The sequence below is a fragment of the Cupriavidus ulmosensis genome, from assembly GCF_977008105.1.
Genome location: NZ_CDRMWP010000001.1, coordinates 842,071 through 897,569, shown reverse-complemented (window position 1 = coordinate 897,569; position 55,499 = coordinate 842,071). Strand labels below are relative to the sequence as shown.

At 70.2% G+C, this 55,499-nt stretch carries 50 protein-coding genes and 1 pseudogene (2 of these 51 only partly in view); 29 read left to right on the top strand and 22 right to left on the bottom strand.

The window, feature by feature from the left end; genetic code table 11:
• Both ACWTPI_RS04070 and ACWTPI_RS04065 read left to right on the top strand, forming a co-directional pair.
• Positions 1-598: the 3' portion of an IclR family transcriptional regulator gene (locus ACWTPI_RS04070; RefSeq protein WP_454731000.1), read on the top strand. 188 nt of this gene lie to the left of the window's left edge; only the last 598 of its 786 coding nucleotides appear in the window; the start codon falls outside the window, past its left edge; its stop codon occupies positions 596-598.
• Between the two features lie 78 nt (positions 599-676).
• The gene (locus ACWTPI_RS04065; RefSeq protein ID WP_454730999.1) at positions 677-1,207 is read left to right on the top strand and encodes an isochorismatase family protein; all 531 of its coding nucleotides are present in this window, start codon (positions 677-679) and stop codon (positions 1,205-1,207) included.
• A 63-nt stretch (positions 1,208-1,270) separates the two neighbouring features.
• On the opposite strand, the gene ACWTPI_RS04060 is transcribed toward ACWTPI_RS04065, so the two are convergent.
• Together ACWTPI_RS04060 and ACWTPI_RS04055 are read right to left on the bottom strand one after the other, a co-directional pair.
• On the bottom strand, positions 1,271-1,927 hold the full coding sequence (locus tag ACWTPI_RS04060; RefSeq protein WP_454730998.1) for a hypothetical protein: 657 nt from the start codon (positions 1,925-1,927) through the stop codon (positions 1,271-1,273).
• A gap of 14 nt (positions 1,928-1,941) precedes the next feature.
• A pseudogene (locus tag ACWTPI_RS04055) lies at positions 1,942-3,545 on the bottom strand (sigma-54 interaction domain-containing protein).
• A gap of 298 nt (positions 3,546-3,843) precedes the next feature.
• On the opposite strand from ACWTPI_RS04055, the gene ACWTPI_RS04050 reads away from it, so the two are divergent.
• The gene (locus ACWTPI_RS04050; RefSeq protein ID WP_029043404.1) at positions 3,844-5,235 is read left to right on the top strand and encodes a GntP family permease; all 1,392 of its coding nucleotides are present in this window, start codon (positions 3,844-3,846) and stop codon (positions 5,233-5,235) included.
• Positions 5,236-5,304: 69 nt separating this feature from the next.
• Positions 5,305-6,081, top strand: a complete 777-nt coding sequence (locus ACWTPI_RS04045; RefSeq protein WP_454730997.1) for a 3-hydroxybutyrate dehydrogenase — start codon at positions 5,305-5,307, stop codon at positions 6,079-6,081.
• A 189-nt stretch (positions 6,082-6,270) separates the two neighbouring features.
• Here ACWTPI_RS04045 and sodB read toward each other — a convergent pair whose 3' ends face one another.
• Together sodB and xseA are read right to left on the bottom strand one after the other, a co-directional pair.
• Positions 6,271-6,852 (bottom strand): superoxide dismutase [Fe], encoded by a 582-nt coding sequence (gene sodB / locus ACWTPI_RS04040; protein WP_020202131.1) that lies wholly within the window; start codon positions 6,850-6,852, stop codon positions 6,271-6,273.
• Positions 6,853-7,020: 168 nt separating this feature from the next.
• Positions 7,021-8,406, bottom strand: a complete 1,386-nt coding sequence (gene xseA, locus ACWTPI_RS04035; protein WP_454730996.1) for an exodeoxyribonuclease VII large subunit — start codon at positions 8,404-8,406, stop codon at positions 7,021-7,023.
• A 1,034-nt stretch (positions 8,407-9,440) separates the two neighbouring features.
• On the opposite strand from xseA, the gene ACWTPI_RS04030 reads away from it, so the two are divergent.
• From ACWTPI_RS04030 to ACWTPI_RS04000, 7 genes are all read left to right on the top strand, one after another.
• Complete coding sequence (locus tag ACWTPI_RS04030) at positions 9,441-10,061, top strand: MotA/TolQ/ExbB proton channel family protein (RefSeq protein WP_020202133.1); 621 nt, start codon at positions 9,441-9,443, stop codon at positions 10,059-10,061.
• 8 nt (positions 10,062-10,069) lie between these two features.
• Positions 10,070-10,498, top strand: coding sequence for an ExbD/TolR family protein (locus tag ACWTPI_RS04025; RefSeq protein WP_020202134.1), 429 nt, complete (start codon positions 10,070-10,072; stop codon positions 10,496-10,498).
• A 246-nt stretch (positions 10,499-10,744) separates the two neighbouring features.
• Positions 10,745-11,854 carry a tetraacyldisaccharide 4'-kinase gene (gene lpxK, locus ACWTPI_RS04020; RefSeq protein WP_454730995.1) on the top strand — a complete coding sequence of 370 codons (1,110 nt, stop codon included), beginning with the start codon at positions 10,745-10,747 and terminating at the stop codon, positions 11,852-11,854.
• Positions 11,835-12,023 (top strand): Trm112 family protein, encoded by a 189-nt coding sequence (locus ACWTPI_RS04015; protein ID WP_020202136.1) that lies wholly within the window; start codon positions 11,835-11,837, stop codon positions 12,021-12,023. The genes lpxK and ACWTPI_RS04015 overlap by 20 nt, the downstream gene beginning before the upstream one ends.
• A gap of 23 nt (positions 12,024-12,046) precedes the next feature.
• The gene (gene kdsB / locus ACWTPI_RS04010) at positions 12,047-12,856 is read left to right on the top strand and encodes a 3-deoxy-manno-octulosonate cytidylyltransferase (RefSeq protein WP_454730994.1); all 810 of its coding nucleotides are present in this window, start codon (positions 12,047-12,049) and stop codon (positions 12,854-12,856) included.
• 359 nt (positions 12,857-13,215) lie between these two features.
• On the top strand, positions 13,216-13,881 hold the full coding sequence (gene adk / locus ACWTPI_RS04005) for an adenylate kinase (RefSeq protein ID WP_454730993.1): 666 nt from the start codon (positions 13,216-13,218) through the stop codon (positions 13,879-13,881).
• Positions 13,882-14,124: 243 nt separating this feature from the next.
• On the top strand, positions 14,125-14,883 hold the full coding sequence (locus ACWTPI_RS04000) for a 3-hydroxyacyl-CoA dehydrogenase (RefSeq protein WP_454730992.1): 759 nt from the start codon (positions 14,125-14,127) through the stop codon (positions 14,881-14,883).
• 2 nt (positions 14,884-14,885) lie between these two features.
• On the opposite strand, the gene ACWTPI_RS03995 is transcribed toward ACWTPI_RS04000, so the two are convergent.
• A complete protein-coding gene (locus tag ACWTPI_RS03995) occupies positions 14,886-15,731 on the bottom strand; it encodes an MmyB family transcriptional regulator (protein ID WP_231586363.1) in 846 nt (281 codons plus the stop codon).
• A 193-nt stretch (positions 15,732-15,924) separates the two neighbouring features.
• On the opposite strand from ACWTPI_RS03995, the gene ACWTPI_RS03990 reads away from it, so the two are divergent.
• A complete protein-coding gene (locus tag ACWTPI_RS03990; protein ID WP_454730991.1) occupies positions 15,925-16,683 on the top strand; it encodes a class I SAM-dependent methyltransferase in 759 nt (252 codons plus the stop codon).
• A gap of 13 nt (positions 16,684-16,696) precedes the next feature.
• On the opposite strand, the gene ACWTPI_RS03985 is transcribed toward ACWTPI_RS03990, so the two are convergent.
• Entirely contained in the window at positions 16,697-17,602 is a 906-nt protein-coding gene (locus ACWTPI_RS03985) for a LysR family transcriptional regulator (RefSeq protein WP_020423721.1), read from the bottom strand.
• Between the two features lie 94 nt (positions 17,603-17,696).
• Between ACWTPI_RS03985 and ACWTPI_RS03980 the strand changes: the two genes are divergently transcribed.
• Positions 17,697-18,719, top strand: coding sequence for a bile acid:sodium symporter family protein (locus ACWTPI_RS03980; protein ID WP_059410632.1), 1,023 nt, complete (start codon positions 17,697-17,699; stop codon positions 18,717-18,719).
• A gap of 65 nt (positions 18,720-18,784) precedes the next feature.
• Here the strand turns inward: ACWTPI_RS03980 and ACWTPI_RS03975 are convergent, their stop codons facing one another.
• Positions 18,785-20,302 (bottom strand): N-acetylmuramoyl-L-alanine amidase, encoded by a 1,518-nt coding sequence (locus tag ACWTPI_RS03975; protein WP_020202152.1) that lies wholly within the window; start codon positions 20,300-20,302, stop codon positions 18,785-18,787.
• The gene (tsaE, locus tag ACWTPI_RS03970) at positions 20,296-20,808 is read right to left on the bottom strand and encodes a tRNA (adenosine(37)-N6)-threonylcarbamoyltransferase complex ATPase subunit type 1 TsaE (protein ID WP_454730990.1); all 513 of its coding nucleotides are present in this window, start codon (positions 20,806-20,808) and stop codon (positions 20,296-20,298) included. The genes ACWTPI_RS03975 and tsaE overlap by 7 nt, the downstream gene beginning before the upstream one ends.
• A 16-nt stretch (positions 20,809-20,824) precedes the next feature.
• Here tsaE and queG point away from each other — a divergent pair, with 16 nt between their 5' ends.
• Positions 20,825-22,000: a tRNA epoxyqueuosine(34) reductase QueG gene (queG, locus tag ACWTPI_RS03965; RefSeq protein WP_454730989.1), complete on the top strand. Its 1,176-nt coding sequence runs from the start codon at positions 20,825-20,827 to the stop codon at positions 21,998-22,000.
• Between the two features lie 76 nt (positions 22,001-22,076).
• Here queG and ACWTPI_RS03960 read toward each other — a convergent pair whose 3' ends face one another.
• A complete protein-coding gene (locus ACWTPI_RS03960; RefSeq protein WP_454730988.1) occupies positions 22,077-22,970 on the bottom strand; it encodes an AEC family transporter in 894 nt (297 codons plus the stop codon).
• Between the two features lie 172 nt (positions 22,971-23,142).
• Between ACWTPI_RS03960 and ACWTPI_RS03955 the strand changes: the two genes are divergently transcribed.
• The 6 genes from ACWTPI_RS03955 (at position 23,143) to plsY (ending at position 27,833) form a co-directional block, all read left to right on the top strand.
• Complete coding sequence (locus tag ACWTPI_RS03955; protein WP_081651364.1) at positions 23,143-23,769, top strand: chalcone isomerase family protein; 627 nt, start codon at positions 23,143-23,145, stop codon at positions 23,767-23,769.
• Between the two features lie 146 nt (positions 23,770-23,915).
• On the top strand, positions 23,916-24,884 hold the full coding sequence (locus tag ACWTPI_RS03950; RefSeq protein WP_020202157.1) for a tripartite tricarboxylate transporter substrate binding protein BugE: 969 nt from the start codon (positions 23,916-23,918) through the stop codon (positions 24,882-24,884).
• Positions 24,885-25,117: 233 nt separating this feature from the next.
• On the top strand, positions 25,118-25,597 hold the full coding sequence (locus ACWTPI_RS03945; RefSeq protein ID WP_454730987.1) for a methylated-DNA--[protein]-cysteine S-methyltransferase: 480 nt from the start codon (positions 25,118-25,120) through the stop codon (positions 25,595-25,597).
• Positions 25,594-26,553, top strand: coding sequence for a site-specific tyrosine recombinase XerD (gene xerD, locus ACWTPI_RS03940; protein WP_059410621.1), 960 nt, complete (start codon positions 25,594-25,596; stop codon positions 26,551-26,553). Before ACWTPI_RS03945 ends, xerD begins: the two co-directional genes overlap by 4 nt.
• Positions 26,554-26,591: 38 nt before the next feature.
• Complete coding sequence (ybaK, locus tag ACWTPI_RS03935; protein WP_020202160.1) at positions 26,592-27,083, top strand: Cys-tRNA(Pro) deacylase; 492 nt, start codon at positions 26,592-26,594, stop codon at positions 27,081-27,083.
• Between the two features lie 138 nt (positions 27,084-27,221).
• Positions 27,222-27,833 carry a glycerol-3-phosphate 1-O-acyltransferase PlsY gene (gene plsY / locus ACWTPI_RS03930; RefSeq protein ID WP_020202161.1) on the top strand — a complete coding sequence of 204 codons (612 nt, stop codon included), beginning with the start codon at positions 27,222-27,224 and terminating at the stop codon, positions 27,831-27,833.
• 38 nt (positions 27,834-27,871) lie between these two features.
• On the opposite strand, the gene ACWTPI_RS03925 is transcribed toward plsY, so the two are convergent.
• Positions 27,872-28,552, bottom strand: a complete 681-nt coding sequence (locus tag ACWTPI_RS03925) for a GntR family transcriptional regulator (protein ID WP_020202162.1) — start codon at positions 28,550-28,552, stop codon at positions 27,872-27,874.
• A 364-nt stretch (positions 28,553-28,916) separates the two neighbouring features.
• Between ACWTPI_RS03925 and ACWTPI_RS03920 the strand changes: the two genes are divergently transcribed.
• Both ACWTPI_RS03920 and ACWTPI_RS03915 read left to right on the top strand, forming a co-directional pair.
• Positions 28,917-29,897 (top strand): Bug family tripartite tricarboxylate transporter substrate binding protein, encoded by a 981-nt coding sequence (locus ACWTPI_RS03920; protein ID WP_063826822.1) that lies wholly within the window; start codon positions 28,917-28,919, stop codon positions 29,895-29,897.
• A gap of 39 nt (positions 29,898-29,936) precedes the next feature.
• Entirely contained in the window at positions 29,937-31,322 is a 1,386-nt protein-coding gene (locus ACWTPI_RS03915) for an aspartate aminotransferase family protein (protein ID WP_029043410.1), read from the top strand.
• 70 nt (positions 31,323-31,392) lie between these two features.
• Here the strand turns inward: ACWTPI_RS03915 and ACWTPI_RS03910 are convergent, their stop codons facing one another.
• The 3 genes from ACWTPI_RS03910 to ACWTPI_RS03900 all read right to left on the bottom strand — a co-directional run bounded on the left by ACWTPI_RS03910 (position 31,393) and on the right by ACWTPI_RS03900 (position 33,897).
• Complete coding sequence (locus ACWTPI_RS03910; protein WP_029043411.1) at positions 31,393-31,686, bottom strand: GYD domain-containing protein; 294 nt, start codon at positions 31,684-31,686, stop codon at positions 31,393-31,395.
• Positions 31,687-31,891: 205 nt separating this feature from the next.
• The gene (locus ACWTPI_RS03905) at positions 31,892-33,169 is read right to left on the bottom strand and encodes an ATP-binding protein (RefSeq protein WP_020202166.1); all 1,278 of its coding nucleotides are present in this window, start codon (positions 33,167-33,169) and stop codon (positions 31,892-31,894) included.
• Positions 33,166-33,897 carry a response regulator gene (locus ACWTPI_RS03900; RefSeq protein WP_020202167.1) on the bottom strand — a complete coding sequence of 244 codons (732 nt, stop codon included), beginning with the start codon at positions 33,895-33,897 and terminating at the stop codon, positions 33,166-33,168. Before ACWTPI_RS03900 ends, ACWTPI_RS03905 begins: the two co-directional genes overlap by 4 nt.
• 317 nt (positions 33,898-34,214) lie before the next feature.
• Here ACWTPI_RS03900 and ACWTPI_RS03895 point away from each other — a divergent pair, with 317 nt between their 5' ends.
• From ACWTPI_RS03895 to ACWTPI_RS03880, 4 genes are read left to right on the top strand one after another with little or no spacing between them, the layout of a single operon-like run.
• Positions 34,215-35,687, top strand: a complete 1,473-nt coding sequence (locus ACWTPI_RS03895) for an MdtA/MuxA family multidrug efflux RND transporter periplasmic adaptor subunit (RefSeq protein ID WP_454730986.1) — start codon at positions 34,215-34,217, stop codon at positions 35,685-35,687.
• Positions 35,688-35,697: 10 nt separating this feature from the next.
• Complete coding sequence (locus ACWTPI_RS03890) at positions 35,698-38,877, top strand: MdtB/MuxB family multidrug efflux RND transporter permease subunit (protein ID WP_454730985.1); 3,180 nt, start codon at positions 35,698-35,700, stop codon at positions 38,875-38,877.
• On the top strand, positions 38,874-42,176 hold the full coding sequence (locus ACWTPI_RS03885; RefSeq protein WP_020206559.1) for an efflux RND transporter permease subunit: 3,303 nt from the start codon (positions 38,874-38,876) through the stop codon (positions 42,174-42,176). The genes ACWTPI_RS03890 and ACWTPI_RS03885 overlap by 4 nt, the downstream gene beginning before the upstream one ends.
• Entirely contained in the window at positions 42,177-43,850 is a 1,674-nt protein-coding gene (locus ACWTPI_RS03880) for an efflux transporter outer membrane subunit (protein ID WP_454730984.1), read from the top strand.
• Between the two features lie 27 nt (positions 43,851-43,877).
• Here the strand turns inward: ACWTPI_RS03880 and ACWTPI_RS03875 are convergent, their stop codons facing one another.
• Entirely contained in the window at positions 43,878-45,308 is a 1,431-nt protein-coding gene (locus tag ACWTPI_RS03875; protein ID WP_059410618.1) for a sensor histidine kinase, read from the bottom strand.
• Positions 45,301-45,993, bottom strand: a complete 693-nt coding sequence (locus tag ACWTPI_RS03870; protein WP_020206556.1) for a response regulator — start codon at positions 45,991-45,993, stop codon at positions 45,301-45,303. Before ACWTPI_RS03870 ends, ACWTPI_RS03875 begins: the two co-directional genes overlap by 8 nt.
• Positions 45,994-46,271: 278 nt before the next feature.
• Here ACWTPI_RS03870 and ACWTPI_RS03865 point away from each other — a divergent pair, with 278 nt between their 5' ends.
• On the top strand, positions 46,272-47,267 hold the full coding sequence (locus ACWTPI_RS03865; RefSeq protein WP_059410617.1) for a Bug family tripartite tricarboxylate transporter substrate binding protein: 996 nt from the start codon (positions 46,272-46,274) through the stop codon (positions 47,265-47,267).
• Here the strand turns inward: ACWTPI_RS03865 and ACWTPI_RS03860 are convergent.
• Entirely contained in the window at positions 47,264-48,166 is a 903-nt protein-coding gene (locus tag ACWTPI_RS03860) for a LysR family transcriptional regulator (RefSeq protein ID WP_029044364.1), read from the bottom strand. The two genes, ACWTPI_RS03865 and ACWTPI_RS03860, sit on opposite strands and share 4 nt — an antisense overlap.
• A gap of 122 nt (positions 48,167-48,288) precedes the next feature.
• Between ACWTPI_RS03860 and ACWTPI_RS03855 the strand changes: the two genes are divergently transcribed.
• Complete coding sequence (locus tag ACWTPI_RS03855; RefSeq protein WP_059410616.1) at positions 48,289-48,750, top strand: PACE efflux transporter; 462 nt, start codon at positions 48,289-48,291, stop codon at positions 48,748-48,750.
• 75 nt (positions 48,751-48,825) lie between these two features.
• Here the strand turns inward: ACWTPI_RS03855 and ACWTPI_RS03850 are convergent, their stop codons facing one another.
• Positions 48,826-49,035 carry a hypothetical protein gene (locus ACWTPI_RS03850; RefSeq protein WP_020424007.1) on the bottom strand — a complete coding sequence of 70 codons (210 nt, stop codon included), beginning with the start codon at positions 49,033-49,035 and terminating at the stop codon, positions 48,826-48,828.
• Positions 49,036-49,256: 221 nt separating this feature from the next.
• On the opposite strand from ACWTPI_RS03850, the gene dacB reads away from it, so the two are divergent.
• On the top strand, positions 49,257-50,813 hold the full coding sequence (gene dacB, locus ACWTPI_RS03845; protein WP_059410615.1) for a D-alanyl-D-alanine carboxypeptidase/D-alanyl-D-alanine endopeptidase: 1,557 nt from the start codon (positions 49,257-49,259) through the stop codon (positions 50,811-50,813).
• A gap of 862 nt (positions 50,814-51,675) precedes the next feature.
• Here the strand turns inward: dacB and ACWTPI_RS03840 are convergent.
• From ACWTPI_RS03840 to ACWTPI_RS03820, 5 genes are all read right to left on the bottom strand, one after another.
• Positions 51,676-52,659 (bottom strand): L-threonylcarbamoyladenylate synthase, encoded by a 984-nt coding sequence (locus ACWTPI_RS03840; RefSeq protein WP_454730983.1) that lies wholly within the window; start codon positions 52,657-52,659, stop codon positions 51,676-51,678.
• Between the two features lie 54 nt (positions 52,660-52,713).
• Positions 52,714-53,958 carry a 5-(carboxyamino)imidazole ribonucleotide synthase gene (locus ACWTPI_RS03835; RefSeq protein WP_020204430.1) on the bottom strand — a complete coding sequence of 415 codons (1,245 nt, stop codon included), beginning with the start codon at positions 53,956-53,958 and terminating at the stop codon, positions 52,714-52,716.
• A gap of 136 nt (positions 53,959-54,094) precedes the next feature.
• Positions 54,095-54,379 carry a hypothetical protein gene (locus ACWTPI_RS03830; RefSeq protein WP_059410600.1) on the bottom strand — a complete coding sequence of 95 codons (285 nt, stop codon included), beginning with the start codon at positions 54,377-54,379 and terminating at the stop codon, positions 54,095-54,097.
• 8 nt (positions 54,380-54,387) lie between these two features.
• Complete coding sequence (gene purE, locus ACWTPI_RS03825; RefSeq protein ID WP_020204428.1) at positions 54,388-54,885, bottom strand: 5-(carboxyamino)imidazole ribonucleotide mutase; 498 nt, start codon at positions 54,883-54,885, stop codon at positions 54,388-54,390.
• 140 nt (positions 54,886-55,025) lie between these two features.
• Positions 55,026-55,499: the 3' portion of a phosphoribosylaminoimidazolesuccinocarboxamide synthase gene (locus ACWTPI_RS03820; protein WP_020204427.1), read on the bottom strand. Its footprint extends 435 nt past the window's final position; 474 of the gene's 909 nt are visible here — the last part of the coding sequence; the start codon falls outside the window, past its right edge; it ends in the stop codon at positions 55,026-55,028.

Genomic DNA, 55,499 nt, shown 5'->3' with positions numbered 1-55,499 from the left:
GGAGCACGCGCAGCTCGTCACGCGGCTGGCCGACGGCCGCTACGCGCTGGGGCCCGGCGTGGCCAGGCTGCACACGGTCTACACGCAATCGTTCTCCTACGAGCCGCTGGTGATGCCGGTGCTGCGCCAGCTGGGCGCGGCAACGCGGGAAAGCGCGGCCTTCCACGTGCGCCAGGGGATGTACCGGCTGTGCCTGCACCGCGTCGACTCGCCGCAGCCGGTGCGCGACCACATCCGCGTGGGAGACCTGCTGCCGCTGGACCGCGGCGCGGGCGGGCGCGTGCTGCAGGCCTACGGCAGCGAGGGCAGCGAGAACGACGCTGCGCTCGGCCGGCGCATCCGCCAGCGGCGGGTCGTCGTGCTCTGCGGCGACCGCGAGCCGGAACTCGCCGGCATCGCCGCGCCCGTCTTCGGCCCCGCCGGGCAGCTCGCCGGCACCATCACGCTGACCATGCCGCGCGAGCGGCTGCGCCCGGCCTGGGCGCTGGCGGTCAGGAGCGCGGCGCGCGCGCTCACCGGGCGGCTTGGCGGCAGGTTTCCGGCGCCGGGCGCCACCGCCGCGGGAAACGCGCTTGTGGACAGCGGCCGCGGCGTTTAAATTGGCAGGCGCGGGCCCGCGGGCGGCCATGACGGCCGGACCGCGCCGAAGCCAACGCTGCAAACCGAGGAGACCAACGTGCTGCTGAACGCCGAAGATTCCGTGCTGGTGCTGGTGGACCTGCAGGCGCGGCTGATGCCGGCCATCCATGACGGCGAGCGCGTGCTGCGGGAATGCGCGCGGCTCGCCCGCATCGCCGGCATGCTCGGCGTGCCGGTGATCGGCACCGAGCAGAGCCCGGCCAGCCTGGGCCAGAATCTCGCGGAGATCCGGCAACTGTGCGGGCTGACCGTGGCCAAGGATCATTTCGACGGCTGCGAGGACGGCCTCGCCGAGGCCCTGCCCGCCGGGCGCAAGACCGTGGCGATCGCCGGCTGCGAAGCCCATGTGTGCGTGCTGCAGACCGCGATGGGCCTGCTGCGGCGCGGCTACGGCGTGAGCCTCGTCACCGACGCGGCCGGCTCGCGCCAGCCGGCCAGCCACGCCGCCGCGGCCGAGCGCCTGCGGCAGGCCGGCGCGGCCGTGGTGACGGTGGAGATGGCGGCCTTCGAGTGGATGCGCAGCAGCCGGCACGCGCGCTTTCGCGACGTGCTGGCGCTGGTCAGGTAGGCGCGGCCGCCCGGCGCCGGGTCAGGCCTTGGGCGGCCGGCGTCGGGCGGCCGGCGTCAAGAATCAGGCCTTGGCGGGACGCCCGGTCTTGACCGCTTCCAGGCCCGCGACCGCGGCCAGCAGTTGCTGGTCGTCGAGGCCGGCAAGCAGGATCAGGCCCGCGCGCAGCAGCTCGCTCTTCTTCGCGGCGACGCCGGCGCCGAGGCAGCGCTCCTTGAGCGCGTCGAGCTGGCCGTATTCCGACTTCGGCATGGTGAAGCTGTCGCGCACCACTTTTTCCTTCTTCGCGCGGCGGGCCTTTTCTTCCGGCCTGGCCGCCACCGGGGCAGGGGCCTTGGCGGCTTCGGCGGGCTTGGCCGGGCTGTCGGCCCTGGGTGCCTTGGCGGGCTTGGCCGCCTTCGGCGCCTTGGCCGGCTTCACGGCTTTTTCCGCTTTCTCCACCTTGGCGGCCTTCGCTGCCTTCGGCGCTTTTGCCGCGGCCTGCGCGGCCTCGGCCGGAGCCGCCTTGGCGGAGGTCTTGCGGGCCTTGCGGGGGGACGTTGCTGCCTGCTTGCCGGGAGTATCCATGCTCATGGGGAAGTAGAAGGTTGTGTCGGTCGGCGCCTTGACGATGGGGGAATGCATCCAGATTCTTTCACGAAACGAAAACGATATAAACAGTATATACGGTTTAAGCGCCGGCGCGAACGATTCCGCAAGGCGGCGGCGGGCGGCCGGCACCAGCCCCGATCGCGCTAGCCTTCCCGGCCGCCGGCCGCGGGCGCGGCGGCGGCCTCGGGCGGCAGCAGCCCGGCCTGCCGGTGCGCGGTCAGCTTCTTGTAGAAAGCGGCGCGGCTCAGGCCGATGCTGCCGGCGGCGCTGGCCACGTGGCCGCCATGCGCGGCCACGTGGCCAGCGCCTGCATCAGGTAGTCCGCCTCGAAGCGCGCCATCGCGGCGGCGTAACCGGCCGGCGCGGCTGCCGGCGGCGCGGCCGGCAAGTCCCGCGCGGCCGGGGAAGCCGGCAATGCGAGCGATGCGGACGATGTGGACGATGCTGCCGGCGCCGGTTCCGCCGGGACCGGCGCGGCGGGCGGCGCCGGCTCGCGGCCGAGCAGCGAGGCGAGCACCTGCGCGTCGGCATCGTCGGCGTCGTGCATCATCACCAGCCGCTCCAGAGCGTTGCGCAGCTCGCGCACGTTGCCCGGCCAGTCATGCCCGGCCAGCAGCGCCAGCGCCGCGTCGGACAGCACCGGCGCGTCGCGCCCGGCGCGCGCGCAGATTTCCTCGAGCAGCGCGTAGGTCAGCGGCACCAGGTCCGGCTGGCGCCGGCGCAGCGGCGGCAGGTAGACCGGCAGCACGTTGAGCCGGTAATACAGGTCCGCGCGGAACTTGCCCGCGGCCACCAGCGCCGGCAGGTCGGCCGAGGTGGCGGCGATGATGCGCACGTCGGAGCGGATGATGCGGTTGGAGCCGAGCGGCTCGAACTCCTTGTCCTGCAGCGCGCGCAGCAGCTTGCTCTGCAGCATCAGCGGCATGTCCCCGACCTCGTCGAGCAGCAGCGTGCCGCCGTCGGCCAGCTCGAACTTGCCCATGCGGCCCTTGCGGTCGACGCCGGTATAGGCGCCCGGCGCGGCGCCGAAGAACTCCACTTCCAGCAGCGCTTCCGGGATGGCCGCCACGTTGACCGTGACCAGCGGCCGCTCGGCGCGCGCCGAGGCGGCGTGGATGGCATGCGCCAGCAGTTCCTTGCCGGTGCCGGTCTCGCCCAGCAGCAGCACCGGCGCGTCGGCCAGCGCGGCGCGGCGCGCCTGCCGCTTGACCTCCAGCGTGGCCGCGCAGGTGCCGACGAAGCTGGCGAAGGTGTACTTGGCGCGGCGCGCCTGTTCCAGCGTGCGGCGCGTGGCGACCAGCTCCTCGCGCACGCGCGAGTAGTGCAGGAACAGCGGCGTGAGCGACTTGAGCTCGTCGAACAGCGCGAAGCCGACCGCGCCCACGGTGTTGCCGTCGCCGTCCTTGATCGGCAGGCGCATCACGATCATCGGCTCGCGCCCGGTCTCGAGGATGTCGAGCAGGATCGGCTTGCCGGTCGCCACCACCTCGCGCATCAGGCTGTTGGGGATGACGCGCTCGCAATCCAGGCCGATGGCGTCGCGCGGGTCGGCGAAACCGAAGCGCGCGGCATAGCGCTTGTTGATCCACACCACGCGGCCCTGCGCGTCCACCACGATCGTGCCCTCGCTGAAATTCTCGAAGGTGCGGAACAGCGACTCCATCGCGCGGCGGGCCACGGAATCGTAGTTGCCCAGCGCGCTGTCGCCGATCTCGCTCAGTGTTTCCATCGTCTCCGTCGTTGCCATCGTCTTTGCTTTTTGTCTCCACATTGAGACAAAGTTTCTCATATTCGAGACTGTGGCGCGGCGTGGCACGGACATCCGCCCTCCGGATTCCACGATTCGAGATTTCGTCATGCCTTTCCGTCCACCTTCTTCGCGGGTTTATGGCTCGTCAGCCACTTCCCGCACTGGCATGGTCCGTGCAAAGGCATGCGGCGCCCGCCGCGCGGCCCTTGCCGCGGGCGGGACCGTCGCCGTGCGCGCGCCCGGTTTCCCGGCCGTGGGCGCGCGCTCAAATCAATAAGATCCTCGCGGAGACCTCATGTCGTTTGTCGTAGTCATTGCAGCCCTTGCATTCCTGATGTTCGCCGCTTACCGGGGCTACAGCGTCATCCTGTTCGCGCCGCTGGCCGCCCTCGGCGCCGTGCTGCTCACCGATCCGTCCGCGGTCGCGCCCGCCTTCACCGGCATCTTCATGGAAAAGATGGTGGGCTTCGTCAAGCTGTACTTCCCCGTGTTCCTGCTCGGCGCGGTGTTCGGCAAGGTCATCGAGCTGTCCGGATACTCGCGCTCGATCGTCGCCGCCGCGATCCGCTACATCGGCAGCGCGCGCGCCAACGCCGTGATCGTGGCGGTGTGCGCGCTGCTGACCTACGGCGGGGTGTCGCTGTTCGTGGTGGTGTTCGCGGTCTATCCGTTCGCCGCCGAGCTCTATCGCCAGAGCAACATTCCCAAGCGGCTGATGCCCGGCGCGATCGCGCTCGGCGCGTTCTCGTTCACGATGGATTCGCTGCCCGGCACGCCGCAGATCCAGAACATCATCCCGACCACGTTCTTCAAGACCACCGCGTGGGCCGCGCCCGCGCTCGGCGTGCTCGGCGCGCTGTTCATCATCGCGGTGGGCCTGGCGTACCTCGAATGGCGCCGCCGCGCGGCGGTGGCGCGCGGCGAAGGCTACGGCACCTCGCTGGTGAACGAGCCGGAGCCGGTGGCCACCACGCACCTGCCCAACCCCGTGCTGGCCATCGCGCCGCTGGTGCTGGTGGGCGTGGCGAACTTCGCGCTGACCCGCCTGATCCCGCAATGGTACGGCGCCACCAGTTCGCTCTCGCTGCCGGGGCTGGCCAAGCCGGTCTCGATCCCGACCGCCTCGGTCACGGCCATCTGGGCCGTCGAAGGCGCCCTGCTGCTGGGCATCGTGGTCGTGGTGCTGACCGCGTTCGGCACCGTGCGCCAGCGCTTCGCCGAAGGCAGCAAGGCCGCCGTCGCCGGCGCGCTGCTGGCCTCGCTCAACACCGCCTCGGAATACGGCTTCGGCGGCGTGATCGCCGCGCTGCCGGGCTTCCTGGTGGTCAGCGACGCGCTCAAGAGCATCCCCAACCCGCTGGTCAACGCCGCGGTCTCGGTCAGCACGCTGGCCGGCATCACCGGCTCGGCCTCGGGCGGCATGAGCATCGCGCTGGCCGCCATGTCCGACACCTTCATCCAGGGCGCGCAGGCCGCCGGCATTCCGCTCGACGTGCTGCACCGCGTGGTGGCGATGGCCAGCGGCGGCATGGACACGCTGCCGCACAACGGCGCCGTCATCACCCTGCTGGCCGTGACCGGACTGACCCACCGCGAGTCGTACCGCGACATCTTCGCCGTCACCGTCATCAAGACGCTCGCGGTATTCTTCGTCATCGCGGTCTTTTATCTCACCGGCCTGGTCTGAGCCCGGCACGAAAGCCGCCCGCGCGGACATGACGCGCGGGCGAAATCCCCACGCATACACGCAAATCCCATGACAGACCTGAAAGGAAAGACGGCGCTGATCACCGGCTCGACGAGCGGCATCGGCCTAGGCATTGCCGAGGTGCTGGCGCAGGCCGGCGCCAACATCATGCTCAACGGCTTCGGCGACATCGACGCGGCCCTGGCCGCCATCCGCGCCACCGGCGCGCAGGCCGAGCACCACCCGGCCGACATGCGCAAGGCCGACGAGATCGAGGCGATGTTCGCCGCGGCCGGCACGCGCTTCGGCGCCGTGGACATTCTCGTCAACAACGCCGGCATCCAGCACGTCGCGCCGGTCGAGGCCTTCCCGCCGCAGAAGTGGGACGACATCATCGCCATCAACCTGACCTCGGGCTTCCACACCACGCGCTGCGCGCTGCCCGGCATGCGCGCGCGCGACTGGGGCCGCATCATCAACATCGCCTCGGTGCACGGCCTGGTCGGCTCGGCCGGCAAGTCCGCCTACGTGGCGGCCAAGCACGGCCTGGTCGGCCTGACCAAGGTCACTGCGCTCGAGACCGCGCGCACCGGCGTGACCTGCAACGCGATCTGCCCGGGCTTCGTGCTGACGCCGCTGGTGCAGAAGCAGATCGACGACCTCGCCGCGCGCGAGGGCCTGACGCCGGCCGCGGCGCAGGCGCGCCTGCTCGATGAAAAGCAGCCGTCGGGCCAGTTCGTCACGCCCGCGCAGCTCGGCAACCTCGCGCTGATGCTGTGCTCGCCGTTCGGCAGCGAGATCCGCGGCGCGGCCTGGGTGGCCGACGGGGGCTGGACGGCGCAGTAAGGCGGCGATGCGCGCGGATGCAAGGCCCTCGGAATCGAGGGCCTTTTTTATTCCCGGCGCGCAGGCAAAAAGAAAGCCCTCACGACTGGAGGGCTTTCTTTCGAAGCATGGCGGCACCCGGGCTTCGGGCGGCGCGGCCGGGCTTTCCCGGCGCGGCGCCGCTGTCCGGATTCACGCCACGGCAGGCGCTCAGCCCGCGAAGTTCTTGCCGGCGAAGTCCCAGTTCACCACGTTCCAGAATGCCTCGACGTACTTCGGGCGGGCATTGCGGTAGTCGATGTAGTAGGCGTGTTCCCACACGTCGCAGGTCAGCAGCGGCTTGGCGTCGGTGGTCAGCGGGGTGGCGGCGTTGGAGGTCGAGACCAGGTCCAGCGAGCCGTCGGCCTTCTTGACCAGCCAGGCCCAGCCCGAGCCGAAGGTGCCGACCGCGGTCTTGGTGAATTCTTCCTTGAACTTGTCGAACGAGCCCCACTTGGCGTTGATGGCAGCCGCCAGCGCGCCGGTCGGCTGGCCGCCGCCGTTGGGCTTGAGCGAGTCCCAGTAGAAGGTGTGGTTCCACACCTGGGCGGCGTTGTTGAAGATGCCGCCGGAGGACTTCTTGACGATTTCCTCGAGGGTCGAGTTCTCGAACTCGGTGCCCTTGATCAGGTTGTTCAGGTTGGTGACGTAGGTCTGGTGGTGCTTGTCGTGATGGAACTCCAGGGTCTCCTTGGAGATGTGCGGAGCGAGCGCATCATGCGCGTAGGGCAGCGGGGGGAGAGTATGTTCCATTGTTTTGTCTCTGTGGGGTTGAAGGACGGGAGATGTCGATTGTAGGGGACTTGCCAGACCCGCGCAAACGCGGGAAACAAAGCCCCCTCGAACATATTAGGTTCATCGATATGCGTTCGCTGTCGGTGGGCCGCCGACGCCCGCGAAGGCCGCCGCGGCCTGCCTGCGCTACACCTCGCCCAGGCGCGGCTGGACGCTGGCGATGCCGGCGTCGGCCACGCCTTCAGCCAGGTGGATCTCGATGGTGGTGCCGGCGCGCAGCTCGGCCGGCGAGCGCAGCGCGTGGCCGCGCTGGTCGAGCAGCACGGCGTAGCCGCGCTCGAGCGTGCGCTGCGGCGCCAGCAGTTCCAGCGCGCCGGCGGCGCGCTGCCAGCGCTGCCCGGCGCGCTCGTGCTGGCGGCGCGCGGCGTCGCCCATGCGCAGCGCGACGCGGCGCAGTTCGGCCTGGGCCGCCGCCAGGTCGGGGCGGCCGGCGGCCCAGCGCATGGCCAGCACCTGCTGCTGGTGGCGGCGCGCGGCCACGGTGTCGCGCAGCGCGCTGCGCAGGTGCCGCATCAGGTTGTCGACCTGCAGGCGGCGCTCCTGCAACTGCGCCTGCGGGCTGCGCAGGCGGCGCGCCAGCCAGTCCAGGCCCTGGGCGCGGCGGTCGAGCTGGCGCTGCATGCACTGGGCCAGCGCGTTGCGCGCGCGCAGGGCCTGCATCAGCATGTGGGCGCGGTCGGGGCTGACCAGCTCGGCGGCGCCGGTGGGGGTGGGCGCGCGCACGTCGGCGACAAAATCGGCGATGGTGAAATCGGTCTCGTGGCCCACGCCCGACACCAGCGGCACGGCGCAGCGCGCGATGGCCTGCGCCACGCATTCCTCGTTGAACGACCACAGGTCTTCGATGCTGCCGCCGCCGCGGCACAGGATCAGCACGTCGCATTCGTTGCGCGCGCTGGCGGTGTCGATCATCGCGGCGATCTTCTCGGCGGCGCCCGCGCCCTGCACCGGCACCGGATAGACCACCACCGGCACGTGCGGCGCGCGCCGGCGCAGGGTGCTGAGCACGTCGCGCAGCGCGGCGGCCTGCAGCGACGTCACCACGCCGATGGCGCGCGGATGGGCCGGCACCGGGCGCTTGCGCTCGGGCGCGAACAGGCCGGCCTGCGCGAGTTTCTCTTTCAGGCGCAGGAAGGCTTCGTAGAGATTGCCGAGGCCCGCGCGGCGCATGGCTTCCACGCCGAGCTGCAACTCGCCGCGCGCCTCGTACATCGACACCAGCGCCCGGACTTCCACCGCCTCGCCCTCGCGCGGCACGAACCCGACATGCTGGTTGCGCCCGCGGAACATCACGCAGCGGATCTGCGCGCGCGCGTCCTTGAGCGAAAAGTACCAGTGCCCGCTGGCGGCGCGGGTGAAATTGGAGATTTCTCCCCTTACCCAGAGCAGCGGGAAATTGCGTTCGAGCACCTGGGAAATGGCGTGGTTGAGTTCGCCGACGGGGATGGCTTCGCGGCCGCCCGCGGGCGCCGCAGGCTGGGGTTCACGCGAAAAGTTCAGCGATTCAGACATGGGCGCAGCCGGGCATGCGGCGTGGAATTGACATGTCCACAGCATAACCGCTCTGTCAAGTCTCTTGGCGGGGGGCGGCCCGTCGACCCGCAAAGCCGCATGACTTGACACAAGCCTTTGATTCTTATGTGGTTTCTGCTGTCTTATTTTTTGAGCAATGTAAGCAAACCCCTTATGCGTCAACGACTTACCGGCTGCGCCCCCGGCTTGTTCACAAAGTTATCCACAGGAACTCTGGACAACCTTGCCAGAAGGCCCGTGCCTGTGGATAGATTGGCGGCCGCCGGTCCGCCGGCTGTGGGTAAACCGTAAACACGATGTAAAGACCATCAAAAGTGCTGCCGGAACCATATTCAGCCGGAATCGCGCCGGGCACCCCGGAAACCGGCCTGCCCGGTTGCTGCCCGTTTTTTGGGCACGCCGGATTCCGGCCTTTGTTATCAATGGCTTAGCCCGCTTCTCCGGCGGTTGTCCACAACCCGTCCACAAGACTGTCCCGGACGAATGTGGAAAGCGGTCGACATGGCGGAAGTTTTTCGGATTCCTCCCCCTGACGGCGCGCCCAAGTGCTGCCGGGCTCTCTCTGCCCGTTTTTTGAGCAGACACGGGAAGCCGCTGCCGAATCAATGACTTAGCTGTGTTTTCAGGCAACTGTCCACAACCGCTCCACAACACTGTCCTGCCTTTATGTGGACAGCCCGAAACCTGGCCGCGCGTGCCGGCGCGGCGCCGGCGGGCCGCCGGCGTCACAGGCGCGCTGCCCGTTTTTTAGGCTGGCGATTGTTTTCCCTTTCGAATCAAGACGTTGAGCGGCTTGTCAGATAGCTGTCCACAATCCATCCACAACGCTGTCCCTGTCCTGTGTGGACATCCCGCGCGGCGCGGCGATGCGCCGCCGAGACACCGCGGCATGGCGTCTTGCCGCGCCGCCATGCCGCGGGTTAGAGTGGCGCCTGATTTTTCAATACAGAGCCAGCGCGCGTGCGGCTGCGGCGGCTGGCGTGCAGACAAGCCGTCGAATTTCGGGGTTCCACGTGTTTTCCATCATTCAAGCGGCCGGCTGGCCGATCTGGCCCTTGCTGATCGCCTCGGTCATCGCCCTGGCGCTGATCGTCGAGCGCTTCCTGAGCCTCAAGCGCAGCAAGGTGCTGCCGCCCAAGCTGTACGAGGAAGCGCTGACGGTGGCGCACCAGCGCCGCGCCACGCCCGAGGTGGTGAGCACCCTGGAGCAGAACTCGCCGCTGGGCCGCGTGCTGGCGGCCGGCCTGCGCCACGTCGTGCTGCAGCCCCACACCTCGCGCGACGCCGCCAAGGAAGTGGTCGAAGAAGCCGGCCGCGCGGTGGCGCACGAGCTGGAGCGCTATCTCAACGCGCTCGGCACCATCGCCTCGGTGGCGCCGCTGATGGGCCTGCTGGGCACGGTGATCGGCATGATCGAGATCTTCGGCAGCCAGGGCGGCGCCGGCGCCAGCCCCGAGCAGCTCGCGCACGGCATCTCGGTGGCGCTGTACAACACCGCCTTCGGCCTGATCATCGCGATTCCGGCGCTGATCTTCTGGCGCTATTTCCGCCGCCGCGTGGACGACTATGTGGCCGAGCTGGAATTCCGCGCCACGGCGTTCCTCGACGCCATCCTGCCGCAGCGCCGCGCCTGACTCCCGCCATGCACTTCCGTTCCCGCCAGCGGCGCGAAGAGCCGGAGATCAACCTGATCCCGCTGATCGACGTGCTGCTCGTGATCCTGATCTTCCTGATGATCACGACCACGTATTCGCGCTACACCGAGCTGCAGATCCAGTTGCCGACCGCCGACGCCGAGAAGGCCCAGCAGCGCCCGGGCGAGATCGTGGTGTCGGTCTCGGCCAAGGGCGTCTACGCCGTCAACAAGCAGGTCATGGAGCAGCAGGACGTGACCAGCCTGGCCGCGCGCCTGCGCGAGGTGGCCGGCGGCGGCGAAGGCCAGCCGCCCGTGCTGATCGTCAACGCCGACGCGCAGGCCAGCCACCAGTCGGTCATCAACGTGATGGAAGCGGCGCGCCTGGCCGGCCTTCCGCGCCTGACCTTCGCCACGCAGAGCTCGCAGGCGCGCTGAGGCAACGCCAGAGCTCGTCGCGGCGCACGGCAAGCCCCGGCTTGCCGCGGGCGCCGGAAGGTGCCCATAATGGTCAGATAAGGCGGCCTTGCCGCGCCCGGCCCCACACCGGCCGGCTGCCGCAGTTGCCCCGCTCGTTGCGCGCCGTTCCCGGCGCGTTCCCGTATCCTTCGCCACCGTCCGCCGCTTTCCTGACGCTTTCCTGACGCCCCCCGACGCTTCCCCAGACCCCTCCCCCCGACGCCCATGCCCGCTCCCCGCCACGCCCTCGCCGACTTCGTGACCGCCCAGTGGCAGCGCCGCGGCTGGTTCGCCTGGCTGATGCTGCCGCTTTCGTGGCTCTTCGGCCTGGTCAGCGGCTGGCGCCGGCTGGCCTACCGGCGCGGCTGGTACAAGTCCACGCGCCTGCCGATGCCGGTGGTGGTGGTGGGCAACGTGACCGTGGGCGGCACCGGCAAGACGCCGGCCGTGATCGCGCTCGCGCACGCGCTGGCCGAGGCCGGCCTGCGCCCGGGCGTGGTCTCGCGCGGCTATGGCGTCACGCTGAAGCACCCGCGCCGGGTCAAGCCGACCTCGGAGGCGCGCGACGTCGGCGACGAGCCGCTGCTGATCGCGCGCGCGGCCGACGTGCCGGTGTGGGTCTTCCCCGACCGCGCGCTGTGCGCGCAGACCATGCTGGTGTCGCACCCCGGCGTCAACGTGCTGCTGCTCGACGACGGCCTGCAGCACTACAAGCTCCAGCGCGACTTCGAGATCGTGATGTTCGACACGCGCATGGGCGGCAACGGCTTCCTGCTGCCGGCCGGCCCGCTGCGCGAGCCGCTCTCGCGCCAGCGCGACGCCACCCTCATCAACGACCCGGACTTCCGCGCCAGCCCCGCGCGGCCGGACGTCTACGGCATGCGCCTGGAGCTGCAGGACGCCTGGCAGTTGGCCGATCCGGCCCTGGCCAGGCCGCTGTCGGCGTTCGCCGGGCAGCGCGTGCTGGCCGCGGCCGGCATCGGCAACCCCGAGCGCTTCTTCGCCAGCCTGCGCGGCGCCGGCCTGCAACCCGACACCATGCCGCTGCCGGACCACTACGACTTCGCCGAAGACCCGTTCGCCGACGATCCCGTCGCGCGCGCCGCCGACGCCATCCTGATCACCGAGAAGGATGCCGTAAAATGCGAGCGCCTGAGCGACCCGCTCGATCCGCGGATCTGGGTCGTCCCCACCCTGCCCGTGATCGACGCGGGCCTGATCGACAAGATTCGCCGCGCCGTCGCCGCGCACGCCCAGTCCGCGCCCGGCGCGGCGGGCGCCGCGGCCGCGGCCGGCCACACCAAGGAAACCCGAGATGGACAACCGGCTGCTTGAAATCCTGGTCTGCCCGCTGTGCAAGAGCAAGCTGGAATACGACCGCGCCGCCCAGGAACTGATCTGCCAGGTCGACAAGCTGGCCTACCCGATCCGCGACGGCATCCCCGTGATGCTGGCCGACGAGGCCCGCCAGACCGTGCCGGGCCGCCTGGTCTCGCCGGACTGACCCACGCATACCGAGCCCGCATCATGTCCCTGCCCGCCTTTACCGTGGTCATCCCGGCGCGCCTGGCCTCGACCCGCCTGCCCGACAAGCCGCTGGCCGACATCGGCGGCAAGCCCATGATCGTGCGCGTGGCCGAGCGCGCCCACGCCAGCTCGGCGCAGCGCACGGTGGTCGCCACCGACGCCGCCGAGGTCGCCGCGGCCTGCGCCGCGCACGGCATCGAGGCGGTGCTCACGCGCGCCGACCACCCGTCCGGCACCGACCGCCTGGCCGAGGTGGCTACGCTGCTGGGCCTGGCCGACGACGCCATCGTGGTCAACGTGCAGGGCGACGAGCCGCTGATCGAGCCGGGCCTGATCGACGAAGTGGCGCTGCACCTGGCGCGCCACGCCGACTGCGCCATCGCCACCGCCGCCCACCCGATCGGCGCGATCGCCGAGGTCTTCAACCCCAACGTGGTGAAGGTGGTGTGCGACGCGGCCGGCCGCGCGCTGTATTTCTCGCGCGCGCCGATCCCGTGGGCGCGCGACGCCTGGGCCGGCGTGCCGGCCCGGCCCGCGGCCGACCCGCAGGCGGCGCTGCCGGACATGCCGGTGCTGCGCCACATCGGCCTGTACGCCTACCGCGCGGCGTTCCTGCGGCGCTTTCCCACGCTGGCGGCGGCGCCGCTGGAACAGACCGAGGCGCTCGAGCAGTTGCGCGCGATGTGGCACGGCGAGCGCATCGGCGTGCTGCAGACCACCGCCGCGCCCGCGCCGGGCGTCGACACGCCGGCCGACCTGGAGCGCGTGCGCGCGCTGTGGGCACGAGGCATGGCGCAGGAAGGCCCCTGACGCCACCCCGGCGCGCGGTGCCGCGGTGCGCGCGCGCATCACCGGCACGGCTGTCATGACAGTTGTCACCGTGCCGGCAAGCCGGTTTTACGCCGCCTCATGGCATAATGCTTGACGATACAGAGCCGTCGGGCGTTCAGACGCCCGGCCAAGGCTCGGTGGGGAGATGAAAAGAGTGAGCCCGTCCGGTATCCGGGTCGCCGCCATCGGCAGCGAGCCGCGGCATGCCGGCCGTCGACAGACCAGACTCCGATCCGAGGCGCGCCGCCCCCGCGGCGCGGTAAGCCTCGCGTCAAGTTTCGGCGTTACCCTCCTTCCATCCCCCGCCTTACCAGATTCAAAACTCTGAGGACCCGTAAATGCGTTTGATCCTGTTGGGCGCGCCCGGCGCCGGCAAAGGCACGCAAGCCCAGTTCATCTGCGAGAAGTTCGGCATTCCGCAAATCTCCACCGGCGACATGCTGCGCGCCGCGGTGAAGGCGGGCACGCCGCTCGGCGTGGCGGCCAAGAAGGTGATGGACGCAGGCGGCCTGGTGTCGGACGACATCATCATCGGCCTGGTCAAGGACCGCCTGCAGGCGGCCGACTGCAAGGGCGGCTACCTGTTCGACGGCTTCCCGCGCACCATCCCGCAGGCCGAGGCCATGAAGGAAGCGGGCGTGGCGATCGATTTCGTGCTGGAAATCGACGTGCCGTTCGATGCCATCATCGAGCGCATGAGCGGACGCCGCGTGCACGTGGCGTCGGGCCGCACCTACCACGTCAAGTACAACCCGCCCAAGGCCGAGGGCCTGGACGACGTCACCGGCGAGCCGCTGATCCAGCGCGAGGACGACAAGGAAGAAACCGTCAAGAAGCGCCTGGACGTCTATTCCCAGCAGACCCGTCCGCTGGTGGACTACTACTCCAGGTGGGCCACCGAGGGCGACGCCAGCGCCAAGGTCGCGCCGCCGCAGTACCGCAAGATCGCGGGCGTGGGCAGCGTGGAAGACATCACGGCGCGCGTGTTCGGCGCGTTGAAGTAAGCGGCATTTGAATCAGCGACCGCGGCGGCAACGCCGCGCGGCGCACGCGAAAGGCGGCCTTCGGGCCGCTTTTTTCGTTTTGGGACCGGGGCGGAAGCCGCCCGCGCTGATCGGCCATTGATTGACGTTTACGTAAACGTTATGCCAACATGCCGATCCAACGGCAGCACCGGTCCGGCATACCCGCATCCCGGGGCAAGCATCCCGAAACGAGCATCCCGAAATCAAAGGAGAGAGACAAAGATGGAAATCCGCGACAACGTATTCATCGTCACCGGCGGCGCGTCGGGCCTGGGCGAGGGCAGCGCCCGCATGCTGGCCGCGGCGGGCGGCAAGGTGGTGATCGCCGACCTCAACGAGGCCGCCGGCGCGGCGCTGGCGGCCGAGCTGGGCGGGCGCTTCGTGCGCTGCGACGTCACCAGCGAGACCGACGGCCAGGCGGTGGTGGCCGCCGCCACGGCGCTGGGCCGCCTGGCCGGGCTGGTCAACTGCGCCGGCATCGCCACCGCCGGCAAGACCGTCGGCAAGAACGGCCCGCACCCGCTCGATGCGTTCGACAAGACCATCCGCGTCAACCTGATCGGCACCTTCAACATGATCCGGCTGGCCGCCGCGGCGATGGTGCAGAACACGCCCGACGCCGAGGGCGAGCGCGGCGTGATCGTCAACACCGCCTCGGTGGCGGCCTTCGACGGGCAGATCGGCCAGGCCGCCTACGCCGCCTCCAAGGGCGGCGTGGTGGCCATGACCCTGGCCATCGCGCGCGACCTGTCGCGCGACGGCGTGCGCTGCATGACCATCGCGCCGGGCATCTTCGAGACGCCGATGCTGCTGGGCATGCCGCAGGAAGTGCAGGACGCGCTCGGCCGGATGGTGCCGTTCCCGCCGCGCCTGGGCCGCCCGGCCGAATACGCCAAGATGGTCGCCGCCATCATCGGCAACACCATGCTCAACGGCGAGGTGATCCGCCTGGACGGCGCCATCCGCATGCAGCCCAAGTAAGCTCAGCCGCCGGCGCGCTGCGCCGGCATCAGCATCACCAGCGTCAGCCCCGGCGCGGCCGCCGGCACCAGCGTGAGCTGCTCGAAATGCAGCAGCCCGCGCCGCGGATGGCGAAAGCCGCGCCGGCCGCCCTGGCGCTCCTCCACGTCCTGCGACAGCCAGTCGGCGCGGAAGGCCGGGCTCTCGGCCAGCAGACCCTCGACCAGCGCGCGCGTGGGCGGGTCCTCGGCATGGCGGATGCTGTGCGCGCGGAATTCCGCCACCAGCCGCGCCGCCCGGTGCGGCCAGTCTTCCACCAGCGCCTGCAGGCCCGGCGACAGGAACATGCTGCGCAGCAGATTGCGCTCGCTGCTGGCGCCGTCGAGCCAGCCCACGAACAGGTCCGCCGCCGCCGCGTTCCACGCCAGCGCGTTCCATTGCCGGTCGAGCAGGTAGGCCGGCCCGGCGATCGCTTCCACGCTCGCCATCACGGTGGCCGGCACGTGGCCGTCCTGCGCCTGCATCGGGTCGCGCCGGCCCGCCAGCTCGAACAGGTAGGCGCGCTCGGCGCGCGACAGCCGCAGCGCGCCGGCCAGCCCGGCCAGCGCGCGCGCGGACAGCGCCACCGGGCGGCCCTGCTCCAGCCACGTCACCCAGGTCGCGCTCAACCCCGCCAGTTGCGCCAGTTCCTCGCGCCGCAGGCCCGGCGTGCGCCGCCGGCGGCCCGGCGCGAGGCCGACCTCGGCCGGCGCCAGCCGCTCGCGGTGCGCGCGCAGGAAACGGCCGAGCACGGCTTCGCGGGTCAGTTCGTGCTCACTGGGGGTGTCGTTCGGGGCAGCGGTGGCGGCAAGGGGCGCGGCGTCGGTCATGTGCAATGGGCGGGCGGTGGCTCCCGGCCTGCCCAGCGGCGAAAACTGGTGCGTTTTATACCAGGATAAAACGGTGACTTGTACCGGGAAAACAGGCTGCTACAGTACGTCGAAGCCGGCGGGCGGGCAAGTCCCCCGCCGCCCCGTCCCCTCACCAGAACCCACCGGCGGCGCGTGCCGCCAGGAGAGCCATATGCAGCAACAAGAACTCGTCGCCGCCCAGTTCGGCGCGACGGCCAGCGCCTACCTCACCAGCGCGGTCCACGCCCAGGGCGCCGACCTCCAGCAGCTCGCGCAGGCGCTGTCCGGCATCCCGGACGCCCGCGTGCTCGACCTGGGCTGCGGCGCCGGCCACGCCAGCTTCGCGGCGGCGAAGGTCGCGGCCGAAGTGACGGCTTACGATCTGTCGGCCGAGATGCTGGCCGTGGTGGAGGCGGCCGCGCGCGACAAGGGCCTGGGCAACATCGTCACGCGCCAGGGTGCCGCGGAAGTGCTGCCGTTCGCCGATGCCGGCTTCGACGCCGTGATCTCGCGCATGAGCGCCCACCATTGGCGCAACGTGCCGGCTGCGCTGGCGGAAATGCACCGCGTGCTCAAGCCGGGCGGCAAGGTGGTACTGATCGACATCGCGGGCTCCGAAGACCCGCTGCTCGACACCTGGCTGCAATCGGTGGAGCTGCTGCGCGATCCGTCCCATATCCGCGACTACACCGGCCGCGCGTGGCTGGCGATGCTGGCGGCGGCCGGCTTCGCGGCCAGCGTGTCGCCGGTGTGGCGCATCGAACTGGAGTTCGCCACCTGGGTGCAGCGCATGCGCACGCCCGAGGTGGCGGTGGCCGCCATCCGCCACCTGTGGCAGCTGGCGCCGGCGGAAGTCCGCGACCACTATCTGGTGCAGGCCGACGGCAGCTTCGCGCTGGAGGCGGTGATGGTGACGGCGGCGCGCGCCTGAGCGTCCGCGGCGCCTACGGCATGGCCGGCTCGGCCGGCAGCGGCAGGCTGCGCACCATCTGCCAGACCGCCGCCGCCGACGGCGACAGCGAGCGGTCCTCGCGGCACACCATGACGATGCGCCGCTCCTCGCGAGGCGTGAGCGGGCGCCACACCAGCGGCGAGGCGGCCGGCAGCGGCAGCGAGAACGACGGCAGCACCGAGGCGCCGATACCGGCCTCGACCATGCCGAACACGCTGGCCGAGTGGCCGAGCTCCTGCACCACGCTCGGCGTCACGCCGTGGCTGGCGAAGATGCGGTCGATCAGCGGCCGGCTGCCCGAGGCGAAATCCAGCAGCACCAGCGGCATGCCGTCCAGCGCGCGCCACGGCACCGACTCGGCGCCGGCCAGCGGATGGTCGCGCCGGCACACGAAGCAGAACGGGTCGGTGGCCAGCGGCGCGATGGTCAACCCCTCGCGAGCGAGCGGGTCGATCAGCACGCCGAAATCCACCGCGCCGGCGCGGATCTGCTCCAGCCCGTCGGCCTGCACGTTGTCGCGCACGCTCAGGCGGATGTCCGGATACTGGCGCGCGCAGGTGGAGACGTAGAGCGGCATCAGCCGCGCCGAGATCGTGGGTGCGCTGGCAATCACAACGCGGCCGCGATAGCGCTCGCCCAGCTGGCGCGTCTCTTCCAGCGTGTCGTCGAGCTGGCCGAGCAGCCGCTCGATGGCCGGCGCCAGCGCCTGCCCCGCCTCGGTGACGAGCACCTCGCGCGTGGTGCGGTCGAGCAGGCGCACGCCAAGTGCCTCTTCCAGCTCCGCCACGCCGCGGCTCACGGCGGGCTGGGTCAGCCCCACGGCATCGGCGGCGCGGCTGAAACTGCCATGCCCGACCACGGCGAGAAAGACGCGCAACTGGCGCAAGGTGTAATTCATGCGTCTATGAGATCAATGGATGCGATAAATGAATTTGCATTCTAGGCTGGCGTAGCGTCCAATACTAGGCGAAACCCTAATCCAACCTGCTGTCATGTCCGCCATCCTCTCACCGTTCAAGAAACTCTACGACTTGATCGACGGCTTCGTCCTCATCATGCTCTCCGCCATCGGCATCTCGCTGCTGGCGCCCCAGATCGGCGCCGGCGACGGTCCGCTGCACCTCGGCATCGTCACCAACCTAGGCGTGGCGCTGGTGTTCTTCCTGCACGGCGCGGCGCTGTCGCGCGACCGGCTGGTGGCCGGCGCGCGCCACTGGCGCCTGCACGCCTTCGTGCAGAGCTTCACCTATATCGTGTTCCCGGTGGTCGGCCTGGCGCTGATGTTCGGCCTGCGCCATATGCTGCCCGCCGAGCTGCTGCTGGGCGTGTTCTACCTGTGCGCGCTGCCGTCCACGGTGTCGTCGTCGGTGGCCATGACCTCGATGGCGCGCGGCAACGTGCCCGGCGCGATCTTCAACGCCACCATCTCCGGGCTGATCGGCATGGCCGCCACGCCGCTGCTGATGGGGCTGGTGATCAGCGCCAGCGGCGCCTCCATGCCGCTGGGCAAGGCGCTCATGGGCGTGGCGCTGCAACTGCTGCTGCCGTTCGCGCTGGGCCAGGCGGCCCGCCCGCTGATCGGCAACTGGCTGGTCAAGAACAAGCAGATCACCAACAAGATCGACCGCGGCGTGATCGTGCTGATCGTGTATTCCTCGTTCTGCGACGCCACCGCCGCCGGCCTCTGGCACAAGTACAGCTGGGAGACCATCGGCGCGGTGATGGCGCTGGCCGCCGTGCTGCTGCTGGTGATCCTGGCCACCACCACCTTCACCGCGCGCCGCCTCGGCTTCTCGGTGGAAGACGAGATCACGGCGGTGTTCTGCGGCTCCAAGAAGAGCCTGGCCAACGGCATCCCGATGGCCAAGATCCTGTTCGCCGGCCACCCGGCGCTGGGCCTGCTGGTGCTGCCGCTGATGGTCTACCACCAGTTGCAGCTGATCGTCTGCTCGGTGATCGCCTCGCGCTACGCCAACCGCGACACGCTGCCCGGCACGGCCACCGCGCGCGCGTAAGCACCGCGCTCGATGCAGAACGGCCGGCATTTGCCGGCCGTTCTGCTTTCCGGGGGGACGCCGCCTTACACCGACGGGTTCTTCGACAGCGGCGGATTGCGCGCGAAGTAGTTGCGGATGCCGCGCAGGATGGCGTTGGCCAGTTGCTCCTGGTGGGCTTCGTCGTTGAGCTTGCGCTCCTCCTCCGGGTTGCTGATGAAAGCGGTCTCGACCAGGATCGAGGGGATGTCCGGCGCCTTCAGCACGGCGAAGCCGGCCTGCTCCACGCTGCCCTTGTGCAGGCGGTTGATGCCGCCGATCTCCGACAGCACGGCCTTGCCGACCTGCAGGCTGTCGTTGATCTGCGCGGTGGTCGACAGGTCCAGCAGCACGCGCGCGACCTGGGCGTCCTTGTTGCCCATGTTGGCGCCGCCGATCAGGTCGGAGGCGTTTTCCTTGTTGGCCATCCAGCGCGCGGCGCTGCTCGAGGCGCCGCGCTCGGACAGCGCGAACACCGACGCGCCCTTGGCCTCCGGCGACAGGAAGGCATCGGCGTGGATCGACACGAACAGGTCGGCCTGCACGCGGCGCGCCTTCTGCACGCGCACGTTGAGCGGCACGAAGAAGTCCGCGTCGCGCGTCATCATGGCGCGCATGTTGGGCTGCGCGTCGATCTTGGCGCGCAGGCGATGCGCGATCTGCAGCACCACGTCCTTCTCGCGCGAGCCGGCCGCGCCGGTGGCGCCCGGGTCCTCGCCGCCGTGGCCCGGGTCGATGGCCACCGTCAGCAGGCGGCGCATCTTGAACGGGCGGTCGACGGGCGGATTGTTGGCGGGCAGCGCCGGCGGCGCGCTGTTCTGCGCCAGCGGCGGCGCGGACTGGGCGGACGGCGCTGCCTGGGGCGCGGGCGGCCGGGGCCGGATCGCGGCCATCGGCGGCATGGCCGGCACCGGGTTGGCGCCCTTGTCCTCGAACCGGCGCACCAGCGCGCCGATGGCGTCTTCCTCGCCGGTGGCGGGCGCGCCGGAGACGGTGTCGGCGCGGTCCGCGCCGGCCGGCGGCTGCGCCGCGGCGAAGCGGCGCTGCTTGTCCTCGGTGTCGCGCACCAGCTTCCACAGCGGGTCGGGCGGGTTGACCGGGTAGAGGTCGAACACCAGGCGGTTGCGGTAGTTGCCGATCGGCGCCAGCGTGAACACCTGCGGCGAGACGTCTTCCTTCAGGTCGAACACCAGCCGCACCACGCGCGGCCGGTTCTGGCCCACGCGCACGGTCTGGATGTACGGGTCGTTGGAGGTGATCTTGGCCACCAGCTCGCGCAGCGTGGGCGACAGGTCGAGGCCGTCGATGTCCACCACGAGGCGGTCGGGGCCGTGCACCATCTGGTGCACCGCGGCCAGCGGCGCGTCGGACTCGATGGTGACGCGGGTGTATTCCTCGGCGGGCCAGACCCGCACGGCGACGATGCCGGCGCCGAAGGCGATCTGCGGTCCCGCCAGCGTCAGCACCACGGTGCCGGCGCCGGCCTTGAGGCACTGCGCCAGCCATTTGCGGCGGGCCAGCAGCAGTTCATCGGGGCGGTCGGTGGCGAGTCGCTTGATCAGCATGCGCAAAGCAGGGTAAGTCCAATTTGAGTATAGGCACGAAGCGTGACCGTCCGGCGCTCCGCGGCATCGTCGGCGTCGCCCGTGTCCGATTGGAGCAACAGATGAAGGTCCGGTTCCCCGAGCAGGCGGCCGGCCTTCTCCGGCCATTCGACCAGGTTGAGGGCGGGTTCGGCAAAGCAGTCGCGAAAACCGGCATCGGCCCATTCCTCCGGGTCGGCGAAGCGGTACAGGTCGAAGTGGTAGACGGTCAGCGGCGAGCCGTCGGCGCGCGCGACCTGGTACGGCTCGCACAGCGTGTAGGTCGGGCTGCGGACCTTGCCCGGGTGGCCGAGCGCGCGCAGGATCGCGCGCGACAGCGTGGTCTTGCCCGCGCCGAGATCGCCCGAGAGCTGCACGTGCACGGTTTGCGGCGGCAGCACGCGCACGGCGCCGGCCAGCGCCGCGCCGAGCCGCGCGGTGGCGGCTTCGTCGGGCAGGGTCAGGGTGCGTTCTTCGAGCAGGGGCATTGCGTACAATTCGGGAATGATCGACCGAGCCACCGGCGCGCCCGCCACCTCACCCCTTCCTGCCAGCGGCGGCGCCGGCCTGGCTACGCTGGTGCGCTCGATCCGGGCGTGGGGCGCGGAGCTGGGCTTCGACGCGGTCAGCATCGCCGACGTGGACCTGAGCCGGGCGGAAGCGGGGTTGATGGCGTGGCTGGCGCAGGGCTACCACGGCGACATGGATTATATGGCGAACCACGGCCCGCGGCGCGCCCGCCCCGCGGAACTGGTGCCCGGCACCGTGCGCGCGATCGTGGCCCGCATGCCCTACCTGCCGGCCGCCGGCGCCGACGACTGGCGCACGCGCGAACTGGCCCGGCTCGACGACCCCGCCACCGCGGTGGTCTCGCTCTATGCGCGCGGACGCGACTATCACAAGGTGCTGCGCAGCCGCCTGCAGCAGCTGGCCAGCCGCATCGAGGCCGCCATCGGCCCGTTCGGCTACCGCGTGTTTACCGATTCGGCGCCGGTGATGGAGGTCGCGCTGGCCACGCAGGGCGGCCTGGGCTGGCGCGGCAAGCACACGCTGCTGCTCGACCGCGAGGGCGGCTCGATGTTCTTCCTCGGCGAGATCCTGGTCGACGTGCCGTTCCCGGCCGACCCGCCGGCCGAAGCCCATTGCGGCAACTGCCGCCGCTGCATCGACATCTGCCCCACGCAGGCCATCCTCGCGCCCTACCGGCTCGACGCGCGCCGCTGCATTTCCTACCTGACCATCGAGCACAAGGGCGCCATCCCCGAGCCGCTGCGTGCGCCGCTGGGCAACCGCGTGTACGGCTGCGACGACTGCCAGCTCGCGTGCCCGTGGAACAAGTTCGCCCACCGCGCCACGCTGCTGGACTTCGACGTGCGCAACGGCTTCGACGCGCCCGACATGGCGGCGCTGTTCGGCTGGACCGAGGCGGAATTCAGCCAGCGCCTGGAAGGCAGCCCGATCCGCCGCATCGGCCACGAGCGCTGGCTGCGCAACCTCGCGGTGGGGCTCGGCAATGGCCTGCGCGCGGCCTGCGAGCGCGGCGACGCGGCGCTGGCCGCGCGCATCCGCGCCGCGCTCGGCGCGCGCCAGGCCACGGCCAGCCCGCTGGTGCGCGAGCACATCGACTGGGCGCTGGCGCAGGAAGTGGGCGCCGCGGCGCCGGCCTGCGCCGCGGACTGAAACCCGCTTGAGCATGCCGGATCGGACCGAAGCCGCCGGCGGGCCGCGCCGGCGCCGTCCACGCTAGCCGCGCGCGCTAGCTGACCACGGCCAGCCAGAACGGCGTGGTGACGATGGCCACCACGGTCATGACCGAGATGGTGGCCGCCACCATCGGCCCGTTGCCGCCCATGCGCACGGCCAGGATGTAGGTGCTCGAGGCGGTCGGCAGCGAGGCGTACAGCACCACGATCTGCGCCTGCAGCTCGGTCAGCGGCAGCAGCCGCGCCAGCAGCCACGCGAAGCACGGCATCGCCACCAGCTTGACCCCGCTCCACCACGCCATCGGCCCGGCCGCGCCGGTGGCGCCGCTCATCTGCAGGCCGGCGCCCACGGTCATCAGCCCCAGCGCGGTCGAGGCCGAGCCGAGCCGGTTCAGCGTCATCGCCAGCACCTCGGGCGGATGCAGGCCGAGCAGGTTGGTCAGCAGGCCGCCCGCGGTGGCCAGAATCAGCGGGTTGCGCGCCAGCTCGCGCCACACGCGCGCGTCGCCGTGGCGCGCCAGCGCCCACACCGCCACCACGTTGCACAGCGGCACCGTGCAGCCGACGATCACCGCCATCATGGCGAGGCCCTCGCCGCCGCCCAGGCGCGCGGCCAGCGCCAGCGCGATGTAGGAATTGAAGCGGAAGGCGGTCTGCAGGCCGGAGGCGAAATCGACCGGCGCGGGCCGCAGCACCCACTTGACGGCGTAGCCGCCGGCCATGCCGAACGCGGTGGTCGCCAGGGCCAGGCCGAGCATGGCCGAGGTGGAGGAAAAATCGAACTTCGCGCTGTTGGTGGACTGCAGCAGCAGCGCCGGGAACAGGACGAAATACACCAGGCGCTCGACGCCGGCCCAGAACGCGCGGTCGAACGGCGTATAGCGCACCAGCAGCCAGCCGATCAGGATCAGGCTGAAATCCGGCACCAACAGCAAGGCAAAAGACATTGTCTCGTTTGTTTTAACTGCTTTCTTTGTTTTATTTGTCTTATCTGCGGAAACTGCCTCGCGTAGCGCAATTTCGGCAAAGTGCAACAAAGTGCGGACTAGGGCCGATACCGATAGGTATTGTTGCAGAAATCCCTCAATATGACACGTTCCGTCGTTCCGCCTGTCCTTCATGCTGCCCCGTCGTACCCCGTCCGCGCGCGCGCCGTTGCCGCGCCGCGCCTGCCAGCTGGCGCTCATCGCGAGCGCGGCCGCGGCCCTGTCCCTGCCTGGCGGGCACGCCCGCGCCGGCGAGATCGAGGGCATGCGCATCGACGACGCGACCCGGGTCGGCGGCAAGGAGCTGCAGCTCAACGGCATGGGCCTGCGCTCGGTGTTCGTCATCAAGGGCTACGTGGCCGCGCTCTACCTGCCCGAGAAGGCCCGCAACGCCACCGTGGTGCTGGGCGCGCCGGGCCCCAAGCGCCTGCAGATCCGGCCGCTGCGCGAGGTCGGCGCGGACAGCTTCATCAAGGCGCTGGACGAGGGCATCCGCGAGAACCACAGCGAGATGCAGGTGCGGCGGCTGTCCGAACGCCTGCTGCTGCTGCACCGGACGATGGAACAGATGGGCACGGCCCGCAAGGGCGACGTGATCGATTTCGACTTCTCGCCCGACGGCGGCACCGTGGTGGCCATCAACGGCACCCCGCGCGGCAAGCCGATCCCGGGCGAGGATTTCTACCAGGCGGTGCTGCGCATCTTCCTGGGCGACCATCCGGTCGACCGGGACCTCAAGCGCGGCCTCCTGGGCGGCTGACCGGCGAGACGCGGGCCGCAGCGCACGGCCCGCCCGCCAGAACTCACGCCGCCGGCCTCGCCGCGCCCGCCACCGCGGGCGCCTGGCCGGCGTTCTTCACCTTGGGCGGACATCCCCGCCCGGTCTTTGATGGGAGACACGATCTCATGCACAAGAGCAAGATTGCACTGGCCCTCGGCCTGGCCGCCGCCGCGTCGGTCGCGCAGGCGCAAAGCTTTCCGACCAAGCCGATCCGGCTGATCATCCCGTTCGCCCCGGGCGGCACCACCGACATCGTCGGGCGCGGCGCGGCCGACCAGATGAGCCGCATCCTGGGCCAGCCCGTGGTGGTGGAAAACCGCGCCGGCGGGGGCGGCTCGATCGGCGCCGACGCCATCGCCAAGGCCGCGCCCGACGGCTACACCATCGGCATCTCCACGGTGTCGACGATGGCGGTCAACCCCGCCTGCAACCCCAAGCTGTCCTACGACCCGATCAAGGACTTCAAGCCCATCACCAACCTGGCCAACGTGGCCAACGTGATCGCGGTCAACCCGAACTTCCCGGCCAAGAACTACCAGGAATTCCTCGCGGTGCTCAAGGCCAACCCGGGCAAGTACTCGTTCGCCACGTCCGGCACCTGCGCGTTCGGCCACATGCTGGGCGAGCAGTTCAAGGTCTCGACCAAGACCTTCATGGTCCATATCCCGTACCGCGGCGCGGGCCCCGCGCTGAACGACGTGCTGGCCGGCCAGGTGCCGATCATGGTGGACAACCTGCCGTCGTCGATGCCCTACATCAAGGCCGGCAAGCTGCGCGCGATCGTGGTGGCGTGGAACAAGCGCCTGGACTCGCTGCCCGACGTGCCGACCTTCGGCGAGATGGGCCTGAAGGAGCCGAACGACCCGGCGTGGTACGGCCTGGTGGCGCCGGCCGGCACGCCCGACGACGTCATCAAGAAGCTCAACGAGGCCGCCGTCAAGGCCCTGCAGGACAAGGACTTCCAGCAGCGCCTGCGCACCGCCGGCGCCGAGCCGTCGGGCAACTCGCCGGCGCAGCACGCGGCGGAGATCAAGAAGGAGTTCGACAAGATGAAGAACCTGGTCAAGGTGCAGAACATCAAGCTCGAGCAGTAAGCGCGGAGCGGAACTGCGCCGCCGAAGGTGTTCTCCCCTCTCCCATGAAATGGGAAAGGGGGAGAACACCGGCGGCAAGCCAGCCTCGCCGGCAATCGGCAATCTGGAAGGCCTCCCGCGGGAGGCCTTTTTCGATCGCCGCGCCGCCATGCACTAGAATCCGGATTTACCGGCCCGGCCGTTGCGCCGGCCTTTCGCGCCAACCGCTGCCCGTTTCCCGCACTCCGCCCGCCATGCATTCCCGCTTCGACGCCATCCTCCCCGCGCCCTTCGGCAAGGTCGGCGTGCGCACCGGGGGCGACATGATCCGCGAGATCGTCTACCTGCCCGGCAGCGTGCCGCCCGTCGCGCCCGCCAGCGCCGTGGCGCGGCGGCTGGCGCGGCAGCTCGAGGCCTATTACGCCGATCCCGACGCGCCGCTGGACGTGCCGCTGGCGCCGGCCGGCACCGACTTCCAGCGCCGCGTGTGGCGCGCCATCGCCGCCGTGCCGCGCGGCAAGGTCACCACCTACGGCGCGATGGCGCGCGAGATCGCCAGCGTGCCGCGCGCGGTCGGGCAGGCCTGCGGCTCCAACGCGTTTCCGCTGGTGATCCCGTGCCACCGCGTGGTGAGCGCGGGCGGCCTGGGCGGCTTCGCCCATCACAGCGAGAACGGTTTCCTGCTCGACACCAAGCGCTGGCTGCTGCGCCACGAAGGCGTGATGCTGATATGAGCCGCGCCGCAGCCACAGCCGCCCTCCCCGACCCCGACGCGGCGCCCGACAGCGCCGCGCTGCTGGCCGACCTGGACCTGGTCGGCCGCTTCTGCGACGCGCTGTGGCTCGAGGACGGCCTCTCGCAGAACACCATCGACGCCTACCGGCGCGACCTCACGCTGCTCGCGCGCTGGCTGCACGCCGATGCCCCGCGCGCGCTGCTCGAGGTCGACGACGCCGCCCTCAACGGCTACTTCGCCGCGCGCCACCCCGAGACGCGCGCGTCGTCGGCCAACCGGCGGCTCACGGTGTTCAAGCGCTTCTTCCAGTGGGCGCTGCGCGAGCGCATGATCACCGCCGACCCCTGCCTGCTGCTGCGCCCGGCCAAGCAGCCGCCGCGCTTTCCCAAGACGCTGAGCGAGGCGCAGGTCGAGGCCCTGCTCGCCGCGCCCGACACCGCCACCGCGCTCGGCCTGCGCGACCGCACCATGCTGGAGCTGATGTACGCCAGCGGCCTGCGCGTGTCCGAGCTCACGCAGATGAAGACCATCGAGATCGGCCTCAACGAGGGCGTGGCGCGCGTGGTCGGCGGCAAGGGCAACAAGGAGCGGCTGGTGCCGTTCGGCGCGGAAGCCGGCGACTGGCTGCGCCGCTACCTCGCGCAGGGCCGCCCCGCGCTGCTCGGCGAGCGCGCCTGCGACGCGCTGTTCGTCACCCAGCGCGGCGAGGGCATGACGCGCCAGGCCTTCTGGCACCTGATCAAGCGCCACGCGCGCGAGGGCGGCATCCACGCCCCGCTGTCGCCGCACACGCTGCGGCATGCCTTCGCCACGCACCTGCTCAACCACGGCGCCGACCTGCGCGTGGTGCAGCTGCTGCTTGGGCACGCCGACATCTCCACCACGCAGATCTACACCCACGTGGCGCGCGAGCGCCTGCGCGAACTGCACCAGCACCACCATCCGCGCGGCTGAGCGCCCCGCCGCGCGCACCCGTCACAGCAGCATTCATCATGAGCAAGCCCAGACACGTTTCCGAAACCCCGGCCACCCAGTTCCTCAAGCAGCACGGCGTGGCCTACGGCGAGCATGCCTACGAGTACGTCGAGCACGGCGGCACCGGCGAATCGGCCCGCCAGCTCGGCGTGCCCGAGCATGCCGTGGTCAAGACGCTGGTGATGGAAGACGAGAAGGCGCAGCCGCTGATCGTGCTGATGCACGGCGACTGCTCGGTTTCCACCAAGAACCTCGCGCGCCAGACCGGCCGCAAGAGCGTGCAGCCGTGCAAGCCCGAGGTCGCGCAGCGCCACAGCGGCTACATGGTCGGAGGCACCTCGCCGTTCGGCACGCGCAAGCGCATGCCGGTCTACGTGGAGGCGAGCGTGCTGGCGCTGGACACGATCTACATCAACGGCGGCCGGCGCGGCTACCTGGTGAGCATCGCGCCGGGCGTGCTGCCCGGGCTGGTCGGCGCCGTGGCGGTGGAGTGCGCGCTGCCCGACTGAGCGGCGCCCGCGCGCGCCGTCCCGCAAGAACGGCGGCGCGGTATTGGGGAAGTCACGGGGAAATCGCGGCGCAGCCGCGGCACTGCGCCGGGCTGGCCCGCGCTACAATCCGGCCAGCCTCAAATTCCCGTTCCCCACATGGCCAACCTGATTCTCGCTATCCTCGCCTACCTGATCGGTTCCCTCTCCTTCGCCGTCGTGGTCAGCAAGGCGATGGGCCTGCCCGATCCGCACACCTACGGCTCCGGCAACCCCGGCGCCACCAACGTCCTGCGCAGCGGCAACAAGAAGGCGGCGGTGCTGACGCTGATCGGCGACGGCCTCAAGGGCTGGCTGGCGGTCTGGCTGGCGCGGCATTTCGGCCCGGCCTATGGCATCGGCGACAGCGGCGTGGCACTGGCGGCGGTGGCGGTGTTCCTCGGCCACCTGTTCCCGGTGTTCTTCGGTTTCGCCGGCGGCAAGGGCGTGGCGACCGCGGCCGGCATCCTGTTCGCCATCGACCCGCTGCTGGGCCTGGGCACGCTGGCCACGTGGCTCATCATGGCCTTCTTCTTCCGCTACTCGTCGCTGGCCGCGCTGGTGGCGGCGGTGTTCGCGCCGTTCTTCTACGTGCTGATGTCGGGAGTGGACGTGATCGCCGGCGCGGTGTTCGTCATCAGCGTGATGCTGGTGGTGCGGCACCGGGCGAACATCGGCAACCTGCTGGCCGGCAAGGAAAGCCGGATCGGTGAAAAGAAGAAGGCGGGCTGAAGGTCTGCGCCGGAAGCGGCGCGGCCCGCTTCCGCGCGCTACACGCCAGACGGGGCCTGAGCGCCCTGCCGCATCGCATCCGTGATGCTCGAAGTCGTCTCCCGCACGTGAGCGCGCATCAATGCCTCCATGACGGCGGGGTCGCCGTCCCTCAGCGCCTGCATCAATTCCTCGTGGACGGACTGGATGCTGTCCAGCGAAGGCGAGTTCTCCAGCCAGATGCGCATCAGCGGCTCCACCACTGAATGCAGTGAGGATATCTGGCGCATCAGCCTGGGCGCGTCGCTGATGGAACACAGCCGTTCGTGGAACTGCCGATGCACGGTGATCCAGTCCGAGAGGCTGGGCTGACAGCTTTCCATCCGCACGAGCAGCTGTTCCAGGTCCTGGATATCCGCCTCCGTGGCCCGCTCGGCCGCCATCGCCGCGGCCAGCCCCTCCAGCACCGCGCGCATCTCGAAGACCTCGCTGACCTCCTTCTCGGTCAGGCCCCGGACCACGACACCGCGGTTCGGCCGGATGACAAGCAGGCCCTCGCCCGCCAGCCGGCTGAACGCCTCGCGGACCGGCATGCGGCTCATGCCGATGGCAGCCGCGATTTCCTCGGGAACGAGGCGATCGCCGGGCCGCATCTCCCCCATGCGGATCCCGTGGAGGATGTGTTGGTACGCCTCTTCCTGCGCGCTTGCGGGGCGAGGCTCGAACGGTGACTGACGCATTCTGTGTCCTGATGTTTGGGGAGCAATTATAGAGAGCGCGCTCCCCCGCGCATGTTCGTGACACGAACATGCGCGGGCACGGCACATCCGCGCCATCCCGATGTGCGCTTCCGGTGCAGCGCAGACGCCGGAATCGTTGCCCGCGACACGCAAACGGCACTGCAAGGGTGCGCGCAAGCCCCACCCTCCCAGGCACAACTCTTGCTCCATTATATTTCGCCATCTGGAATTGGATACACGTATTCGTGTATACGCGGATTCAAAATCCGGGGCGCCTGCGTATCATTGGCTTCTCGCGCCCCGGGCAGACGGCTCCAGGACGGAGGCAACCCCTCCGCTGCCAAGACGACCTTTCTACGGAGTGATGATGAGTCTCTTTCGACGAATCTGCTGTGGATTCACCCTGCTGGCTCTCGGGACCACCGCCCTTGCGCAAACCAGCTCCTGGCCGGCCAGGCCGGTACGCCTCGTGGTTCCGTTCCCGGCCGGAGGCGGCGTCGACATCGTGAGCCGCTACCTGGGCGAGAAGCTGTCGGCCGAGCTCAACCAGTCGTTTGTCGTCGAGAACCGCCCCGGCGCGGCGACGCTGATCGCGTCCGAGGCCGTGTCGAATGCCACGCCCGACGGTTATACGCTGCTGGTGGCCACCACGTCGTCGCTCGTATCGAATCGCTTTCAGTACAAGAAGCTGCGCTACGACCCGGATGCGTTCGAGCTGGTGTCGCTGGTCTCGTATCAGCCGCTGGTCCTGCTGGCAAACCAGACGCTCCCGCTCAAGAACGTCAAGGGACTGATCGGCCAGGCGAAGCAACACCCCGACGCGCTCAGCTATGGCTCATTCGGAACCGGGACGTTTTCCCATCTCGCCGTGGAGCTGCTCGACACCCGTGCCGGCATCAAGATGACCCATGTCCCCTACAAGGGCGCCGCCGAGGCGCTTCCGGCATTGATCGGAAACCAGGTCCAGATCTATGCGGACACGATCTCGAGCAGCATCTCGTACATCCGGAACGGCAACCTGAAACCCCTCGCCGTCACGAGCGCCGCGCGCACGGCGGCGCTGCCGGACGTTCCCACCATCGCAGAGCAGGGATTCCCCGGATTCGACATGTCGTCGTGGGCTTCCATCGTCGCGCCGAAAAATACCCCGAAGGACATCGTCGGCAAGCTGCAGGCGGCGCTGACCAAGGTCCTGAAGTCGAAGGAATACAGGGAACGCCTGTCCGAAGTGGGCCAGGAACTCCCGCCGGAAAAGATCGGCCCCGCGGCATTCGCCGAACAGATCAAGTCGGACATCCCGAAGCTGCGCGATGTCATGAAGGAGGCGGGGGTGGAGCCCATCTGACCCCGCCGGTAGCCATGCAATCCAAACGCGAGTAGAACAATGAAACAGGCAACGAATCTCTCATCGGCGGATATCGCCAATCAACTGCATCCCTACACGAACCTGGGGGTGCACGAAACGACTGGCCCCATGATCATCACGCGCGGCGAAGGCGTGTATGTGTACGACGACAAGGGAAACCGCTATCTGGAGGGGCTTGCCGGCCTGTTCTGCGCGTCGCTCGGTTTCAGCAATGACCGCCTGGCGGATGCGGCGGACAGGCAGATGCGCAAGCTGCCCTTCTATCACGCATTCGGGCACAAGGCGTCCGAGCCGTCCATCCGCCTCGCCGAGCGGCTGATCGGGATGGCCCCGGCACCGATGTCGAAAGTCTTCTTCGCCAACTCCGGCTCGGAAGCCAACGACACCGCGATCAAGCTCGCGTGGTACTACAACAATGCGCTGGGCCGGCCCGACAAGAAGAAGATCATCTCGCGGAAGCGGGCATACCACGGCGTCACGATCGCCTCGGCGAGCCTCACCGGATTGCCGAACAATCACCGGGATTTCGATCTGCCGATCGCCGGCATCCTGCACACCGACTGCCCGCACCACTACCGCAACGCGCTCGCCGGCGAAAGCGAGGAGGCCTTCGCGACCCGCTGCGCCGACTCGCTGGAGCGACTCATTCTCGCCGAAGGCCCGCAGACCATTGCCGCCTTCTTCGCCGAGCCGATCATGGTGTCCGGCGGCGTCATCGTTCCGCCCGCGACGTACTTCGAAAAGATCCAGAAGATCCTCAGGAAGTACGACATCCTCCTTATTGCCGACGAGGTGATCTGCGGTTTCTACAGAACGGGAGAGACGTTCGGCTCGCAGCTCTACGATCTGCAGCCCGACATGATTGCCTGCGCCAAGCAGCTCTCCGCCGGCTTCCTGCCCATTTCCGCGCTGATGGTCAACGACAAGGTGTATCGGGCGATGGTCGACGAGAGCCGCAAGATCGGCACCTTTGGCCACGGCTTCACATACACGGGCCACCCGGTCGCGGCCGCGGTCGCCCTGGAGACCCTCGATATCTACGAGGACGAGCGGATTCTCGACCACGTGCGCGAAATCATCCCCCATTTCCAGGCGCGGCTGGCCGCGCTGGCCGGCCATCCGCTCGTCGGGGAAGCCCGGGGCGTCGGGCTGCTCGGGGCCGTCGAGGTGGTGGCGGACAAGCAGACCAAGGAAGCCTATCCGGTGGAAACCGGGGTCGCGGCCAAAGCCGGGACCTTCGCGCTGTCGCGCGGCGTCATCACGCGAGCGCTCGGGGACACGGTCAACATGTGCCCGCCGTTGATCATCTCCAGGAGCGAGATCGAACAGCTGTTCGACGGCATCGAAGGCGCGCTCGACGATACCTATAGCTGGGCCAGGGCCCGCCACCAGGAACCGGCCTGAAAGTGCGCCGGGTCCGCTGCCGGACCCGCGCCACGCGGAGTCGCCCGACCCTGAATTTTCGGGCGGGCGCTCAGGGCATCTTGCCGAGGATCTTTTCCATCTCGTCCGCGGAGAAGGCCGGCAGCGTCTGCGTGCGGACGTTGCCGGCCGCGCCGATCGACAGGCCGAATGCCGTCATCGTGGCTTCGTCGGGCGCGGAAAAGGTCGCCACGAGGTCGTATTGCCCGAGCGTCCAGTAGATGTCTTTCATCTCGATGCCGCATGTCTTCGCCATTTCGCGGACGATTGCGGCACGCCGGGTCGTATCCTTTACGGTACGGATTCCCTGGTCGGTGAAGTTCAGTAAGGTGACAAAGGTTGCCATGATGCGTCTCCTGATCAACTGGCACGGCACGGTGCGTCGCCGAAACACATGGAGAAGCCGGGAGCCGCAATCTGCGTACCACGCGAGGCGGCACGCGGCACGCATGGCGATGGCAAGGGAAGACGGGCGCGCCGGCGCGCCGATCCGGCCAAAACTGCTTCAGGATTGATACGCCCTGCCGCGCGGACCCGCGCGGCGGAGTCGCTCAGGCCGCCTGCGCCAGCGCCGCGAACGGGAAGATCATCTCCACCCGCAGGCCGCCTTCGGCGCGGTTTTCCAGCACCAGGCGGCCGCCCGACTGGCGCACCAGGCGGTCGACGATGGCTAGGCCGAGGCCCGAGTGGGCGTTGCCGCCGCGCGCCGGGTCCAGCCGCACGAATGGCAGCGTGACCTTTTCCATCGCCTCGGGCGGAATGCCGCTGCCTTCGTCCTCCACCACCATGTGCCAGCCGTCGGCCTGGCGCGAGGTGGACAGCCGCACCGGCGGCGCGCCGTAGGCGTAAGCGTTGTCGATCAGGTTGCCGACGATGCGGTCGAGCTGGGTGGCGATCATGCGAAAGCCTTCGCCGGCGGCCAGCGACAGCTCGATGGTCTTGTCCTGCTCGGCCAGCGAGGCGGCCAGCTCGGCGATGCGGCGGTCGACCGGCACCGGGCGCGCGGCCGGCTCGCCGCTCTGGGCGAAGGTGAGGAACTGCTCGACGATGGCGGACATCGACTCCACGTCGCGCGTCACGCCGGCGGCCGACTTGGGATCGGCCAGCATCTCGGCGCGCAGGCGCAGCCGCGCCAGCGGCGTCTTCAGGTCGTGGGCGATGCCGGCCAGCATGGTGTTGCGCTCCTGGTCGATGCGCGTGAGGTCGGCCATCATGCGGTTGAAGCGCTCGATCAACTGGCGCAGCTCGTGCGGGCCGCGCTCGCGCAGCGGCTCCACCGCGTGCTGGCGCGAGAGCTGCTCGGCCGCGGCGGCCATGTCGCGCACCGGGCGCTGGATCTGCCAGGCGATCAGCAGCGCCACCGCCATCGCCACGCCCACCACCAGGATCACGCCCGGCAGCAGGCGGTTGTCGGGCGGCGGGTTGACCACCCACAGCACCGGCATGGCGATCCAGTCCTCGCGATGCGGCAGCTTGACCCAGATGCGCGAGGTCTCTTCCTCCTCCAGCCGCACCTGGCTGCCGGCCGGCAGGCGCTGGGCGAACTGGTCGACCAGGCGGCGCGCGCGGCCCTTGGCGGTCACGGTGTGCTCGACCGCGCTGGCCTCGCTGGCCACCTCGACCAGGCTCGGCAGCGGCGCCGGCGGCTTGGCCGCCAGCGCGCGCTGGATGCTGTCGAACTGGAACAGCATCTGCTCGACCGAATAGTCCACCTGCTGCTGGCGGCGGTCCATGCGCAGGATCGCCAGCCACGAGAAGTGGCTCAGCACCAGCACCGCGGCAATCAGCAGCGCGATGCGGCCGAACAGCGTGTCGATGCGCAGTTTCATTGCGGTATGTCGTCGGCTTCGTCGGGCACGAAGGTGTAGCCGCGCCCGCGCACGGTCTGGATGTAGCGGGGCCGCTGCGCGTCTTCGTCGAGCAGGCGGCGCAGGCGCCATATCTGCACGTCGATGCCGCGGTCGCTGATGCCGCTCGCGGAGCCGTACATCAGCTCCACGATGCGCTCGCGCGAGAGCACTTCGAGCGGATGCGTGAGCAGCAGCTTGAGCAGCGCGAATTCGGTGTCGCTGATCGGCACCGCGTCGCCCGCGCGCACCAGCGAGCGCTGGCGGAAATTCACGCGGAACGGCCCGAACGCGAGCCCTTCGCGGTCTTCCGGCGCGGCCGCCGGGCGCGCCAGCTTGCGCCGCAGCACGGCGTTGATGCGGGCCAGCAGCTCGCGCGGCGAGAACGGCTTGCCGAGGTAGTCGTCGGCGCCGATCTCCAGGCCCACGATGCGGTCGATCTCGTCGCTGCGCGCGGTCAGCAGGATGACCGGGATGTCGTCGTTCTTGGCGCGCAGGTTGCGCAGCGCGGTGAGGCCGTCCACCTTCGGCATCATCAGATCCAGCACGATCAGCGCCGGGCGCTCTCGCTCCAGGCGCGCATGCAGGCCTTCGCCGTCGTGCAGGACGGAGACCGCAAAGCCTTGCTGGCTCAGGTATTCGCGCAGCAGGTCGCGGAGTTCTGGATCGTCGTCGACGACCAGGATCTGGGTGGGCTGATTGGCTCGCATAGGCAGATGATAGCTAGGCTGGGCGCGGCAATCCGGGCGAATTGTTTCAGGGCATTACACCCGGGCCACTGGTAATGAACTGTAAGAATGGGCGTCGGCGGTGAAACATCCGCGCCGCCAGGGCGCATTATGCTTCGCTTATGTTTGCTGCCCCCGGCGCCGCCGGAGAGCGCGGCACCGATCCGAAGCTGCCCGGCACGATGTGCCGTCGCGTGCTGCCCGCGGCTCGCGCGGATGGCATTACGGCATACTTCTGCCTCTCCCACCCCGAAAACCCGATTTACGCGTTTTGTCGCGTCGCATCCCAGGAACCGGTCATGGCCAACCCCGAAGAAAACCAACAGGCTAAACAGCCAACGTCCGGCAAGGCGGCCTCGCACCGCCCCAGACTGATCGCCGCCGCGCTGGCCGTGCTGCTGGCGGGCGGTGGATGGTACTGGTACCACCATCGTAGCGCGGCCGCGCCGGACGCGCAGGGCGCCGCGGCCGGCGCCGGCGCGCGCGCGCCCGGCGCGAGTGGTCCGGGCGGACGCGGCGGCCCCGGCGGCCCCGGCGCGCAGCGCTCGCCGGTGGTGGTCAGCACGGTCGCCAGGCGCAACATGGACGTCATCCTCAACGGCCTGGGCAACGTCACGCCGGTGGCCAACGTGACCGTGCGCGTCCAGGTGTCCGGGCCCATGCTCAAGGTCCTGTTCAAGGAAGGCCAGATGGTCAAGGCCGGCGACGTGCTCGCCGAGATCGACCCGCGCCCGTTCCAGGCCGCGCTCGACCAGGCCGTGGGCACGCTGGCGCGCGACCGCGCGCTGCTCGAGAACGCCCGCCTGGACCAGAAGCGCTACCGCACGCTGCTGGCGCAGGATTCGGTTTCCAGCCAGCAGGTGGACACCCAGGACGCGCTGGTGCGCCAGTACGAGGGCACCGTCAAGACCGACCAGGGCAACGTCGACAACGCGCGCCTGCAACTGGGCTACACGCGCGTGCTGGCGCCGGTGTCCGGGCGCATCGGCCTGCGCCAGGTGGACCCGGGCAACATCGTCAGCACCACCGATACCAACGGCATCGCGCTGATCACCCAGGTGGCGCCGATCGCGGTGCTGTACACGATTCCCGAGGACAACCTGCCGTCGGTGCTGCGGCGCCTGAACGCCGGCGAGCAGCTGCCGGTGATCGCGCTGGACCGCCAGGCGCGCAACAAGCTGGCCGAGGGCACGCTGCTGACCACCGACAACCAGATCGACACCACCACCGGCACGGTCAAGCTCAAGGCCATCTTCCCCAACGCCGACGGGATGCTGTTCCCCAACCAGTTCGTCAACGTGCGCACCCGCGTGGACACGCTCGAGGACGCCACCGTCATCCCGGTGGCGGCGGTCCAGCGCGGCCAGCAGGGCACCTTCGTCTACGTCGTCGACGACAACAACCAGGTCAAGGTGCAGAACGTCACGCTGGGCCCGGGCGACGAGAACCGGGTGTCGGTCGCCAAGGGCCTGGAGCCGGGCCAGCACGTGGTGGTGGACGGCGCCGACCGGCTCAAGGAAGGCATGACGGTGGAAACCGTGGACCCGGCCGCGCGCGCCTCGCAGCTCGTGCCGGCCAGCCAGCCGCGCGGGCGCGGACGCCGCCGCGAAGGCGGCTGGGGCGGTGCCAGCGGCTCGGGCGCCGCTGGTGCCTCAGGTGCCTCCGGTGCCTCCGGCGCCGGCGGCGAGGGCCGCCGCCACCACAACGGCGCCAGCGCGGCGGCGGCCGGCGGCGGCGCCCCGGCGGGCGCCGCGCCGCAGCGGCCGCAGTAAGGACCGATACATGAACCCGTCACGCCTCTTCATCGAGCGGCCGGTCGCCACCGCGCTGCTGATGCTCGCCATCCTGCTGTCCGGGCTGGTGGCCTTCCGCCTGCTGCCGCTGTCCGCGCTGCCCGAGGTCGACTACCCGACCATCCAGGTCACCACGCTCTACCCCGGCGCCAGCCCCGACGTGATGACCTCGTCGATCACCGCGCCGCTGGAGCGCCAGTTCGGCCAGATGCCGGGGCTCAAGCAGATGTCGTCCTCGTCGTCGGGCGGCGCCTCGGTGATCACGCTGCAGTTCGAGCTGACGCTGTCGCTCGACATCGCCGAGCAGCAGGTGCAGGCGGCCATCAACGCCGGCAGCAACCTGCTGCCGGCCGACCTGCCGATGCCGCCGGTCTACAGCAAGGTCAACCCGGCCGACGCGCCCATCCTGAGCCTGGGCATCACCTCCGACACCCTGCCGCTGCCCAAGCTGCAGGACATGGTCGACACGCGCGTGGCGCAGAAGATCTCGCAGATCCAGGGCGTGGGCCTGGTCACGCTCAGCGGCGGGCAGCGCCCGGCCGTGCGCGTGCAGGCCAACCCCACCGCGCTGGCCTCGCTCGGCATGTCGATCGACGACCTGCGCACCGCCATCGGCAACGCCAACGTCAACGGCTCCAAGGGCAGCTTCGACGGCCCGGCGCGCGCCTCGACCATCGACGCCAACGACCAGCTCAAGTCGGCCGACGAGTACAAGCAGATCATCATCGGCTACCAGAACGGGGCGCCGATCCGCATCACCGACGTCGCCAACATCGTCGACGGCGCGGAAAATTCGCGGCTGGCGGCCTGGTCCAACGACAAGCCGGCCATCATCATGAACATCCAGCGCCAGCCCGGCGCCAACGTGATCGAGGTGGTGGACCGCATCAAGACGCTGCTGCCGCAGCTGGAGACCGCGCTGCCGGCCGCCGTGCACGTGCAGTTGCTGACCGACCGCACCACCACCATCCGCGCCTCGGTGCGCGACGTGGAGTTCGAGCTGCTGCTGGCCGTGGCGCTGGTGGTGATGGTGATCTTCGTGTTCCTGCGCAACGTGCCGGCCACCATCATCCCGGGCGTGGCGGTGCCGCTGTCGCTGGTGGGCACCTTCGGCGTGATGTACCTGGCCGGCTTCTCGATCAACAACCTAACGCTGATGGCGCTGACCATCGCCACCGGCTTCGTGGTGGACGACGCGATCGTGATGATCGAGAACATCATGCGCTACATCGAGGACGGCGAGAGCCCGATGGCGGCGGCGCTCAAGGGCTCGAAGCAGATCGGCTTCACCATCATCTCGCTGACCTTCTCGCTGGTGGCGGTGCTGATCCCGCTGCTGTTCATGGGCGACGTGGTGGGCCGGCTGTTCCGCGAGTTTGCCATCACGCTGGCGGTGTCGATCCTGATCTCCGCGGTGGTCTCGCTCACGCTCACGCCGATGATGTGCGCGCGCCTGCTGCACCACGTGCCGGAGGAAAAGCTGTCGCGCTTCCACCGCGCCACCGGCCGCTTCTTCGACGACGTGATCGCGCGCTACGGCCGCGCGCTGGACTGGGTGCTCGACCGCCAGAAAAGCACGCTGCTGGTGGCGGTGGGCACGCTGGTGCTGACCGTGCTGCTCTACCTGCTGGTGCCCAAGGGCTTCTTCCCGGTGCAGGACACCGGTGTGATCCAGGCCATCACCGAGGCCTCGCAGAGCACCTCGTTCCCGGCCATGCAGCTCAAGCAGGAGGCGGTGGCCAAGGTGGTGATGCAGGACCCGGCGGTGGAAAGCCTGTCGTCGTTCATCGGCGTGGACGGCACCAACACCACGCTCAACGCCGGGCGCATGCTGATCAACCTCAAGCCCAAGGACCAGCGCAGCGAGACCATCGAGGAGGTCACGCACCGCCTGCAGGCCTCGGTCGAGAAGCTCGGCGGCATCGCCATGTACATGCAGCCGGTGCAGGACCTGACCATCGAGGACCGCGTGGCGCGCACGCAGTACCAGTTCACGGTGCAGGACCCGGACCCGGCCACGCTGGCCACCTGGGTGCCGCGCCTGGTCGAGCGGCTCAAGCAGGAGCCGGAGATGCGCGACGTCGCCAGCGACCTGCAGAACAACGGCCTGCGCGCCTACGTGGAGATCGACCGCGACTCGGCCGCGCGCTTCGGCATCACCACCGCGGTGATCGACAGCGCGCTGTACAGCGCCTACGGCCAGCGCCTGGTGTCGACCATCTTCACGCAGTCGAACCAGTACCGCGTGGTGCTGGAGGCCATGCCCAACTTCCGCACCGGCCCGCAGTCGCTGGCCGAGCTGCGCCTGCCCTCCTCTTCCGGCGGCCAGGTGCCGCTGGGCGCGGTGGCGCGCATCTCCGAGCGCACCGGCCCGCTGGTGATCAACCACGAGGGCCAGTTCCCGGCCTCGACGATCTCCTTCAACCTGGCGCCGGGCGCGTCGCTGGGCGCGGCGGTCGACAAGATCACCAAGGTGGAGCAGGAGATCGGCCTGCCGATCTCGATGCAGACCGAGTTCCAGGGCGCCGCGCTGGCGTTCCGCGCCTCGCTGTCGAACACGCTGTGGCTGATCCTGGCCGCGGTGGTGACCATGTACATCGTGCTCGGCGTGCTGTACGAGAGCACCATCCACCCGGTCACCATCCTGTCCACGCTGCCCTCGGCCGGCGTGGGCGCGCTGCTGGCGCTGCTGGTGTCGGGGCAGGACCTCGGCATCATCGCCATCATCGGCATCATCCTGCTGATCGGCATCGTCAAGAAGAACGCCATCATGATGATCGACTTCGCGCTCGAGGCCGAGCGCGAGGGCGGCATGAAGCCGCGCGACGCCATCCACCAGGCCTGCCTGCTGCGCTTCCGCCCGATCCTGATGACGACGATGGCCGCGCTGCTGGCGGCGCTGCCGCTGATGCTGGGCACCGGCATCGGCTCCGAGCTGCGCCGCCCGCTGGGCATCACGATGGTGGGCGGCCTGCTGGTCAGCCAGGTGCTGACGCTGTTCACCACGCCGGTGATCTACCTCGCATTCGACCGCATCGCCGCGCGCCTGGCGGCTTGGCGGCGCCGGCACATCGGCGATCCGCACGATCCGCACGACCCGGGCAAGCCCGATGACGAAGGCGACAGCGGCTGGGGCGGCGGCAAGCCGGCACCCGCGGAGCCGCGATGAACCTGTCCGCCCTCTTCATCCACCGGCCGGTCGCCACCGCGCTGCTCACGCTCGGCATCCTGCTGGCCGGCGTCGCGGCGCTGCGCACGCTGCCGGTGTCGCCGCTGCCGCAGGTGGACTTCCCCACCATCTCGGTATCGGCCTCGCTGCCGGGCGCCAGCCCCGAGACGATGGCCGCCACCGTGGCCACGCCGCTGGAGCGCGCGCTCGGCGCCATCGCCGGCGTCACCGAGATCACCTCCAGCAGCTCGCTGGGCTCGACCCGCGTGACCATGCAGTTCGACCTGTCGCGCGACATCGACGGCGCCGCGCGCGACGTGCAGGCGGCCATCAACGCCGCGCGCGGCACGCTGCCCACCAGCCTGCCCAACAACCCGACCTACCGCAAGGTCAACCCGGCCGACGCGCCGATCATGATCATCGGCCTGACCTCGCCGACCATGACGCGCGGCCAGCTCTACGACGCGGCCTCCACCATCCTCGCGCAGAAGCTGTCGCAGGTCGAGGGCGTGGGGCAGGTCACCATCGGCGGCGCCTCGCTGCCGGCGGTGCGCGTGGAGCTCAACCCGACCGCGCTCAACAAGTACGGCATCGCGCTCGAGGACGTGCGCAACACCATCAGCGCCACCAACGCCAACCGGCCGCTGGGCTCGGTGGAAAGCGCGGCCAAGAACTGGCAGGTGTACGCCAACGACCAGGCCCGCACGGCGGCGGAGTACATGCCGCTGATCATCCGCTACGCCACGCCCGGCACGTTCTCGTCGACCTCGGCCGGCGCGCTGATCGCCAGCACCGCCAACGCCACCGCGGGCGGCGGCGTCAGCACCAAGACCGTCAACGGCGTCACCGTCACCACCATCACCACCAGCAGCGGCACCACCACCATCAGCACGGGCGCGACCGGCGGCAACGCCGGCGGCGCGGGCCCGAACTCGTTCGCGGTGCCGGTGCGGCTGTCCGACGTGGCCAACGTGGTCGATTCGGTCGAGGACATCCGCAACGCCGGCTCGGCCAACGGCAAGCCCTCGGTGCTGCTGGTGCTCAACCGCTCGCCCGGCGCCAACATCATCGAGACCGTGGACCGCGTCACCGAGATGCTGCCGCAGTTGCAGAAGATGATCCCGGCGGCGATCTCGATGGACGTGATGATGGACCGCACGCCCACCATCCGCGCCTCGCTGCGCGAGGTCGAGTACACGCTGATGATCTCGGTGGCGCTGGTGATCATGGTGGTGTTCCTGTTCCTGCGCAACGTGCGCGCCACGCTGATCCCGAGCGTGGCGGTGCCGGTCTCGCTGGTCGGCACCTTCACGGTGATGTACCTGGCGGGCTTCTCGCTGAACAACCTGTCGCTGATGGCGCTGACCATCGCCACCGGCTTCGTGGTGGACGACGCCATCGTGGTGCTGGAGAACATCTCGCGCCACATCGAGGAAGGCATGACGCCGATGGCCGCCGCGCTCAAGGGCACGCGCGAGGTCGGCTTCACGGTGCTGTCGATGAGCCTGTCGCTGATCGCGGTGTTCATTCCGCTGCTGATGATGGGCGGCATCGTCGGGCGGCTGTTCCAGGAGTTCGCCGTCACGCTGTCGGTGGCCATCATGGTGTCGCTGGTGGTGTCGCTGACCACCACGCCGATGATGTGCTCGCGCCTGCTCAAGCCGATGCCGCCCGAGCAGGCGCAGGGGCGCTTCTTCCGCGCCAGCGAGCGCGTGTTCCAATGGCTGCACGACGGCTACGCGCGCTCGCTGGCGGTGGCGCTGCGCCACAGCCGGCTGGTCTGGCTGGTGCTGCTGTGCACGGTCGGGCTCAACGTGTGGCTCTACGTGATCGTGCCCAAGGGCTTCTTCCCGCAGCAGGACACCGGGCGGCTGATCGGCTTCATCCGCGCCGACCAGGCCACCTCGTTCCAGGCCATGCGCGTCAAGCTCGACAACTTCACCCGCATCGTGCAGTCGGACCCGGCCGTGGTCAACGTGACCGGCTTCACCGGCGGCTCGCAGCGCAACACCGGACAGATGTTCGTCACGCTCAAGCCGCTGAGCCAGCGCGACGAATCGGCCGACCAGATCATCGCGCGGCTGCGCGGCAAGCTGGCCAAGGAGCCCGGCGCCAGCCTGTTCCTGCAGTCGGTGCAGGACATCCGCATCGGCGGGCGGCAGAGCAGCTCGCAATACCAGTTCACGCTGCAGTCCGACGACCTCGAGGTGCTGCGCGAATGGGAGCCCAAGGTGCGCGCCGCGCTCTCCAACGTCAAGGGGCTCGAGGACATCGACACCGACACCAACGACAAGGGCCTGCAGACCTCGGTCATCATCGACCGCGACACCGCCTACAAGCTCGGCATCACCGCGCAGCAGATCGACGCCGTGCTCAACGACGCCTTCGGCCAGCGCCAGGTGGCGACCATCTACAACCCGCTCAACCAGTACCGCGTGGTGATGGAGCTGAGCCAGGAATACCTGCAGGGGCCGAACGCGCTCAAGGACATCTACGTGGTCGCCGGCAACGGCCACCGCGTGCCGCTGTCGGCCTTCGCGCGCGTGACGCCGACCAGCACGCCGCTGGGCGTGAACCACCAGGGCCAGTTCGCCGCGTCCACCATCTCGTTCAACCTCGCCGACGGCTTCTCGCTGTCGCAGGCGACCGCGGCGATCCAGGACGCGATGGCGCGCATCGGCGCGCCGGAGACGCTGCGCGCGAGCTTCCAGGGCAGCGCGCGCGCGTTCCAGGACTCGCTCAAGAGCCAGCCGCTGCTGATCCTGGCCGCGCTGATCACGATCTACATCGTGCTGGGCATGCTGTACGAGAGCTACGTGCACCCGCTCACCATCCTCTCGACGCTGCCCTCGGCCGGCGTGGGCGCGCTGCTGGCGCTGCTGGGCACGCACACCGACTTCACCATCATCGCGCTGATCGGCGTGATCCTGCTGATCGGCATCGTCAAGAAGAACGCCATCATGATGATCGACTTCGCCATCGACGCCGAGCGGCGCGAGGGCCTGGCGCCGCAGGACGCGATCTACCGCGCCTGCCTGCTGCGCTTCCGCCCCATCATGATGACCACGATGGCGGCGCTGCTCGGCGCCATCCCGCTGGCGATCGGCCACGGCGACGGCGCCGAGCTGCGCGCGCCGCTGGGCATCTCCATCGTGGGCGGGCTGGTGGTCAGCCAGTTGCTGACGCTCTACACGACGCCGGTGGTGTACCTGACCCTGGACCGCTGGCGCCTCAAGGTGAAGGCATGGCGCAGCCGCCGCGCCGCGCTCGCCACGGGCCGCCCCGGCCTCGAATCCTGAATGCGACCCATGAACGCCATTTTCCGCTCCTCTTCCGTGCCCGCCCCGCTGGCCCTGGCCTGCGCCCTGCTGCTGGGCGGCTGCGCCGTCGGCCCCGACTACCAGCGCCCGGACGCGCCGGCCGCGCCCGCCTTCAAGGAAGCCCCCGCCGACAGCGCGCAGTGGGGCGAATGGAAGCCGGCCGAGCCGCAGGACGCCAGCGCGCGCGGCCGCTGGTGGGCCATCTTCGGCGATGCCGACCTCGACGCGCTGATGTCGCAGGTGCAGATCTCCAACCAGAACATCAAGGCGGCCGAGGCCCAGTACCGGCAGGCGCAGGCGCTGCTGCAGTCGGCGCGCGCGGGCTACTACCCGACCGTGGGCGCGTCCGCCTCGGCCGGCCGCTCCAGCTCCGGCACCACCACCACCGGCGCCGCGCGCATCGCCAACAGCCAGGGCGCCTCGCTGACGGCGAGCTGGGAGCCCGACCTGTGGGGCAAGGTGCGCCGCCAGGTGGAGAGCAGCGAGGCCAGCGCGCAGGCCAGCGAGGCCACGCTGGCCTCCACGCTGCTGTCGACCCAGGCCACGCTGGCGCAGACCTACTTCCTGCTGCGCATCACCGACCAGCAGCGCGCGCTGCTCGAGCGCACCGTGGCCGACTACACGCGCTCGCTGCAGCTGGTGCGCAACCAGTACGCGGTCGGCACCGCGCAGCGCTCCGACGTGCTGCAGTCGGAAACCCAGCTCAAGAGCGCCCAGGCCCAGCAGATCGACATCCAGATCACGCGCGCGCAGTACGAGCACGCCATCGCCATCCTGATCGGCCAGGCGCCGGCCTCGTTCTCGGTCACGGCGCACGACTTCGCCTCGCGCGTGCCGCGCGTGCCGGCGGCGCTGCCGTCCGCGCTGCTAGAGCGCCGCCCCGACATCGCCGCCGCCGAGCGCCAGATGGCGGCCTCCAACGCCCAGATCGGCGTGGCGCAGGCGGCGTTCTATCCCACGCTGTCGCTGTCGGCCTCGGGCGGGCTGTCCGCGGCCACGCTGGCGCGCTGGCTGTCGCTGCCCGACCGCGTGTGGTCGATCGGCCCGGCGCTGGCCGGCACGCTGTTCGACGGCGGCCTGCGCAGCGCGGCCAAGGCGCAGGCGGTGGCCGCCTACGACCAGTCGGTGGCCGAGTACCGGCAGACCGTGCTGGCCGCCTTCCAGGAGATCGAGGACAACCTCGCCGCGGCGCGCCTGCTGGAGCAGGAAGCCGTGGTGCAGGACGACGCGCTGCGCTCCGCGCGCGAGGCGCTGGCGCTGGTCAACAACCGCTACCGCGCCGGCACCGCCGCGCTGCTCGACGTGCTGACCGCGCAGACCACCGCCTACCAGGCCGAGGTCACGGCGCTGTCGATCTACGGCCGCCAGTTCACTGCCAGCGTGGTGCTGATGCGCGCGCTGGGCGGCGGCTGGCATGTGGAGGGCGGCGACGTGGCGCGCGGCGGCCAGCCCGGCGCGGCGGCGCCGGCAGCGCCCGCAACGAACGCGGCCGAAGCGACGCCGGCCGCCGTGCCCGCGTGGACGCCGCTGTCGGCGCCGGCCGCCGCGGACCTCGCGCGGGCGCCGGCAGCGCCGGCGCCGGCGGGCGGCAGGACGGGCACGCCGGTGCAGGCCATCGCCGAGGAAACGCCGGGCAGCACGCGCGCGCGCTGACCGGCGCCGGTCCGCGCCCGGCCGCGCTCAGGCGGCCGCGAAGCTGACCCGCACCAGCAGCCCGCGGCCTGCGGCGCCGGACAGCAGCGCCAGCGTGGCGCCGTGCGCGCCGGCGATGTCGCGCGCGATGGTCAGGCCCAGCCCGCTGCCGCCCGGCCCCGCGCCCTTGCCGCGGTAGAACGGCTCCAGCACCGCGGCGCGCTCGTCCGGCGCGATGCCGGGGCCGTCGTCCTCCACCTCCAGCAGGCAGGCCGCGCCGTCGCGGCGCGCGCGCACGGTCACGCGGCCGCCGCGCGGCGTGTAGCGCAGCGCGTTGTCGACCAGGTTCACCACCAGCTCGCGCAGCAGCTCGGTGCCCGCCACCCGCGCCGCGCCGTCCGCCTCCACTTCTGCTTCGAGCCCCAGGTCGATGCCGCGCGCGCGGGCGTCGGGCATCAGCTCCACGCACACCTCGCGCGCCAGCGCGTCCAGCGCCAGCGGCCGCGCCGGCGCGGTGCCGCCATGCGCGGCGCGCGCCGTGGACAGCAGGCGCTCGGCCAGCGCGGCCATGCGCGCGGTGCTGTCGGCCAGCTCGCGCGCGATGCGGCGCTGCTCGGCCGGATCGTGCTCGCGCGCGGCCAGCTGCGCCTGCGTGTGCAGCACCGCCAGCGGCGTGCGCAACTGGTGCGCGGCGTCGGCGATGAAGCGCCGCTGCGCCGCCAGCACCTGCTCCAGCCGCGCCATGTAGCCGTTCATCGCCGCCACCAGCGGCGCGGCCTCGCGCGGCGCGCTGTCCAGCGCGAGCGGCGTGGTGGCGCCGGGCTGGCGCCGCGCCACCTCGTCGCGCAGCGCGTCCAGCGGCGCCAGCGCGCGCCGCGTGAACAGCCAGATCACCAGCACCACGGCCAGCACCAGCACGGCCTGCCCCCACAGCACGTCGAACAGGATGTTGCGCGTGAGCGCCTGGCGCGAATCGAGCGTCTCGCCCACCTCGATCAGCGCCATGCCGCCACGCGTGCCGCTGGCGTCCATGACCGGCTGGCGCAGCGCGGCGATGCGGATCGGCCGGCCGCGGTAGGTGCGGTCGTAGAAGCTCACCAGCGCCGGATAGAGCCGGGTGCGCGGCTGGCTGGCGTCGAACGGCGGCAGGTCGTCGTAGCCGGAGACGAACTCGCCATGCACGCCGCTCACGCGGTAGAACATGGTGGCGTTCATGCCGACCTCGAAGGTGTCCAGCGAGATGTAGGGCGCGTCCACGCGCACGCCGTCGGGCGTGAGCGTGATGCGCTCGGAGATGTTGCGCGCCGACGCCAGCAAGGTGCGGTCGTAGGCCATGTCGGCCGAGGCCAGCGCGTTCGAGTAAGCCACCACGCCGTAGGCCGCCTGCAGCGCCAGCATCGGCGGGATCAGCCACCACAGCAGGCGCGCGCGCAGGCTGGCGGGCCGCTGCCGGCCGGCCGGCGTGCCCGGCTCAGCCACCGGCCGGCTCCAGCATGTAGCCCAGCCCGCGCAGCGTCACGATGGCCGCGCCCGAGCCTTCGAGCTTGCGGCGCAGCCGGTGCACGTAGACTTCGATCACGTCGGGCTGGGCCTCGTCGGCCAGCGTGAAGATGTTGGCGTAGATGCGCTCCTTGCTGACCGCCCTGCCGGGCGGCGTCATCAGGATCTCCAGCACCGCGTGCTCGCGCGGCGTCAGCGCCAGCGGCACGCCGCCCACCTGGAAATGCCGCGCCACGGTGTCGAAGCCGAGGCCGCCGCACAGCACCAGCGGCGCCTCGGTCTGCCGCGCGCGCCGCAGCAGCGCCTTGACGCGCGCCTCGAACTCGGCGAGGTCGAAGGGCTTGGCCATGTAGTCGTCGGCGCCCAGGTCGAGGCCGCGCACGCGGTCGCCCACCTCGCCGCGCGCGGTCAGGATCATCACCGGCACGCGGTAGCCGCGCTTGCGCAGGTGCGCCAGCAGTTCCAGGCCGTCGCGGTCCGGCAGGGTCAGGTCCAGCAGCACCAGCGCGTAGTCGCCGCCGGCCGCGCCGGCGTGCGTGCTGAACAGCAGCGATTCGGCGCTGGCCGCGTCGGCCGCGCGCTCCACCGTGAAATGCATGGCGCGCAGCGCCTGCGTCACCCAGGTGGCCAGTTCGTCGTGGTCCTCGACCAGCAGCACTCTCATCCGCGCCTCTCCTCCTGCTTTTTTTGCTTTTTCCTGTCACCGGGCGATGCGTCCCGAGATACGTCATGCCGTGCGACGATTTGCTCCCCTCTCCCCGCCCCTCTCGCCGTGAGGGGAAAGGGAGTGAAAAACGTCGTCGTCTTGACCGGCGCTGGCGCATCTTGCCGGGCTTCCCGCGCCCCCCGGGGCGCGCCATGATGCCGTATTCTCGCATCCCGCGTTTGCCGTTATGCTGTTGCCGCCTTCCGCCGCCGCGGCGGCATTTCCTGGGAGAACCGATGGGCCAAGTCCCCGCCGCCGCGCATGTTGTGCGTATTGTGCGTATTGCCTGCGCCGCGCTGGCCGCGTCCTGCGCGCTGCCGGCCGTGGCCGCGCCCGAGTGCATCGTGCCCGCCAAGCCGGGCGGCGGCTTCGACCTGACCTGCAAGCTGGCGCAGCGCGCGCTGCAGGAGGCCGGCATGGCCGAGCCGATGCGCCTCGCCTACCTGCCCGGCGGCATCGGCGCGGTGGCCTACAACACCGTGGTGGCGCAGCGCCCGGCCGAGCCCGACACGCTGGTCGCCTTTTCCAGCGGCTCGCTGCTGGCGCTGGCCGAAGGCAAGTTCGGCAAGTATGGCGCGGCGGACGTGCGCTGGGTCGGCGCGCTGGCCGCCGACTACGGCATGATCGCGGTGCGCGCCGACTCGCCCTACCAGACCCTGAAAGACCTCGTGGCCGCGCTCGCGGCCGATCCCGACCGGGTGCTGTTCGGCGCCGGCGGCACCATCGGCAACCAGGACTGGATGAAGGCCGCGCTGGTGGCGCGCCAGGCCCGCGTGGGCTACAAGCGCATGCGCTTCGTCGGCTTCGAGGGCGGCGGCGAGGCCTTCACCGCGCTGCGGGCCGGCGACGTGCAGGCGGTCTCGGGCGACGCCTCGGAGGCGGCCATGCAACTGGCCACCGGCAACATCCGCATCCTCGCGGTGCTGGCCGAACAGCGCCTGCCGGGCCGGCTGGCCGGCGTGCCGACCGCGCGCGAGCAGGGCTACGACATCACCTGGCCCGTGGTGCGCGGTTTCTACATGGGCCCCAGGGTCGCGCAGGCCGACTACCAGCGCTGGGCGGCGCGCTTCGAGCGCCTGCAGGCCAGCCCGGACTTCGCCCGCCTGCGCGCCGCGCAGGGCCTCTACCCGGTAGGCCCTGCCGCGATGAATGCCGCCGCGCTCGACGCCTACGTCCGGCAGACGGTGCAGCGCTACGCCGCGCTGGCCAGGGAATTCGGCCTGGCCCGCTAGCCTTCGCCGCCGGGGCGCGGCAGCGGCTGCTTGCTGACGCGCTCCTTGAGCCAGGCGGCGGCCTTGCCGAGCGGGCGCTGCTTGTGCCACACCAGCTCCATCGCCACCGGCCAGTCCTGGTCGTCGAACTCCAGCACCGGCGACACCAGTTGCGCCGCCGCCGGCGAATTGGCCGCCACGTGCCACGGCACGAAGGCCCAGCCCAGACGCCGCTTGACCAGCTCCACGATCACCCACTGGCTCTCCACCCACCACACCTCGGCCGCCACGCGCAGGCGTTTTTTCTCCTCGCTGTCGCTGCTGCGCACCGCCACCATCAACTGGCGGTAGCGCTTGAGCTCCTCCCAGCCGACGCGCTGGTCGGCCAGCGGATGGTCCGGCGCGCAGATGATCCGCATCGGCACCCAGCCCAGCGCGCGAAAGCCCAGCTCCGGCGGCAGCACCTCCTGGCGCCACATCAGGCCGAGGTCGGCGCTGCCTTCCAGCACCAGCCGGCTGACGTCCTCCATCAGCGGGAACAGCAGTTCCAGCTCCACCGCCGGGAAGCGCGCGGAGAACTCCTCGAGCATCACGCCCAGCGTCTCCTCCGGGTAGAGCTCGTCGACCGCCAGCACGAGGCGGCTCTCGACGCCCTCGCCCAGGCTCTTGGCCACGCCGCGGAAATGCTCGCAGCGTTCCAGGATCACGCGCGCCTCGGCCAGCAGGCGCTCGCCGGCGGCGGTCAGCGCGGGGTAGCGCCCGGCGCGGTCGAACAGCTGGTTGCCGAGGTCGATCTCCAGGTTGGACACGGCGGTGCTGACCACCGACTGCGCCTTGCCGAGCCGGCGCGCGGCGGCGGAGAACGAGCCGCATTCGGCGGCGGCGGCGAAGGCCTGCAATTGTTCGAGGGAAAGGCTCATGGGCGCTCCGGCCGGCAGCGCGAATGCAGCCGGCATCTATCTGATAAATCGATGGATACCAACTTTACCACTGGCGGATTCTCGATAGAATGGCCGCTGTGTTTCACCAGACAGGAAAGATCATGCGCACCACGAAGGACCGGATCCGCCACACCATCGGCTTCGAGGTCATCGGCCTGTGCCTCTTCGCGCCGCTAGGCAGCCTCGTGTTCGGTTTCGCGCTGCACCAGATGGGCATCCTCGCGGTGGTCGCCTCGGTCATCGCGGCCGGCTGGAACTACCTCTACAACCTGCTGTTCGACAAGGCCATGCTGCGGCTCACCGGGCAACTGCGCAAGCCGGTGGCGGTGCGCGTATTGCACGCGCTGCTGTTCGAAGGCGGCCTGCTGGTGGTGTTCCTGCCGATGGTGTCGTGGTACCTCGGCATGAGCCTGCTCGACGCCTTCCTCATGGACATCGCGGTGGCGGCCTTCTACGTGGTCTATGCCTTCTTCTACAACTGGGCATACGACGCGGCGTTCCCGCCCGGCAAGGCCGCCGCGGATCCGAAGCCGGCGGCGCTGCCGGAGCCGTGCGGCCGGTAGGCGCGGCGACGGCGCAATAAAAAACGGATGCCGCGGCATCCGTTCTTGTTCGCGCGCCGCGCCGGCGCGCCACGCTCAGCGCCGCTCCGGCGTGGCCACGTTGCCCACCACGCCGCCCAGCGCCGCGCCGCCGATGGTCGCGGCCGGGCCGCCGATCAGGGCCGCGCCGGCCACGCCGCCGACGCCGGCGCCGATCGCGGTGTTGCGCTGCTTGGGCGTCATGTCGGCACAGCCCGCCGCGGTCAGCAGGGTGGCCAGCACGAGAGTCAGGGTCACGGTACGCATGATGGGGCTCCTTGTCGGATTGCCGCGCCGGGCGCAAACCCGGGCACGATGCATACAGACAGTATGGCGGCTGGAAAGGCACTTCGCGAGCGGGCGGAGGCCGAACCTGCTGTCAGCGGATTCCCACAAACGCGGCCCTGGCAAGCGCGCCGATGCCGATCGCCAACACCGGCCGAAATCTGAAAGCGGCGTCATCCGTGGCGCCGTGTCCGTGCGTTAACATGGGCACCATGCCGAAACGCCGCCCCCCCTTTGCCCGCCGCCTGCCGCTTCTCTGCGCCGCGGCGCTGCTGTTCCTCAACGGCCTGCCGGCCGCCGATGCCAGACCCGCCGCCAAGGCGGTCCGCGCCAGCACCCACGCCGCGAAGCACGAGGCCGCCGAAAGCGCGCCGGCCGCGCCGCGCTCGGGCCTCCCGGCCGGCGTGACCGCCGCGCTCAGGCACGCCCACATCCCGCTGGCCGCCACCAGCTTCTACGTCATCAAGGTCGGCGCGCCGGCGCCGCGCGCGAGCTGGAACGCGCAGGCGCCGATGAACCCGGCGTCGACCATGAAGCTGGTGACCACCTTCGCCGGCCTGCAGCTGCTCGGGCCGGCCTACCGCTGGCAGACCTCGCTCTACGCCGACGGCCAGCCCGGCCCGGACGGCACCATCAACGGCAACGTCTACCTGCGCGGCCAGGGCGACCCCAAGCTGGTGCCGGAGGAAATGGCCAAGCTGGTGGCCAGCGCGCGCAGCGCCGGCGCCGCCACCATCAACGGCGACCTGGTGCTGGACCGCAGCTTCTTCGACACCGCCATCGACAACGGCAGCACCATCGACGGCGAGACCCAGCGCGCCTACAACGTCAGCCCCGACGCGCTGCTGTACGCCTTCAAGACGCTCTCGTTCACGCTCACGCCGGACCCCGCCAGCGAGACCGTGGCGGTCTCGGTCACGCCGGCGCTGGCCCAGCTCAAGCTCGACAACCGCCTGGCGCTGTCGCGCGGCAAATGCGGCGACTGGCGCGCGCGCGCCAACCCGCTGATCACGCCGCAGCCGGACGGCACCGTGCTGGCCTCCTTCGACGGCAGCTACGCGGCCGACTGCGGCGAGCACGTGGTCAACATCGCCGCGCTCTCGCACAATGAATTCGCCTGGGGCGGCTTCGTCGCCGAATGGCAGGCCGCGGGCGGCCACTTCACGCACCTGCCCGCGCTGCGCATGGGCCGCGCGCCGCGCGGCGCCTTCCTGCTGGCGCGCCACTACGGCCAGCCGCTGTCGGAAATCGTGCGCGACATCAACAAGTATTCGAACAACGTGATGGCGCGCCAGCTCTACCTCACCATCGGCGCCGAAGTGGACCGCGGCGGCCCCGCCAGCACGGCACGCTCGGCCAAGGTGGTGCAGCGCTGGCTGAGCCGCCAGGGCCTGGACATGCCGGACCTGGTGCTGGACAACGGCTCGGGCCTGTCGCGCGAGGAGCGCATCAGCGCCTACGACATGTCGCGCCTGCTGCAACAGGCGCTGGCCAGCGACGTGGGACCGGTGCTGATCGACTCGCTGCCGATCCTCGGCGTGGACGGCACGCTGCGCAACCGCCTCACGCGCGCGGGCGCCGCCGGCAATGCCTACATGAAGACAGGCACGCTGTCAGACGTGCGGGCGCTGGCGGGATATGTGGATGCGCTCAACGGCGAGCGATATGTGGTGGTCAGCTATATCAATCATGCGAATGCTTCGGCTGGGCAGCAGGCGCATGATGCTTTGTTGCAGTGGGTTTATCAGGGGGCGCCCTGAGGTTCGGCTTCTTAACGTCAAGATCAAAGTCAACGGCTGAACGTCAAAGTCAACTTCAAAGTCAAAGGCTTTCGCTCCCCCGGAGCGACCTACTTTCTTTTCCCCGAAAAGAAAGTAGGCAAAGAAAGCGGGCTGCCTGGCCGGCAGGGGCAGAGCCGAACAGGGTTGCTGGTTGTTGGTGGTTTCGTGGTGGGGGTGGTGGTTCTGCTGGGGTTCTGCCGGTACCGGTTTTGGTGGCCACGTTCTCTCCGGTGGTGTTCGATTCGTGGTGGCGCTGCATGATGGCGGAGGTCCAGGCCCGTCGGGCTGCTGCCGCGACCGGGGCGGATGGGTACGTCATAGGGACGGTGCTGGATTCGTGGTGGGCGCGGTGGCCCCTGTTCGAGCGCGGTGCCGAACAGTTGAAAAGCAATCCCGGTTCCAGCAACCCAGCACACCCGCGCTGGGTCCACCACGCCCACCACGAAACCAGTGCCGGTGCTACGCCGTGACCGCCAAAACCGGTAACAGCAGATGCCCGAACCGGCAGTGCGCCCGCCATCATAGGTCTGACCCCGCAACCCATACCGCCAGCCAGATCGTGGCCAGCCGAACCGGTAACGGCAGGATCCCAGCAGAACCGCAGGCCCCACCACGAAACCACCCACAAGAGAAATCCCAACGTTTCTGCCCCTGCCGGCCAGGCAGTCCGCTTTCTTGGCCTACTTTCTTTTCGGACAAAAGAAAGTAGGTCGCTCCGGAGGAGCGAAAGCCTTTGACTTTGACTTTAAGCCTTTGACTTTGACTTTGACTTTAAGCTTCTAAAGCCTTTGAAGCGAAAGCCTTTGCCTTTGAAGCCAAACCCCAAAAAACCAAATCCCCCTCACGCAAACGCCGCAGCCGCCCGCTGCAACCGATCCCTAACCCCATCCCACTCATGCCCCGCCGGCAAGGCCTCCACCACCAATAACGCATACCCCTCCCGATCCAGCCTGCGCAGCAGGCGATACAACTCCCGCGCATAAGCCTCGGCGCTGTCCGGCGCCGGCACCCAAACACAACGCGGATCGGCCGCAGCCCGGTTGCCGACCCAGGCCACGCTGGCGTCGGCGGGCAAGTCCGCCAGCACCGCGGGCAACTCGGCCATCGACGACAGCGCCAGCGGCGTGTGCGGCGCGTAGTGCGCCTTGAGCGTGCCCGACGCGCGCGGCGCGGCGGCGTCCGGCGGCAGCGGCATGGCGCCCAGCACCGGCGCCATCATCGCCGCGGTGATCGCGCCGGGACGCAGCAGCACCGGGCCAATGCCCTGCTCCAGCCGCGACAGGTCGACGATGGTGGATTCGATGCCGACCTCCACGCCGTCGCCTTCGAGCACGAACACGCTGTCGCCGAATTCGTCGCGCACGTGCTGGGCGGTGGTCGGGCTGACCTGGCCGAACTTGTTGGCCGACGGCGCGGCGATGCCGCCGCGGCCGCGCTTGAAGCGCGCCAGCAGCGCCTGCGCCACCGGATGCGAGGGGCAGCGCAGGCCGATGCTGTCCTGCCCGCCCGCCACCGCCGCGGGGATGTGCGCGGCGCGCTTGAGGATCAGCGTGAGCGGGCCGGGCCAGAAGGCATCGATCAGGTCCTGCGCGGCGGGCGGCACGTCGTCGACCCAGTAGCTGATGTCGCCGCCGTCCACCACGTGCACGATGATGGGATGGTTCGAGGGCCGGCCCTTGGCGGCGTAGATGCGCGCGATCGCCTCGGGGTTCTCCGCGTCGGCGCCGAGGCCGTAGACGGTCTCGGTGGGAAAGGCGACCAGCTGGCCGGCTTCCAGCAGTCGGGCCGCCTGGTCAAGTTCGGCGGAGGTGGGCATGCGCGACATCGGCAAGTCTCTGAAGTGGTGGGAACGGCGGCGGCGGCAGTGGCAGCAGTGGCGTCAGGGCTCGATGTGCAGCGCGGCCAGCGCGGCGTCGAAGCTGCGCGCGGCATCGGCCGCCTCGCCGCCCACGCAGTTGACGTGGCCCATCTTGCGCGAGGGGCGCGCGTCGCTCTTGCCGTACAGGTGCAGCTTGGCGCCGGGCTGGCCCAGCACCGCGTCCCACGCCGGCGTGCGCTCGAGGCCGAACTCGAACCAGGCGTCGCCGAGCAGGTTGAGCATCTTGCCGGCCGAGTGCTGGCGCGTGCTGCCCAGCGGCAAGCGCGCCATCGCGCGCACCTGCTGCTCGAACTGGCTGGTCTCGCAGGCGTCCATCGTGATGTGGCCGGAGTTGTGCGGGCGCGGCGCCATCTCGTTGGCGACCAGCGAGCCGTCGGTCAGCACGAAGAACTCGATGCACAGCACGCCCACGTAGCCCATCTCGGTGGCGATGGTGGCGGCCGCCGCGCGCGCGCGGTCGGCGATGTCGTCGGAGACGCTGGTCGACGGCATGGTGGTGGCGAACAGGATGCCGTCGCGGTGCACGTTCTCGGCCAGCGGCCAGGTGGCGGTGCTGCCGTCGGCGGCGCGCGCGGCCAGCACCGAGACCTCGTAGGCCAGCGGCAGCATCTTTTCCAGCACGCACGGCACGCGCTGCATGGCGCGCCACGCGGCGCGCACGTCCTCGCGCGTCTTGACGCGGGCCTGGCCCTTGCCGTCGTAGCCCATGCGCGCGGTCTTGAGGATGCCGGGCAGCAGCCCCTCGGGCACCTGGTCGACGTCGGCGTCGTGCTGGATCACCCAGTGCGGCGCGGTGGGCACGCCGGTGCGCTCGGCGCACGAGGCGAAGAACTTCTTCTCGCCGATGCGGTTCTGCGCGATCGACACGCAGTAGCCGCGCGGCGCGACGAACGCGCCGAGCTGCTCGAGCCGGTCCAGCGAGAGCGAGGGCACGTTCTCGAACTCGGTGGTCACGGCCGCGCACAGCGCGCCCATCTCGGCCAGCGCGGCCTCGTCGACGTAGGGCGCGCAGATGTGCTTCTCGGCGATGGTGCCGGCCGGGCTGTCCTGGTCGGGGTCGAGCACGCAGACCTTGTAGCCCATCGCCTGGGCGGCGTGCGCGAACATGCGGCCGAGCTGGCCACCGCCGAGCACGCCGAGCCAGGCGCCGGGCAGGATGGGCGCGCTGGGATTGTCGATGCCGAACTCGGCGCGCGATTCCGGCGTGTGGGCTTCGACCAGATGGGGATGGATGTCGGTGGGCACGCAGGCCTCCTGAAACGAATTTTGGAAAACGGGGCGCTACACCAGTACCACCAGCATCATGGGCACTTCGGGCGCCGATGGCAACGGGGCCGGGAGCGAAAACGGGGACAGAGGCGGCAACGGCAGGCGGGGCGCGTCAGCGGTGGCCGCGCGACTTCAGCCAGTAGCGCTTGCCCATGCGCACGCCGGCCAGCAGCATGATCATGCCGACCGCGGCGATGGCCATGCTCGGGCCGTCGCGGCCGAAGGTCTGGTAGGACCAGCTTGCCCGCGTGGCCGCGTCCGGCTCGGCGCCGGCGCCGCCGAGGAAGCCCATGCCGTACCAGAACAGCAGGGTGCCGGCCACCGCCAGCACGACCGCCCGCACCAGTTCGCCGCGGGCCGGCGGCCGGACCGGCGCCGATGGCTTGGTTTTCGGCATGGCGCGGCTCAGACCGGCAGCGTCATCGCGCGCGCCGCCTCGGTCTGGCGGGCGCGGAACGCCTCGAGCGCCGCGGCCAGCGCGTCGTCGGTGGTGGCCAGCGTGGCGATGGCATGCAGCGCGGCGTTGGCGGCGCCGGCCTCGCCGATGGCGAAGGTGGCGACCGGCACGCCCTTGGGCATCTGCACGATCGACAGCAGCGAGTCCTCGCCGCGCAGGTACTTGGACGGCACCGGCACGCCGAACACCGGCACGATGGTCTTGGCGGCGATCATGCCGGGCAGGTGCGCGGCGCCGCCGGCGCCGGCGATGATCGCGCGCAGGCCGCGCGCGCGCGCGCTGGCGGCGTACTCGAACATCTCGTCGGCCATGCGGTGGGCCGAGACCACGCGCGCCTCGAAGGCCACGCCGAAGTCCTTCAGCATGGCCACCGCGTTCTGCATCACGTCCCAGTCGGAACTGCTGCCCATCACGACGCCGACCAGCGGCTTGGCTGTATTGCTCACGTCAAATCCTTATGAATCCGTCCGGCACGCTTTGCCGCGCCGGGTCACGCCTCTCGGCGGTTTGCTCCCCTCTCCCGCCTGCGGCAGAGGGGCCGAGGGAGAGGGCGGGGGGCTGGCAAGCGGCGCGGCGCCCCCCCAAATTACTGCAATTCCTCGCCCGTCAGCCGCGTCAGCGCCTCGCGGTACTTGGCGGCGGTCTTCTCGATCACGTCTTCGGGCAGCTTCGGCGCCGGCGCGGTCTTGGGCCAGGGCTTGCCGTCGATGCGCACGGCTTCGAGCCAGTCGCGCACGAACTGCTTGTCGAACGACGGCGGGTTGGTGCCGACCTGGTACGAGTCCGCCGGCCAGAAGCGCGACGAATCGGCGGTCAGCACCTCGTCCATCAGCGTCAGCGTGCCGTTGTCGTCCAGGCCGAACTCGAACTTGGTGTCGGCGATGATGATGCCGCGCGTGGCGGCGTAGTCGGCCGCTTCCTTGTACAGGCGGATCGAGATGTCGCGCATCTGGCGCGCGAGGTCCACGCCGATGCGGGTCTCGACTTCGCCGAACGAGATGTTCTCGTCGTGCTCGCCCATCTCGGCCTTGGCGGCCGGGGTGAAGATCGGCTCGGGCAG

Bases quoted from the DNA above. Each gene is read 5' to 3' on its own strand.
- adk (WP_454730993.1), top strand. From the start codon at position 13,216: ATGCGTTTGATCCTGTTGGGCGCGCCCGGCGCCGGCAAAGGCACGCAA.
- ACWTPI_RS03925 (WP_020202162.1), bottom strand. From the start codon at position 28,552: ATGCGTCAGTCACCGTTCGAGCCTCGCCCCGCAAGCGCGCAGGAAGAG.
- ACWTPI_RS03880 (WP_454730984.1), top strand. From the start codon at position 42,177: ATGCGACCCATGAACGCCATTTTCCGCTCCTCTTCCGTGCCCGCCCCG.
- ACWTPI_RS04045 (WP_454730997.1), top strand. From the start codon at position 5,305: ATGACAGACCTGAAAGGAAAGACGGCGCTGATCACCGGCTCGACGAGC.
- ACWTPI_RS03890 (WP_454730985.1), top strand. From the start codon at position 35,698: ATGAACCCGTCACGCCTCTTCATCGAGCGGCCGGTCGCCACCGCGCTG.
- ACWTPI_RS03955 (WP_081651364.1), top strand. From the start codon at position 23,143: ATGCTGCCCCGTCGTACCCCGTCCGCGCGCGCGCCGTTGCCGCGCCGC.
- ACWTPI_RS03865 (WP_059410617.1), top strand. From the start codon at position 46,272: ATGGGCCAAGTCCCCGCCGCCGCGCATGTTGTGCGTATTGTGCGTATT.
- ACWTPI_RS03975 (WP_020202152.1), bottom strand. From the start codon at position 20,302: ATGCTGATCAAGCGACTCGCCACCGACCGCCCCGATGAACTGCTGCTG.
- ACWTPI_RS03960 (WP_454730988.1), bottom strand. From the start codon at position 22,970: ATGTCTTTTGCCTTGCTGTTGGTGCCGGATTTCAGCCTGATCCTGATC.
- ACWTPI_RS03920 (WP_063826822.1), top strand. From the start codon at position 28,917: ATGATGAGTCTCTTTCGACGAATCTGCTGTGGATTCACCCTGCTGGCT.
- ACWTPI_RS03900 (WP_020202167.1), bottom strand. From the start codon at position 33,897: ATGCGAGCCAATCAGCCCACCCAGATCCTGGTCGTCGACGACGATCCA.
- ACWTPI_RS03850 (WP_020424007.1), bottom strand. From the start codon at position 49,035: ATGCGTACCGTGACCCTGACTCTCGTGCTGGCCACCCTGCTGACCGCG.
- ACWTPI_RS03980 (WP_059410632.1), top strand. From the start codon at position 17,697: ATGTCCGCCATCCTCTCACCGTTCAAGAAACTCTACGACTTGATCGAC.
- tsaE (WP_454730990.1), bottom strand. From the start codon at position 20,808: ATGCCCCTGCTCGAAGAACGCACCCTGACCCTGCCCGACGAAGCCGCC.
- ACWTPI_RS03840 (WP_454730983.1), bottom strand. From the start codon at position 52,659: ATGTCGCGCATGCCCACCTCCGCCGAACTTGACCAGGCGGCCCGACTG.
- ACWTPI_RS03830 (WP_059410600.1), bottom strand. From the start codon at position 54,379: ATGCCGAAAACCAAGCCATCGGCGCCGGTCCGGCCGCCGGCCCGCGGC.
- plsY (WP_020202161.1), top strand. From the start codon at position 27,222: ATGGCCAACCTGATTCTCGCTATCCTCGCCTACCTGATCGGTTCCCTC.
- kdsB (WP_454730994.1), top strand. From the start codon at position 12,047: ATGTCCCTGCCCGCCTTTACCGTGGTCATCCCGGCGCGCCTGGCCTCG.
- lpxK (WP_454730995.1), top strand. From the start codon at position 10,745: ATGCCCGCTCCCCGCCACGCCCTCGCCGACTTCGTGACCGCCCAGTGG.
- dacB (WP_059410615.1), top strand. From the start codon at position 49,257: ATGGGCACCATGCCGAAACGCCGCCCCCCCTTTGCCCGCCGCCTGCCG.
- ACWTPI_RS03885 (WP_020206559.1), top strand. From the start codon at position 38,874: ATGAACCTGTCCGCCCTCTTCATCCACCGGCCGGTCGCCACCGCGCTG.
- ACWTPI_RS04050 (WP_029043404.1), top strand. From the start codon at position 3,844: ATGTCGTTTGTCGTAGTCATTGCAGCCCTTGCATTCCTGATGTTCGCC.
- ACWTPI_RS03990 (WP_454730991.1), top strand. From the start codon at position 15,925: ATGCAGCAACAAGAACTCGTCGCCGCCCAGTTCGGCGCGACGGCCAGC.
- ACWTPI_RS03895 (WP_454730986.1), top strand. From the start codon at position 34,215: ATGGCCAACCCCGAAGAAAACCAACAGGCTAAACAGCCAACGTCCGGC.
- queG (WP_454730989.1), top strand. From the start codon at position 20,825: ATGATCGACCGAGCCACCGGCGCGCCCGCCACCTCACCCCTTCCTGCC.
- ACWTPI_RS04025 (WP_020202134.1), top strand. From the start codon at position 10,070: ATGCACTTCCGTTCCCGCCAGCGGCGCGAAGAGCCGGAGATCAACCTG.
- ACWTPI_RS03950 (WP_020202157.1), top strand. From the start codon at position 23,916: ATGCACAAGAGCAAGATTGCACTGGCCCTCGGCCTGGCCGCCGCCGCG.
- sodB (WP_020202131.1), bottom strand. From the start codon at position 6,852: ATGGAACATACTCTCCCCCCGCTGCCCTACGCGCATGATGCGCTCGCT.
- ACWTPI_RS03915 (WP_029043410.1), top strand. From the start codon at position 29,937: ATGAAACAGGCAACGAATCTCTCATCGGCGGATATCGCCAATCAACTG.
- ACWTPI_RS03995 (WP_231586363.1), bottom strand. From the start codon at position 15,731: ATGACCGACGCCGCGCCCCTTGCCGCCACCGCTGCCCCGAACGACACC.
- ACWTPI_RS04000 (WP_454730992.1), top strand. From the start codon at position 14,125: ATGGAAATCCGCGACAACGTATTCATCGTCACCGGCGGCGCGTCGGGC.
- ACWTPI_RS03905 (WP_020202166.1), bottom strand. From the start codon at position 33,169: ATGAAACTGCGCATCGACACGCTGTTCGGCCGCATCGCGCTGCTGATT.
- ACWTPI_RS04015 (WP_020202136.1), top strand. From the start codon at position 11,835: ATGGACAACCGGCTGCTTGAAATCCTGGTCTGCCCGCTGTGCAAGAGC.
- ACWTPI_RS03860 (WP_029044364.1), bottom strand. From the start codon at position 48,166: ATGAGCCTTTCCCTCGAACAATTGCAGGCCTTCGCCGCCGCCGCCGAA.
- ACWTPI_RS03870 (WP_020206556.1), bottom strand. From the start codon at position 45,993: ATGAGAGTGCTGCTGGTCGAGGACCACGACGAACTGGCCACCTGGGTG.
- xseA (WP_454730996.1), bottom strand. From the start codon at position 8,406: ATGTCTGAATCGCTGAACTTTTCGCGTGAACCCCAGCCTGCGGCGCCC.
- ACWTPI_RS03945 (WP_454730987.1), top strand. From the start codon at position 25,118: ATGCATTCCCGCTTCGACGCCATCCTCCCCGCGCCCTTCGGCAAGGTC.
- xerD (WP_059410621.1), top strand. From the start codon at position 25,594: ATGAGCCGCGCCGCAGCCACAGCCGCCCTCCCCGACCCCGACGCGGCG.
- ACWTPI_RS03985 (WP_020423721.1), bottom strand. From the start codon at position 17,602: ATGAATTACACCTTGCGCCAGTTGCGCGTCTTTCTCGCCGTGGTCGGG.
- ybaK (WP_020202160.1), top strand. From the start codon at position 26,592: ATGAGCAAGCCCAGACACGTTTCCGAAACCCCGGCCACCCAGTTCCTC.
- ACWTPI_RS03855 (WP_059410616.1), top strand. From the start codon at position 48,289: ATGCGCACCACGAAGGACCGGATCCGCCACACCATCGGCTTCGAGGTC.
- ACWTPI_RS03910 (WP_029043411.1), bottom strand. From the start codon at position 31,686: ATGGCAACCTTTGTCACCTTACTGAACTTCACCGACCAGGGAATCCGT.